Genomic DNA, 42,606 nt, shown 5'->3' on the forward strand with positions numbered 1-42,606 from the left:
CCCGGGTGGTGGTCCTCGACCTGGACCGGGGCCTGGAGGGCAACTACGGAGGCCCACGGCCGGCCGGCCGCGCGCACCGCGCTGGGGCTGGACTCGGCGGGGCTGGTGCCGGTGCCTGCGCGGATCATCGGGCGGGACTCGGTGTGAGTGCCCGCTCTCAGGTCAGCTGAGCGGCGAACGTCTCGTAGGCCCGTTCGTCGAAGAGCACGAACCGGACCTCCTCGACGGCCGTGTCCGTCTCCCGGACGGTCGCCACGGCGATCCGCGCGCCGTCGTCCATCGGCCAGCCGTAGATCCCGGTGGAGATGGCGGGGAACGCGACCGTGCGGGCGCCGAGTTCGTCGGCGCGCTTCAGGGACTCTCGGTAGCAGGAGGCCAGCAGCTCGGAGCGGTCCTCGCTCTTGGAGTGGACGGGGCCGACGGTGTGGATGACCCACTGGGCGTCGAGGTCGCCGGCGGTGGTGGCGACCGCCTGGCCGGTGGGGAGACCCTTGCCGTAGTGCCCGGCGCGGAGCTTGCGGCACTCCTCCAGGATCGCGGGGCCGCCGCGCCGGTGGATGGCGCCGTCCACGCCTCCGCCGCCGAGCAGGGAGGAGTTGGCCGCGTTGACGATCGCGTCGGCGGCCTGCCGGGTGATGTCGCCCTGGACGAGCGTGATGCGGGTCATGACTGTCTCAGCCTCCTCCATACGGCCTTGGCCGCGTTGTGCCCCGACATGCCGTGTACGCCCGGGCCGGGCGGGGTGGCCGCCGAGCAGATGAAGACGGCCGGATGCGGGGTGCCGTACGGGAACAGGGAGAGCTTGGGGCGGAGCAGGATCTGCAGCCCGGAGACCGCGCCGGTGCCGATGTCGCCGCCGACGTAATTGGCGTTGCGGGCGGCGAGTTCGGCGGGTCCGGCGGTGGCACGGGCCAGCACGCGGTCGCGGAACCCCGGGGCGTAGCGCTCGAGTTGACGCTCCATCACATCCGTGAGGTCGCCGGTCCAGCCGTTGGGCACATGGGCGTACGCCCAGAAGACCTGCTTGCCCTCGGGGGCGCGGGAGGGATCCACGACACCGGGCTGCACGGTGATCATGAACGGCCGGTCGGGGGCGCGGCCCTCGCGGGAGGCGGCGCGCAGGGCGGTGCCGATCTCCGCGCTGTCCGCGCCGATCTGCACGGTCCCGGCGCGGCGGGCCTCCGGGGCCGTCCACGGGACCGGTCCGTCCAGCGCGTAGTCGATCTTGAAGACGCCCGGGCCGTAACGGTAGTCCTCGTAGTAGTTGCCGAGGCCGGCGATACGGGCCAGGGCGGTCGGCGAGGTGTCGAAGATGTACGACCGCGCGGGCGGCAGGTCGTCCAGCCGCTTGACCTCGTAGTCGGTGTGGATCGCGCCGCCGAGGTCCTTGAGATACGCGGCGAGGGCGTCGGAGATGGCCTGGGAGCCGCCCCGGGCCAGCGGCCAGCCGCGGGCGTGTGCGGCGAGCGCGAAGACCAGGCCGACGGCGCCGGTCGCGAGACCGCTGAGCGGGGCCATGACATGGGCGACAAGGCCGGCGAACAGCGTCCTGGCCCGCTCGTCGCGGAAGCGGCGCAGCAGCAGGGTGGCGGGCGGCAGCCCGACCAGGCCGAAGCGGGCGAGGGTGACCGGGTCGCGGGGCAGCGCGGTCAGCGGCAGGGACATGAAGTCCCGGGCCAGAGTGTCCCACCTGGGCAGGAACGGCTCGACCAGCCGGCGGTAGGAGCCCGCGTCGCGCGGTCCGAAGGAGGCCGCCGTCTCGGCCACGGAACGGGCCAGCACGGCCGCGCTGCCGTCCGGGAAGGGGTGCGCCATCGGCAGCTCGGGGTGCACCCACTCCAGGCCGTAGCGCTCCAGGGGCAGGGCGCGGAACGCAGGCGAGTTGATACCGAGCGGGTGCGCCGAGGAGCACGGGTCGTGCCGGAAGCCGGGCAGCGTGAGCTCCTCGGTGCGGGCGCCGCCGCCCACGGTGTCCCGCGCCTCGAAGACGGCGACGGAGAAGCCGCGCCGGGCCAGCTCCACGGCGGCCGTCAGGCCGTTCGGCCCCGCCCCCACCACGACCGCATCGAGCATCGACGGCACCTTCGGACCCCTTCGTCAGCCGATTGGCCACTCGGGTTCAGGATATGCCGCTGGACTGACACCGCCCTCGTCCGGGGTTACCAGTGCGGGTTCAGCAGCAGGTCCACCACGCGGTGGGCGGTGGCCGCGTCGCGGGCCGCGGTGAACGGCAGGGCGTTGTCACCGGTGATCCGGAAGGGCTCGCCGGCGAGTGTGAGGTGGGCGCCGCCCGCCTCCTCGACCAGCAGCAACCCGGCCGCATGGTCCCAGGCGGCCTCCCAGGAGAATGCCGTCGCGTCCAACTCACCCCGGGCGACGGCGAGATACTCCAGGCCCGCCGAGCCGCAGGCGCGCGGTGCGACACCGTCGACCCACAGGGCGAACAGCGCACGCTTCTGTGCGTCGGTCGTGTAGTCCGGGTGAGAGGTGGCTATCCGGAGGTCCCGGCCCTCCGCGGGCGGCCCGGCGTGCAGCCGTACGCCGTCGAGGAAGGCGCCCTTCCCCCGTACCGCCGTGGCGAGTTGGTCACGGGCCGGGGCGTAGGTCCAGGAGGCGAGCAGGACGCCCCGGTGGGCGAGCGCGACCAGGGTGCAGAAGCCGTCCTCGCCGCGGACGAACTGGCGGGTGCCGTCGACCGGGTCGACTATCCACACCGGCGCGTCGCCCTGGATCGCCTCGTAGGTCTCCGGGTCCGCGTGCACCGCCTCTTCGCCGACCACGACGGAGCCCGGCAGCAGGGCGCCGAGCGCCCCGGTGAGGTACCTCTCGGCGAGCCGGTCGGCGTCCGTCACCAGGTCGTGCGGCCCGCTCTTCTGGTCGACCTCGTGGTCGGCGAGCCGGCGCCAGCGGGGCAGGATCTCGGTCCGGGCGGCCTTGCGGATGGCGTCCTCGACGTCACCGGCGTGCTGAAGGAGAAACTCGTCGATGGTCTCCGTTGCTTCGATCATGCCTCCATGAGAGCACGCGTCGCTGACAATCCCCGCCGCCTAGATGTACGGCGCATGGAATCCGGACGAACAGGCGGACCTGGTGACGAGGAGGTCACCGACTGCTCAGCCCGCCGTGAGATCACCGTGTTCCGCGCTCCGCCCCGACGGTCACCGTCCCACCGCATACCCCTGCATCCCGCGCGGGTTCGCTCCCGCCGACAGCACCCCGGTCTCCGGGTCCCGCGCCACCGCGCACAGCCGCCCCTCCGACCAGCCGGGCCCGACCGTCACGTCATGGCCGCGCCGCCGCAGTTCCTCCACCACCCCGGGGTCCGTCCCGGACTCGACGGTCACGCTTCCGGGGCGGCGCCCGCGCGGGTGGAAGGAGCTGGGGAAGCTGTCGTTGTGCCAGTTCGGGGCGTCGATCGCGCCCTGGAGGTCGAGGCTGCCGCGAACCTCGCCGCCCAGCGCGACGGCAAGGAAGAAGTGCAGCTGCCACTGGTCCTGCTGGTCGCCGCCGGGCGTACCGAAGGCCAGCACCGGGACCCCGTCGCGCAGTGCGATCGACGGCGTGAGCGTGGTGCGGGGGCGGCGGCCAGGTGTGAGGGAGTTCGGCAGGCCCTCCTCCAGCCAGGCCATCTGGAGCCGGGTACCCAGCGGGAAGCCCAGCTCGGGAACGACGGGGTTGGACTGGAGCCAGCCGCCGCTGGGGGTGGCCGCGATCATGTTGCCCCAGCGGTCGACGACGTCCAGGTGGCAGGTGTCGCCCCGGGTGGTGCCGTCGGCGGCGACCTGCGGGTCCCCCGGGATCTGCGCGACGGTCGGCTCACCGGCGCCCAGCGGGTCGAAGGCGCTGTCCGGCCGGGTCTCCACGCGCGCGTACCCGGGCAGCCGGGGCGCCCGTCCGCCGGGGCTGCCGGGCCGCAGCTCCGCGGAGGCCCTGGCGCCGATCAGGCCCCGCCGCCCGGCGTTGTACGCGTCCGAGAGCAGTTCGGCCAGGGGCACCTCGGCCGCGTCCCCGTACCAGGCCTCGCGGTCGGCCATGGCGAGCTTGCAGCCCTCGATCAGGAGGTGCACGTAGTCGGCGGAGCCATACCCGGGCAGCTCGGACAGTTCGGGCGGCAGCAGGGCGAGCTGCTGGAGGAAGGCCGGGCCCTGGCTCCAGGGGCCCGCCTTGCACACCGTCCAGCCGTTCCATTCGTACGACACCGGGGTCTCGTAGCTCGCGGACCAGCCGGCCAGGTCGGCGGCGGTGAGGGTGCCGGTGTGCCGTTCGCCGCTGGTGTCCATGGTGGGGCGGGCGGCCTGCCGGACCAGGGCCTCGGCGATGAAGCCGGTGCGCCACACCTCGCGGGCCGCGTCGATCCGCGCCTCCCGGTCCCCGGTATCCGCGGTCTCGGCGAGCAGCCGCTTCCAGGTGGCGGCGAGGGCGGGGTTCCGGAACAGCTCACCGGGCCTGGGCTCACGGCCGCCGGGCAGGTACAGCTCCGCCGAGGAGGTCCACTCGGTCTCGAACAGCTCCCGTACGCTCGCCACGGTCGCGCCGAAGTTCTCCACGGGCGGGTGCCCGTGCTCGGCGTACCCGATGGCGTACGCGAGGATCTCGTCGAGCGGCTTGGTGCCATGGTCGCGCAGCAGGAGCAGCCAGGCGTCGAAGGCGCCGGGGACTGCCGCGGCCAGCGGGCCGGTGCCGGGGACCAGGTCCAGGCCGAGCCCCCGGTAGTGGGCGACCGTGGCACCGGCCGGGGCCACGCCCTGCCCGCACAGCACGCGCACCCCGCCGCCGGCCGGAGCGAGCAGGATCGGCACCTCGCCGGCGGGCCCGTTGAGGTGCGGTTCGACCACGTGCAGGACGAACGCGCCCGCGACGGCCGCGTCGTAGGCGTTGCCGCCGTTCTCCAGGACCGCCATCGCCGACTGGGAGGCCAGCCAGTGGGTGGACGACACCATGCCGAAGGTGCCCTGGAGAGTGGGACGGGTGGTGAACTGCATCTCTCACCTCGCTGCTCGCGTGACCGGCCGACCGCCTGGCGGCTACATCGTTTCCCGGTCGCCGTCACGCGAACCCCACCGCTCGCCCTGCTCCTCCTCGTCCTACCCCGCGTCCGAGTCGGGCTTGCTGCGCGCCGCCGCGTACGCCTGGGCCGGTGTCATCGCGACCCCGTTGAGGCTGACCGTCTTGTAGGTGCTGACCTTGGCGCAGGTCTTGGAGTCGTTGGCGGTCGAGGCGTTGGCGTTGGAGACGGCGGCCTTGGTGTCGCCGGAACTGGCCGGGTAGCTGGTGCCGGACGTCCAGTCGCTGCCGATGACCAGGGTCACGCCGGTGCCGGTGCCCTGCTTGATGTGCGAGCTGGGCACGTCCAGGGCCTTGGCGACGGTCTGTGCCTTGGCCTTGTCGCCGCTGCCGTAGGTCACGGTGGTCGTGGTCGCGGAGCTCGGCGCGTTGGCCGTGGTCGTACTGGTGCTGAAGCCCTGCGAGATCAGCGAGGTCGCGATCGCGGAGGCGCGGCCCGTGATGTCGGTGCCGTTCTCGACGGTCACGGCGATCTGGGCGGCGGGTACGGCCGCGGCGGTGGCCGTCGGCTTCGCGGTGGCCGAGGCGGCCGACGACTTCTTGCCCGAACTGGTAGTCAGCGACTGGTCGTTGGCCATGGTGGCGAACAGGTCCTTGGCTCCGTCGCCCACCACCACGCGGTTGCTGTTGGTCGGGTCGGGGGCGGTCTGCATGGTGGTGAAGGTCATCCGCTTGGTGGGGACCTTGTTCACGTCGGCCGCCAGGGAGATCAGCTTGTTCACGCTGCCGAGGCCGTCGTCCACGGTGAGCGCCTTGGTGGCGGCGTCCGCGAGGTTGTAGACCGCGGTGGGGTCGGTGAGCGTGCCCGCGCTCTTGAACTTGCGGATCATCGCGCTGAGGAAGATGTGCTGGGAGACGGTACGGCCGAGGTCGCTGCCGTCGCCGAAGCCGTGCCGGGAGCGGACGAACTCCAGCGCGGCCTCGCCCTTGAGAGTGTGGGTGCCCTTGGACAGCTTGAGGTGCGAGTAGGTGTCGTACACGTCGGAGCTGACGCACACGGAGACACCGCCGACCGCGTCGGACATCTTGACCACGCCCGAGAAGTCCAGCTTGACGAAGTGGTCGATGGGGATGCCGGTGAGCTGGTGGACGGTGTCGACCTGGCAGGAGGGCCCGTACTCGAGGGCGCTGTTGACCTGGCCGTAGTAGCCGGAGGTGGACTGTCCGCTCGCACTGTCCTTGCAGGCGGGCACGTTGACCATGGTGTCGCGGGGGATGCTCATGACCGTGGCGTTGGAGCGGTCGGCGGATATGTGGACGACCATCTCCACGTCCGCGTTGCCGTTGCCGGTCTGTACCCCGGTGGTCTTGCAGCCGCCGCCGAGTTTGCAGTCCTCGGAGCTGGTACGGCCGTCCGAGCCGATCACCAGGATGTTGATCGGGGTGCGGCCGAACGCGTCGGCCTTCTCGGTGCCGCCCTTGCCGTCGAGGGAGACGCTGTTGATGTTGCCGTTCAGGTGCTGGTAGAACCACCAGCCCGCGCCGGCCGTGACCAGGAGCAGGACGGACGTGCACAGGCCGATGATCTTCAGCACCCGTTTGCCGCGGCCCGCCGGCTTGGCCCGTCGGCCTCCCCTGCCGCCGCGGGATCTGGCCGCCTGCCGGGCCGCGGCCCGGCCGGCGGTCGAGCGTGTCCCGTCAGGCAGGGCACCGCGCTGTCCGGGCACCCGGTCGGTGCGGCTCCGCGTGGCCTGGACCCCGGGGCCGTCCCACGGGTCGGTCATGTTCCACTCCCATGAACGGGTCGGGCCCGGGAACAGTACGGTCGTCCCGTACTCGGCGGCGTACGGGCAGGCGTGAGGTGGGCCCACTTGGGTTGCGTGATTGCGCAATCTAACAAACCCACAGCCCTGGCAGCACAGACCCCATCCGATTTCACAGGTGAGTGATCTCATGGAAACGCCCGGGCACGCCCGTGGAACCCCGAAGACGCCTCCGCCGTCAGGGCCGCGTCCCGGTCCGTCCCGGCGCCCTCAGATCCCGGCCTCGCGCAACCGGCGCACCGGCGCGGGGACTTGGTGCGAGCGCGCGGTGAGCTGGCCGACGGTCACCCGCACCACGGTCACGATGTCCGGATCGTCCACATAGTAGATCTGCCGCCGCCCCTCCCGGCGGGACCGCACCAGACCGGCGAGCTTGAGCTTGGCCAGGTGCTGGCTGACCGCGGGCAGGGCGCCGCCGACCCGGTCGGCGAGGCACGTCACATCGCTCTCGCTCTGGGACAGCGCCCACATGAGGTGCAGCCGGGCCGGCGATGCGAGCAGCCCGAACACCGCGGCCGCCTCCGTCAGCACCCCGTCGGAGGGGTCCGTGAAGCCACCGAAGTCCTCCTCCACAGCCCGCTCCCTCCCCTCACAGTCGCCGCACAGAAGCGCACTCAGTGTAGGCGCGCGATCACCGGACCCGGTACGGCCTCCCCGCAATGTCCTCCACGTGTCTGTTCCCCGCATTGTCATGAGCGGGTGACAGATCATCGACGGCTCGGCGTCAGGCGCCTCCGGCACCCGCCGCCGTTCCTAAGCTTGCGCAACAAGGCAACTCAGCAAGGCACCACCCCGTACCGGGAGGACAACGAACGTGGGCATCATCAGCTGGATCATCCTCGGCCTCCTCGCCGGAGCCATCGCCAAGGTCCTGCTGCCCGGCCGCGACCCGGGCGGCCTGATCGGCACCACCCTCATCGGTATCGCGGGCGCCTTCGTCGGCGGCTGGCTCTCCGCCCGCTTCCTCGACCGCCCGGTGGAGAAGCAGTTCTTCGACCTCTACACCTGGGGCGCCGCGATCGCCGGTTCCCTGGTCCTCCTCATCGCCTACCGGCTGCTGTTCGGCAACTCGCGCGAGCGCGCCCGGCGGTGACTCCGGTCACCTTCCGGTGCCGGATGCAGTCACGACATTCCGGAAGTACCGGGACCGCGGCCACACGACATTCCGGATGTACGGGGACGGCCCGCGGACCCTGTCAACAGGGCGTGAACGCCTGCCGCACAGGCAAGGCAACGATTCCGCTTCCACCCCACAGGGACTCGTGTGACACTGGCGTCCCGTCCGCAGTGTGGACACCTCGGCACACCGTCCCCCACGAGAAGTGCGACTTGCGTTCTCTACCACTGCCACTCGCCCTCACCGCGCGCCTGACGCCGGTCGCCGTGCTCGCCTGTGCGGGCTGGGCGATGGCGTCGGGTCCGGACAAGACGTCCGCCACCGCCTCCGGTGACACCCCGACCCAGCAGACGGCCGGCCAGTCGGCGAGCGACGCCCCGTCGTCGTCCGCGACGTCGACGGCGGCCACGAAGACGTACGCTGCCGCGCCCGCGCCCTGCGGCAGCATCCCCGTGGCCACCATCAAGTCGCTGGTGCCGGGCGCCAAGACGGCCGGCAAGGAGATCCCCTCCACGGACACCAAGCTGCGCCGTACCTGCTCCTGGAACGCGCTGAAGGGGTACGACTACCGCTGGCTCGACGTCTCCTTCGAGATCATGGACACGGACGCGGCGGCGGCGAAGGAGTACAAGGACCGGGTCGCGGAGAAGAGCGGCGGCGGTGCCGTGCCGGGCCTCGGCGACAGCGGCTACTCCGTCGTGAACCTCACCACCGAGGACAAGCAGCAGACCCGTGAGGGCGTGGTGATGGCCCAGGTCTCCAACGCGCTGGTGGTCATCACGTACAACGGCAGCGACTTCGAGACCAAGAAGGCGCCGGACACGGACGTGATCAACAAGGGCGCCATCAAGGCGGCGAAGAACGCGGTGACCGCGCTGAAGGGCAGCCAGTAGCCACGGCCCCGGCCGCCCTTCGCGCTCAGGCCTCCTTGGACCCTGTCAGCAGGGTCAGCCCCAGGTAGAGCATCAGGGACGTGCCGAGGCCGACCGCCCAGCCGTAGTCGGCGAGCGAGGACAGGGCCGGGATCGGGCGGCCGTCGATCAGCGGTTTGAAGCTGGCGCCGCCGATGGCGAGGATGCCGCCGACGAGGAAGGCGACGACCGCCCGCCAGTTCCAGCCGCCGTCGTACCAGTAGCGGCCGCCCGTACGGTACAGGTCGGCCAGGTCGAGGCGGGTGCGGCGCAGCAGCCAGTAGTCGGCGATGAGGATGCCGGCGACCGTGCCGAGCAGACCGCCGACCAGGCCGAGCCAGGTGAAGATGTAGCCCTGCGGGTCGGAGTACAGCTTCCACGGGAAGATCAGCACACCGAGCACGCAGGTGATCAGGGCGCCGGTGCGGAAACTGATCTTCCGGGGCGCGATGTTGGAGAAGTCGAACGACGGTGACACCAGGTTGGCCGCGATGTTCACGGACAGGGTCGCGACGAGGACGGTGACCAGGGCGTAGAGCAGTCCGACCACGTTGTCCGTCTTCGCGGCCAGCTGGACCGGGTCCCAGATCGGCTCGCCGTACACGGCCTGGGAACCGGAGGTCACCAGGACCGAGAGGAAAGCGAACAGGGTCATCGTGGTCGGCAGGCCGAGGGCCTGGCCCCAGGTCTGCGCCTTCTGGCTCCTGCCGTACCGGGTGAAGTCAGGGATGTTCAGGCTCAGAGTGGACCAGAAGCCGATCATTCCCATCAACGAGGGCCAGAACAGCTTCCAGAAGTCACCGCCCCAGCCGAGCTTGGAGGGCTGGTCGAAGAGCGGGCCGAGACCGCCGGCCTTGTTGCTCATCCAGACCAGCATCACGACCGCGCCGACGATCACGAAGGGCGCGGCCCAGTTCTCGAAGCGCCGGATGGTCTCCATGCCGCGGTAGATGATGGCGACCTGGAGCACCCAGAAGATCGCGAACGACAGCCACATGGTCCAGGCGTAGCCGCCGATGTGCGAGGCGTTCGCCCAACTGTCGCCGATCAGCTTGCCGGCGAGGAAGTAGATGGCCTCGCCGCCGATCCAGGTCTGGATACCGAACCAGCCGCACGCCACCAACGCCCTTACGACAGCGGGCAGGTTGGCGCCGCGCACGCCGAAGCTGGCACGGGCGAAGACCGGGAAGGGAATGCCGTACTTCGGTCCGGCGTGTCCGGTGAGCAGCATCGGGACGAGGACGATCAGGTTGGCCAGGGCGATGGTGAACACGGCCTGTTTCCAGTCCATGCCGACCGCGATCAGTCCGGAGGCCAGGGTCCAGGACGCCGTATTGTGGGCCATGCCGACCCAGAGCGCGGAGAAGTTGTACGTGGTCCAGATGCGCTTCTCGACGGGGACCGGCAGCAGGTCCTCGTTGGCGTACGGACCGGTCGGCGGCGGGGAGCCCGGGGTGAGCTCGACGCGCCCGTCGGAGGTGGTGACTTGGCCGGACGGCGGTATGGCCGTGGGAGCGGTGTCGGTCATGGGCAGGCCAATCGGGAGGAGACGGGACGGGAGAAAGGCCGTGCGGGTGGCGTCGAGGGGGGATGCGAGCGGGGGGTGTGCGGGGGGACCCCTTCCCGGGACGGCGAAAAGGGGGAGATCAACTGTGGTGCGGAGGTCAGCCGTTGACGGCCGGGATGACCTTGCTCCCGTACGCGTCGATGGTGGCTTCCTGCGCGTCGTGCATGTCGTAGACGGCGAACTGGTCGACGCCCAGCTCGCGCAGCGCGTTCAGCTTCTCGATGTGCTTCTCCGCCGGTCCGATGACGCAGAACCGGTCGACGATCTCGTCGGGTACGAACTCGGTGTCGGGGTTGCCGCTGCGCCCGTGGTGCGAATAGTCGTACCCCTGGCGGGACTTGATGTAGTCGGTGAGTTCATCGGGGACCTGGGCGGAGTGCTCGCCGTACTTGGCGACCAGGTCGGCCACGTGGTTGCCGACCATGCCGCCGAACCAGCGGCACTGGTCGCGGGCGTGCGCCAGGGCCTCGGGCGAGTCGTCCTCGGTGACATAGGCGGGGGCGGCGACGCAGATGGTCACCTCGGACGGGTCGCGTCCGGCGGCGGCCGCCGCGTCCTTCACCGCCTTGACCATGTACTCGGTGAGGTAGAGGTCGGAGAGCTGGAGGATGAATCCGTCGGCCTCCTCACCGGTCATCTTCAGAGCCTTGGGCCCGTACGCGGCCATCCAGACGGGGAGATGGGCGTCCGGCTTGATCCAAGGGAACCTGATCGCCGTGCCGTCGCCCAGGTCGGCCTCGCCCCCGCTGCCGAGGGCGCGGATGACCTTCATGGCCTCGCTGATCCGGGCGAGGGTGTTGGGCTTGCGTCCGGCCACCCGCATCGCGGAGTCGCCGCGGCCGATACCGCAGACGGTGCGGTTGCCGAACATGTCGTTGAGGGTGGCGAAGGTGGAGGCGGTGACCTCCCAGGTGCGGGTGCCCGGGTTGGTGACCATCGGCCCGACCCTCAACTTCGTGGTGTTGGCGAGGATCTGGCTGTAGATCACGAACGGCTCCTGCCAGAGCACGGCGGAGTCGAAGGTCCAGCCGTACGAGAAGCCGTTGCGTTCGGCCCGCTTCATCAGGCTGATGACCTTGGAGGCCGGCGGGTCGGTCTGCAGGACGAGTCCGAAGTCCATGGGCGCCACTCCTAGTTGAGGTACTGACAGGTGGAGCGCGGGGTGTAGACGCCGTGCCCGGCGTGGCCGGTGTACTCCCGCTCGGTGATGACGGGTTCGCCGCGCGAGAGGACCGTCTCGACCCGGCCGGTGAGCCGCTTTCCCTCGTACGCCGAGTAGTCGACGTTCATGTGGTGGGTCTCGGCGGAGACGACCTGCTCGGCATGCGGGTCGTAGATGACGACGTCGGCGTCGGCACCCGGGGTGATGGTGCCCTTCTTCGGATACATCCCGAACATCCGGGCCGGGTTGGCGCAGGCGATCTCGATCCAGCGGCGGCGCGAGATGTGCCCGTCGACGACGGCCTGGTGGAGCAGGTCCATCCGGTTCTCGACACCGGGCAGGCCGTTGGGGATCTTCGAGAAGTCCCCGCGGCCCAGCTCCTTCTGGCCCACGAAGCAGAAGGGGCAGTGGTCGGTGGAGACCACCTGGAGGTCGTTGGTCCGAAGGCCCTGCCAGAGCTTGGCCTGGTGCTCCTTGGGGCGCAACGGGGTCGAGCACACGTACTTCGAGCCCTCGAAGTCTGGCTCGGCGAGGTTGTCCGTCGACAGGAACAGATACTGCGGGCAGGTCTCGCCGAAGACGGGCAGCCCCTCGTCACGCGCCCGCGCCAGCTCGGCCACTGCCTCCATGGCCGAGACGTGTACGACGTACAGGGGCGCTCCGGCGACCTGCGCGAGCCTGATGGCCCGGTGGGTGGCCTCGGCTTCGAGCAGGGCCTTGCGGACCTCCCCGTGATAGCGGGGGTCGGTCTCGCCGCGGGCCAGCGCCTGCTCCACCAGCACGTCGATGGCGATGCCGTTCTCGGCGTGCATCATGATCAGGCCGCCGTTCTCGGCAGAGCGCTGCATGGCGCGCAGGATCTGGCCGTCGTCGGAGTAGAAGACGCCGGGGTAGGCCATGAACTGCTTGAAGGAGGTGACCCCCTCCTCGACGAGCAGGTCCATCTCCTTGAGCGTCTCCTGGTTCACATCGGAGACGATCATGTGGAAGCCGTAGTCGATCGCGCAGTTGCCCTCGGCCTTGGCGTGCCAGGCGTCGAGCCCCTCGCGCAGACCGTGTCCGACGCTCTGCACCGCGAAGTCGACGATCGTCGTCGTACCGCCCCAGGCGGCGGCCCGGGTGCCGGTCTCGAAGGTGTCGGAGGCGAAGGTGCCGCCGAACGGCAGCTCCATATGGGTGTGGGCGTCGACACCGCCCGGGATGACGTACCTGCCGGTGGCGTCGATGGTCCGCTCGGCGGTGAAGGCCTCGGCGGCGGGGGTTGCGGAGGCGGCGAGGGCGGCGATACGGCCGTCCTCGATCAGGACGTCGGCGTGGATCTCGTCGGACGCGGTGATGACGAGACCGCCGCGGATGACGGTACGGCTGCTCATTCTCCCTCTCCTGCCGTGCTCGACACTGGTGTGGTTACGGGGCGGTGATCGGGGCGTACGCGTCCGGGCGGCGGTCCCGGAAGAACTGCCAGCGGTCGCGGACCTCGCGCAGCTTGGCCAGGTCCAGGTCGCGGACGACGAGTTCGGTCTCCTTGTCGGAGGCCACCTCCCCCGCGAACTGGCCCTCCGGGTCCACGAAGTACGAGGTCCCGTAGAAGTCGTTGTCGCCCAGCTCTTCCACGCCGACCCGGTTGATCGCGCCGACGAAGTACTCGTTGGCCACGGCCGCCGCCGGCTGCTCCAACTGCCAGAGGTAGCGGGAGAGTCCGCGTGAGGTGGCCGACGGGTTGAAGACGATCTCCGCACCGCCGAGGCCCAACGCCCGCCAGCCCTCCGGGAAGTGCCGGTCGTAGCAGATGTACACGCCGATCTTCCCGACAGCGGTCTCGAAGACCGGCCAGCCGGCGTTCCCCGGACGGAAGTAGAACTTCTCCCAGAATCCCGGAACTTGGGGGATGTGGTGCTTGCGGTACTTGCCGAGGTACGAGCCGTCCGCGTCGATCACGGCCGCGGTGTTGTAGAGGACGCCGGGCTGCTCCTCCTCGTACACCGGCAGGATCAGGACGATGCCCAGCTCCCGGGCGAGGGCCTGGAAGCGCTGGACGACCGGGCCGTCCGGTACCTGCTCGGCGTACTCGTAGAACGCCTTGTCCTGGACCTGGCAGAAGTAGGGTCCGTAGAACAGTTCCTGGAAGCACAGGACCTGGGCGCCCTGCGCGGCCGCGTCGCGGGCCGCCTGCTCGTGGACCTGGATCATCGACTCCTTGTCGCCGGTCCAGGCGGTCTGGAACAGGGCGGCACGAATCACTCGGCTCATCGGGACCTCCGGTCGCTCGGTGTGCGAGGAGCCTAGAAAGTCCGAAAGCAGGCTTTGAGTGCCAGCGTGTCACGTCTGCGGGCGTTCCGCGTGTCACCGTGTCACGTGGTCGTCGGCTCATGTTTCACCGCCGTTTTCCCAGGTCGTCGCATGTTTCACCCCTGTTGCGCGTCATGTGCGAGGAGGGCGATGTGCACGGAGGCCGCCTGTTCGAAATCGTCGAGGTCGACGCCGAGCCGGGCCTGTATCGCCTCCAGGCGGCGGTACAGCGCGGGCCGCGAGACATGGTGCAGCTGGGCGGTGCGGGACTTGTTGCGCCCGGTGGCGAGATACGTCCGCAGGACGCCAAGGAGGTCCTGGTCGGTACCGACCGGACACAGCAGCCCGTCCAGCTCGCGCTCGGCGAAGGCCTGGACGTGCGGGTCGTCCCGGAGCAGCCGGACCAGGCCCCGCAGGTGTACGTCCCTGAGCCGTACGACGGGCGGCAGGTCGAGGACGGCCGAGGAGTCGGCGACCGCGTCGGCCACGTGCTGGGCCTCGCGGAGGCCGGCGGGCACATCGTCCCAGGCGATACGGGGGCCCGCTGCGGCGACCACCGTCTGCGGCTCCGCGGACTCGCCGTGCAGCCGGACGGCGAAGTGCGTGGCGAGGGCGTCGGCATCCTGGTCGCGGGCGAGGCTGAGCAGGACGGCGGTGACGCCTTCGGCGAGCTCGGCGACAAGTCCGGGCAGCCCCAACAGGCGCAGGACTCTGTCCAGTTGGACCGGTTCGGCGTCCCGTACGACAAGAGGGACAAAAGTCCGGCGGTTGACCGGCAGTCCGGCCGCCCGCGCCCTGGGCAGCAGCTGCCGTGCCGGTACGACTCCGGAGACCAGGTCGGTGAGCAGGCTCTGCGCGGACTGCTCCTCCCAGCTGTGGGCGGAGCCGCCGCCGAGCATGCGGTGCAGGACGAGGGCCTCGGCGCCGCGGTCGGCGAGCAGCCGCCCGGTGGCGCTGTCGCCGCGGTATCCGCAGAGCATGATCTGACCCCAGCGCTCCCCTCGGCCGCCCAGCTCAGCGCGGATCCAGCCGTCGCCCTCGCCGCCGCCGGCCTGTCGGGCGATGCGCTCCCAGTCGCGCAGCACGTCGTCCACGGCCGACCGCTCCCCCGCGGTGGCGAGGACCCGGTGCGCGAGGTTGGTGACGACGACCGGGCAGGCGCTGTGCACGGCGACCTCGTCGAGGAGGCGTTGCAGGGGGGCGCCGGCGGTGATGAGGCCGGTGAGGGCGGTGCGGACCGACTCGGAGAGGCTGACGGCGGCGAACTTCCGCCGTACGAGCCGGGACTGGACCTCCTCGGTCAGTTCGGCGAAGGGGAAGGGACGGTGCAGGACCACCAGGGGGAGGCCGCAGCGGTCCGCCGCGCGGCGCATGGCGTCGGGTGGGGACGGGAAGGCGCGGCCGAGGCCGAGGACGACCGCGGCGGCCTCGGCCCGGTGCAGGGACTGGATGTATTCGGCCTGCTTGTGCGCGTCGCCTGCCAGCAAAACGCCGGTGGTGAGGACCATCTCGCCGCCGGTGAGCATGACGCCGACGTCGGGGGCCTCGGCGACGTGCACCCAGCGGACGGGGCGGTCGAGGTGCGCGGCGCCGGCGACCACCTCGGGGTCGCCGGCCAGGACCCGTTCCAGGGAGAGCACCTGACGGACCGACAGTATGGGGCTGTCCGTGGTGGTGGGGGGATCCCAAGTGGCGGTCATCTTGCGTGGTCCCTTGGTTGGGTTCTGTGCGTTCGTAGCCTGCGGTCCGGCGGGGGCTGGCCGCGCCCCTTACGGGGCGCTCCAGTGCGGGGCATCTACCAGGGACCCCTGCTCACAGGAACTCCCTAGTAAGCGCTCCTCAGCGCCTGTTCCAGGATCGTCGCGCCCTCTTCCGCCTCTGCCACCGTCAGGGACAGCGGGGGCGCGATACGCAGCGCGCTCGTGTTGTGGCCGCCGCCCTTGCCGATCAGGAGACCGGCCTCGCGCGCCGCCTCCAGGACCGTCGACGCGGACTTCGGGTCGGCCTCGTCCGTGCCGGGTTTGACCAGTTCGACGCCGATCATCAGGCCGCGACCCCGGACCTCCCGTACACCGGGCAGCTGGGCGGCGACGGCGCGGAGGCGTTCGATGAGGAGGCCTCCCACCCGGCGGGCGTTGCCCTGGAGGTCGTGGTCCAGGAGGTACGACAGGTTGGCGAGGCCCGCCGCCATGGTGATCTGGGTGCCGCCGAACGTCGAGATGCTGTTGGAGTCCAGGCAGTTCATGATCTCGGAGCGGGCGATCACCCCGCCGATGGACATGCCGTTGCCGATGCCCTTGGCGAAGGTGACGATGTCCGGCGGGCCGCTCTGGGCGTGCGCCTGCCAGCCCCAGAAGTGCTCGCCGGTGCGGCCCCAGCCGGTCTGCACCTCGTCGGCGATCCAGAGGATGCCCTGCTCCTGGAGGACCTTGCGGAAGGCCGCGTACAGCCCGTCGGGCGGGGAGGTGAAGCCGCCGACGCCCTGGATGGGCTCGGCGATCAGCGCGGCCGGCGGGCGGGTGTGACCGAGGAGGTCGCGAAGGTCGTCGACGCAGGCCGCGATGAAGTCACGGTCGTTCAGCTCGGCGAACGGGCCGCGGGTGCGGACGCCGCCGTGGACGTACAGCGTCTGGAGCGGTGAGAGGGAGGTCGGGGACCAGCCCTTGTTGCCGGTGATGCCGACGGCGCTGAAGGAGCGGCCGTGGTAGCTGTTGCGCATCGCCAGGATCGTGTTGGTCCGGCGGTATGTCGTCGCGAGCAGCAGGGCGGTGTCGTTGGCCTCGGTGCCGGAGGTGGTGAAGAACACCCGGGCGTCCGGGATGCCGCTAAGGTGGGCGACGCGCTCGGCCAGTTCGACCATGGGGCGGTTGAGGTAGAGCGTGGAGGAGTGGATGATCCGGCCGGCCTGCTCGCTCACCGCCTTCGTCACCTCGGGGAGCGCGTGCGCGGTCATGGTGGTGAGGATGCCGCCGAAGAAGTCGAGGTAGCGGTTGCCGTCGGCGTCCCAGACATGGCGGCCCTCGCCGTGGGTGATCTCGAGGGGCTCGTCGTAGTAGAGGGCCAGCCAGTCGGGCAGGACCTGGCGGTGGCGGGCGAAGAGGTCGTTCACGGCTGTACCAGCCCTTCGTAGGCGTCGGGACGGCGGTCGCGGTAGAAGGCCCACTGCTGCCGTACTTCTTCGATGAGGTCGAAGTCGAGGTCACGGACGACGAGTTCCTCGCTCTTGTCGCTCGCGACCTCCCCCACGAACTGCCCACGTGGATCGACGAAATAGCTCGTGCCGTAGAAGTCGTTGTCCCCGTAATCCTCCTGGCCCACCCGGTTGATGGCCGCGACGAAGTACTCGTTGGCGACGGCGGCCGCGGGCTGCTCCAGTTGCCAGAGGTAGGCCGAAAGGCCGCGCGAGGTGGCCGACGGGTTGAAGACCAACTGGGCTCCGTTGAGACCGAGTTGCCGCCAGCCCTCCGGGAAGTGGCGGTCGTAGCAGATGTACACGCCGACCTTGCCGACGGCGGTGTCGAAGACCGGCCAGCCGACGTTGCCGGGCTTGAAGTAGTACTTCTCCCAGAACCCCTTGACCTGGGGGATGTGGTGCTTGCGGTACTTGCCGAGGACGCTGCCGTCGGCGTCGATCACGACGGCGGTGTTGTAGTAGAAGCCGGACTGCTCGACCTCGAAGACCGGGACGACGATCACCATGCCGGTCTCGCGGGCCAGCTCCTGCATACGACGGACCGTGGGGCCGTCCGGGACCGGCTCGGCCCAGCGGTAGTGCTCGGGTTCCTGGACCTGGCAGAAGTAGGGGGCGTTGAAGACTTCCTGAAATCCGATGATCTTCGCACCCTGGCGGGCCGCCTCGCGGGCGTACACCTCGTGTTTCGCCACCATGGACTCGGTGTCGCCGGTCCAGGTGGCCTGGACCAGAGCGGCGCGTACGACGTTGGCCATGAGCTGCTCCTTCTACGCCCGTAGAGGGTCGAAAGTAAGCCTCCTCGGAGTCCTTGCCAAGACCATCGTCGTTAAGCCGCCGAGTCGATCTCGTTTCTTACCTGGCTGGCGGATGCGGGGCCAATTCGCGCGTCCGTCAGGAACTGAGGCCCGCCACCCGCAGGGCGTGCAGCAGGTCCCAGTGGCGTTGGTCCGAGATCGCCTGGGCCGCGCCGAGGAGCAGCGGAACCAGTCGGTGCGGGTCGGGTTCCGCGCTGTGCGCCGCCTCTTCCGGGCTCCTGACCTCGACGTAGGCGTCCAGCAGGGCCCGGGCCTCGCGGTGGCGGCCCGCCGTGTCCAGGGCGAGGACGGCCTCGCCGATCTCGGTGGCGGGGCGGGCGATGCCCTGGCGGAGGATCTGCCGGCCGTCGGCGGTCCGGCCCGCGGCGGTCAGGGCGTCGGCGGCCGCCACCAGCCGGTCGGGCGGCAGCCAGGCGGCCTCCCACAGCAGCGTGGCCCAGTCGGCGCCGAGCCCGGTCCGCTGAAGGGCTTCCGCGAGCAGGGGGAACCGGGCGGCGGGCCACCGAGCGGCCTCGGCCAGGAGTGCGTGCGCCTCGCCGGTGCGGCCCTCGGCACGCAGCCGTTCGAGCCGCTGCACGGCCCCCGTCACGGCCCGTCCCGCCTCCTCGTCGGCCTGCTCCGCAACCGGCTCCGGCCGCACCGGCGCCTCGGCGGCCCCGGCGAACCGGGCCCCGCGGGGGGTGTCACGGCCACCGGGAGCCGCGGGTACGGCCACCTCCGGCGTCTGCGGTACGGCGGTGGGCGCGGCCTCGTCCTCCGCCATCCCGGCGAACCGGGCGCTGCCCCGCCGCCGCTTGCGCTGCTTGGTGGGGGCGGGAGCGGGGGCGGCCTCCGGGGCTTCGGGCGGCTCCGGGACGGGAGCCGGCGCGGCTGCTGCGTCGTCGGGCGTGAACCCGCTCAAGCGGCCGTGCGTCGGGGTGCCGGTCGCGGACACGGACACGGGCACGGTCGCCGCCGGTTGGGCGGCCGGGCCGGGGGGCAGTGGTCCCAGCTCGGCCTGCTGCTCCATCCTCCCCATCCGGGCCCGGAGTTCGGCGCACCGGGCGGAGGCCCGTTCGTGGTCGTCGCGGGCCCAGGCGAGGTCGATACCGAGGGACTCGGCCTCCTCACGGGAGCGTGCGGAGTCAAGCGCGTGGCCGAGCTGGGCCAGCCGCTCGGCGGCGTAGCGCTGTTCACGGAGCATGACGTCGAGGCGGTCGCTCAGGTCCTCCCGGGCGCCCGGCCGGGCATCGTACGCGGCGAGGGCGCTGGTGTGCAGCTGCCGGGCCTGGTCGGCCGCACGGGCGGCGGCCTCGGGGCCGTAGGCGGCCGCGAGATCCTGGAGAAGCGCCTCCATGACGTCCCAGGGCGGGACCTCCCGCCCGCCGAGGCAGGCCTGCATGCCGTCGGGGTCGCGCTGCCAGAACACCGCGCACCAGCCGGCGCCCTGGTCCAGGCGTGCCAGCAGGCCGTTGAGGTAGTTCGCGAACTCCCGCACCCGGCCGGGGAGATGATCCACAGTCATCGCTCCACTCCCGCCCGACCGGAACACTCCGGCTCCGTAGGCAACACCAGTTGTGTTACGGGGCTGCTACGGGGAGTTTTCAGTGGGCGCGCAGAGCTCTCATTACGGGATCTTGACCGATGCGCGTCACACCACGGCAAGGGCGCAGCGGGCCACCAGTTCGTCCATCGACAGGCCGAGCGCGCGGGCCAGCGCGGCGACGGTGAAGAAGGCGGGTGTCGGGGCCCGGCCGGTCTCGATCTTGCGGAGCGTCTCGGCCGAGATACCGGCCTCGGCCGCCACCTCGGTCATGCTCCGGCCGCCGCGCGCCTCGCGCAGCATCTGCCCGAGCCGCTCGCCGCGTTCACGCTCTTCCGGGGTGAGAGGGGTGCGCACCATGCCGTCATTCTAACCCGGTCGAGAAAACCGGTATATTAATTGGCATGGTGGAACTCAAGACAGACGTATCGATCGACGCGATGTACGAGGCGGGCCAGGTCCTCGGCCGGGCCCTGACGGCCGTACGGGAGGCCGCCGACGTCGGCGTCTCCCTCCTCGAGCTGGACGAGGTGGCGCGGGAGGTGCTGCGGGCGGCCGGGGCCTCCTCCCCCTTCCTCGGCTACCGGCCCTCGTTCGCGACCACCCCGTTCCCCGCCGTCATCTGCGCCTCGATCAACGACGCGATCGTGCACGGCATCCCGACCTCCTACCGGCTGCGCGACGGCGACCTGGTCTCCATCGACTGCGGCGCCGAACTCGACGGCTGGGTCGGCGACTCGGCGATCAGCTTCACGGTCGGCAGGGCGCGTCCGGCGGACGTACGGCTCATCGAGACGGCCGAGCGGGCCCTGGCGGCGGGCATCGCGGCGGCGGTCGTCGGCAACCGCGTCGGCGACATCGCGCACGCCGTGGGCAGGGTCTGCCGCGAGGGCGGGTACGGCATCCCGCAGGGCTTCGGCGGGCACGGTGTGGGCCGCCGTATGCACGAGGACCCGGACGTGCCGAACGAGGGCCGTCCCGGCCGCGGTCTCCCCCTCAGGCACGGGATGGCCCTCGCGATCGAGCCCATGCTGATCGGCAGCGGCCGGGACGGCTACCACGAGGCTCCCGACGGCTGGACCCTGCGCACGAACGACGGTTCCCGCGCGGCCCACGTGGAACACACGGTGGCGATCACGGAGGCGGGGCCGCGGATCCTCACGGCACGGAACCAGGAGAACTGACACAGGTTGGCGGCGCCGGCCCGCGCGGCCGGGTGGCACGGACCGAGCGAAGATCAGTCTGCCTTCGCCGGTCCGCGCCCGGCGCCACGGCAACGCGGGTCTTGCCCGAAGTGCTGGACATGCCCCCCTCCGGCGGGCGTGCGAAGGTGGTGGGACCGGGCCCTGCAGGGGCACCCGCGTGGACCGGCATGTCGATCAGCGAGCGCGTCCTGCCAGGCGCCGGGACGCCGGAACGGAACGAACGCTCATGACCAGCGGCTACCCCGGACCGAGCGACCACGGACAGGATCCTTTCGGAGAGTTCCTCGCACGCTTCTTCGGCGGAGGGGGAGCGCAGCAGGGGCCCCGCCAGATCGACATCGGGAGGCTGCTCAGCCAGCCCGCCCGGGAGCTGGTCCGGGGCGCCGCCCAGTACGCCGCCGAACACGGCAGCCGGGACCTCGCCACCGAGCATCTGTTGCGCGCTGCCCTGACGGCGGAGCCGACCCGCTCTCTGCTCAGCAGGTCCGGGGCGGATCCCGACTCGCTGGCCACGGCGATCGACGACCGCGCCGGCCCGGTCCAGCATCCGGCCGGCGAGGCACCCCCGCCGACCTCGCTGTCCCTGACCCCGGCCGTGAAGCGGGCCCTGCTGGACGCGCACGACCTGGCCCGGGCCAGCGGCGCCGGATACATCGGCCCCGAACACGTCCTGGGCGCGCTCGCCGCCAACCCGGACTCGGCCGCCGGTCACATTCTGCACGCGGCCCGGTTCGCCGCGGGCCTGCCGCCGGACGCGCCGGAGACCGACCGCGCCCTGCACCCCGGCACGGACAGCCGCCGCCGGTCGGGCACGCCAACGCTGGACAAGTACGGCCGAGACCTTACCGAGCTGGCCGGGGAAGGCCGGATCGACCCGGTCATCGGCCGTGATGACGAGATCGAGCAGACCATCGAGGTGCTCTCCCGGCGCGGCAAGAACAACCCCGTGCTGATCGGCGACGCCGGTGTCGGCAAGACCGCGATCGTCGAGGGCCTGGCCCAGCGGATCACCGACGGGGACGTGCCCGACATCCTCTCCGGGCGCAGGGTGCTGGCGCTCGACCTGCCCGGCGTGGTCGCGGGCACCCGCTTCCGGGGGGACTTCGAGGAACGCCTCAACAACATCGTGAACGAGATCCGTGCCCACTCCGACCAGCTGATCGTCTTCATCGACGAACTGCACACCGTGGTCGGCGCCGGAGGCGGCGGCGAGGGCGGTTCGATGGACGCGGGCAACATCCTCAAGCCCGCGCTGGCCCGGGGCGAGCTGCACATCGTGGGCGCGACCACCCTTGAGGAGTTCCGCAAGATCGAGAAGGACGCGGCGCTGGCCCGCCGCTTCCAGCCGATCCTGGTTCCCGAGCCGACGGTCCCGGACACCATCGAGATCCTGCGCGGCCTGCGGGACCGCTACGAGGCCCATCACCAGGTCCGCTACACGGACGAGGCCCTCGTCTCTGCCGTGGAGCTCTCCGACCGCTATCTCACCGACCGCAGGCTCCCGGACAAGGCGATCGACCTGATCGACCAGGCCGGCGCCCGCATCCGCCTCGGCTCCCGCGCCAAGGGCAGCGACGTAAGGGCGATGGAGCGCGAGATCGAACAGCTCACCCGGGACAAGGACCAGGCGGTCGCCGACGAACAGTACGAACACGCGACGCAACTCCGTGACCGTATCGGCGAGTTGAAGACGCGTATCGCCGAACTCTCCGGCGACGACCAGGCGGACGAGGGGATGAACCTGGAGGTGACTGCCGAGGCGATCGCCGAGGTGGTGTCCCGCCAGACCGGTATCCCGGTCAGCAGCCTCACCCAGGAGGAGAAGGAACGGCTGCTCAGCCTGGAGTCCCATCTGCACCAGCGGGTCATCGGTCAGGAAGAGGCGGTCGCGGCCGTCTCCGAGGCGGTGCTCCGCTCCCGCGCCGGGCTCGCCAGCCCGGACCGGCCGATCGGCAGCTTCCTCTTCCTCGGTCCGACCGGAGTCGGCAAGACCGAACTGGCCCGCGCGCTCGCCGAGGCCCTGTTCGGCAGCGAGGACCGGATGGTGCGGCTGGACATGAGCGAGTACCAGGAGCGCCACACCGTCTCCCGCCTGATCGGCGCCCCGCCCGGCTACGTCGGCCACGAGGAGGCGGGACAGCTCACCGAGGTGGTCCGGCGCCACCCCTACTCGCTCCTCCTCCTCGACGAGGTGGAGAAGGCCCACCCGGACGTCTTCAACATCCTGCTCCAGGTCCTGGACGACGGCCGTCTGACCGACTCCCAGGGGCGCACGGTGGACTTCACCAACACGGTCATCGTGATGACGAGCAACCTGGGCTCGGACGTGATCACCAGGCGCGGCGCCGGCGTCGGCTTCGGCCCCAGCGGGGAGGAGGCGACGGAGGAGGCCCGTCGCGAACAGGTCCTCCGCCCGCTCCGGGAGCACTTCCGCCCGGAGTTCCTGAACCGCATCGACGAGATCGTGGTCTTCCGCCAGCTCACCAGCGACCAGCTGCGCCAGATCACCGAGTTGCTCCTGGAACACACCCGCCGCATGCTGCACGCCCAGGGCGTCACGGTCCACTTCACGGACGCGGCGGTCAACTGGCTGGCAGAACGCGGCTACCAGCCGGAGTACGGCGCGCGGCCGCTGCGGCGGACCATCCAGCGGGAAGTCGACAACCAGCTGTCGCGCCGGCTCCTGGACGGCACGATCACGGAGGGCAGCGAGGTGACCGTGGACGCGGTGAACGGCCAGTTGGAGTTCCGGACGGACAAGAAGCTCTAGGGGGCTTCAGGGGCGCCGCGCCGGGCTGTTACGGCGCGGGATCCACCACCTGAGCCGCCCCGCCGCCCCGCCGCACGGTCTCCGCCGCCGCCAGCCACTTCCCACCCGGCAGCCGCTGCACACCCGTAGCCGCACCGATCTCGGGATTCAACGAGAACGAGTGCCCGATAGCTTCCAACTTCCCCCTCACCGCAGGGTCGTTGTACAGCGCAGGCTCGAGCTCGGTCTTGGCGGCGTTCCGCTGAGACGCCCGAGGCGCGGCGATCGCGTCCACCAACGGCAGGTGCCGGTCCAGGAACTCGGTCAGCACCTGGAGCACGGTGGTGATGATGGTCGCTCCGCCGGGCGAACCCAGCGCCACCACGGGCCTGTTGCTCTTGTCGAGCACGATCGTCGGTGAGATGGAGGACCGCGGCCGCTTCCCCGGTCCCGGCAGATTCGGGTCGTGCACCGCGGGGTTCGCCGGTGTGAACGAGAAGTCGGTCAGCTCGTTGTTGAGCAGGAACCCCCGCCCCGGAACCGTGATCGCGCTGCCACCGGTCTGCTCGATGGTCAGCGTGTAGGAGACGACGTTCCCCCACTTGTCGGCGACCGTGAGGTGCGTCGTGTTCTCACCCTCGTACGTGGTCGGCGCCGCCGTACCGGTCGAACCCGGACGGTTCGGGTCCCCGGGCGCGACCGGGCTCGTCAGCACCGAGTCGTCGTGGATCAGCTCGGCCCGCTCGTCGGCGTACCGCTGCGACAGCAGCCCCTTGGTCGGCACGTCCTCGAACGCGGGGTCGCCGACCCACCTCCCCCGGTCCGCGAACGAAATCCGGCTCGCCTCGATGAAGTGGTGCAGATACTGCACCTCGTCGGCCTTGGAAAGGTCCGTGTTCTCAAGGATGTTGAAAGCTTCTCCGACCGTCGTCCCGCCGGACGAGGACGGTGCGATGGAGTACACCTTCAGCCCGTGGTACGACGTCTCCGTCGGCGCCTGCGACTTCGCCCGGTACGCGGCCAGATCCTTCGCGGACAGCTTGCCCGCTCGCGCCTTCCACCCCGAACTCGCGTCCACCGGCGGATTGTTCACCGTCGACACGATGTCCTTGCCGAGGTCGCCCCTGTAGACCGCCCCGATCCCCTTCCTGCCCAGCTCCTGATAGGTCCGAGCCAGGTCGGGGTTCTTGAAGGTGGACCCCACCACCGGCAGCTGCCCACCCGGCAGGAACAGCTTCGCCGTGTCGGGGAAGTACCGGAACCGTGTCTCGTTGGACGCGGTCTGCGACCGGAACGTGTCGTCGACGACGAAGCCGTTGCGGGCGATCCGCTCGGCCGGCTTCAGTACCGTACCGAGCCGTTCGGTCCCCCACTGGTCGAGCGCGGTCTGCCAGGTGGCCGGCGTCCCCGGGGTGCCGACGCTGAGCCCGCTGCTCACGGCGTCCGCGAAGGCGAGTGGCTTGCCGTTCTCCACGAAAAGGTTGGAGTCGGCGGTCAGCGGTGCGGTCTCGCGGCCGTCGATCGTGTGTACCGTACGGGACTTGGCGTTGTAATAGACGAAGTAGCCGCCCCCGCCGACGCCGGAGGAGTAGGGCTCGGTGACCCCGAGCGCGGCGGCGGTCGCGACGGCCGCGTCGACCGCGTTGCCGCCCTTGCGGAGCACCTCGATACCGGCGGCGGTGGCGTCCGCGTCGACACTGGCGACCGCACCGCCGTAGCCGACGGCCACCGGGGATTTCGCGACGGTCGCACCGCCGGCGGCGGGTGGCGCTGCCGCCCCGACGGACACCACGGCGGCCGAGACCGCCAGAACAGTCAGTTTCCGCGTGACAGGGCGACGCATCCGCACCTCCAGTTCCGGAACGTCCGCGCAGCGTACCGGCGAGGCCCAGGCCCCGACAGCCATATTCGGGGCACTGTCATATGACCGCCACACTTCGAACACGGGTACGTTCCGGCTATCTGTGACCGCTACCATGCGCGCCCATGAATGACGACCTGCGCAACATTATCCTTGGCGTCGTGGCCGCCGGCATCAGCGCGGCGCTCGGCTGGCTGGCCCGCACCTCGCTGTGGCGGCGCAGTCTACGCCGCAAGCAGGCCTTTTTCGGGCTCCCGGAGAACTCGGAAGCGCTGCTGGTCGTCAACCGCGATCCGGCCACCTCCGAACCGGCGGTCCACCGCTTCGACGTGTTCGCGCTTCTGGAGCTGGCCGCGCTGATCAAGGACTGCGGCGCCAACCTCCAGATGGTGACCCAGGAGAACGTCCAGCAGGGTTTCGGCGAACGCACGGAGTTCTGCGTGGGCGGGCCCGGGTCGAACCGGCGCATGGTGGCCCACATGTCGGCGATGCTGCCGGGCGTGCGGGTCAACATCGACCCGGAACCGGGCCCGGACCGCGGCGCCTTCCAGATCGGCACCGAGCGCTACCGGCTCGACCCGGGCATCACGGAGTACGTCCTGCTCGCCCGCCTGACCGCCGGCCAGCGCCCGGACGCCCGCCCGGTGTTCCTCTTCTGCGGGCAACGCGCCATCACCAACCAGGCCGCCACCCGCTACCTCGCCCGCAACCACGAGCGGCTCGCCCGCAAGCACGGCAACAACACCTTCGTGCTGCTCCTCAAGGTCGTCAACTCACAGGCGTACGGCCCGGACGTGGTCGAACTCGTCTCGGACGTCACCCGCGCCGCTCAGGCGCCGCTGCCGCCCGCGACGACCGAGACCACGCGCTCCTCGCACCGCGCCTCCTGAGTAGCCGCAGCATTCAACAATCGTTACCCGCACGTAACTTACCGACGGGTTACTTGCGGTAAGGAGTCGCGGTTACCGTCTGGTCACTTTGCACTTACACGAGTGAGGAGTGACCCCATGGGACGAGGTCGCACCACCACGAGCCGCCGTACCGACCGACGCACCGCCGCTCTGCGCACGACCGCCGCGGGAGCCGTCTCGGCGGCCCTGATCGCCACCGGCGTCGTCGGCCTGGCTCCGGCCGCCCAGGCCGCCGCCTCCGTCCGCTTCGTCGACATCACCGGCGACGGTGGCACGGTCCTCAAGGCGAACGTCGTCACGCCCGCGGGCGCCGAAGCCACACACCGCTACCCGCTCATTGTGCTGCCCACGAGCTGGTCGCTGCCCCAGGTCGAGTATCTGGCCCAGGCGCAGAAGCTCGCGAACTCCGGTTACATCGTGCTCAGTTACAACGTGCGAGGGTTCTGGCAGTCCGGCGGCCAGATAGAAGTGGCCGGTCCGCAGGACGTGGCGGACGCGTCCAAGGTCATTGACTGGGCGCTCGCCAACACCGGCGCCGATCCCCAGCACATCGGCATCGCCGGGGTCTCGTACGGCGCCGGGATCAGTCTGCTGGCCGCCGCGCATGACAAGCGGATCAAGGCGGTCGGCGCGCTCAGCGGCTGGGCGGATCTGATCGACTCGATCTACTCGGGCCGTACCCAGCACGTCGAGGCGGCCGCCCTCCTCGACGGCTCGGCGACCCTCACCGGGCGCGAGAGCCCCGAAGTGCGGCAGATCTTCAAGGACTTCTACGCCTCGAACCTGGACCGGGAACAGGCCATGATCGCCTGGGGGGCGAAACGTTCCGCCGCAACCTATGTCGACCAGCTCAACAGGAACGGCGCAGCCGTCTTCATGGCCAACGCCTGGAGCGACACCATCTTCCCGGCCAACCAGTACGCCGACTTCTACGGGAAGCTGACCGGCCCGAAACGCCTGGAGTTCCGCCCCGGCGACCACGCCACCGCCGAGCTGACCGGCCTGCTCGGGCTGCCCAACGACGTGTGGACCGACACCGAGCGCTGGTTCGACCACTACCTCAAGGGCGAGGACAACGGTATCGACCGCGAGCAGCCTGTCCAGCTCAAGTCCCGTACCAGCGGAGACTACGAGGGCTACCCGGACTGGAAGTCGGTGGGCGCCACGCGCGAGAAGCTCGCCCTGGCCGGCTCGACCACGATCCACGCGAACGTCGACTCGGGCGCGGACGGCGGGGTCGTCCTCCTCTCCGGCCTTCTCGACCAGTTCGCCCAGCTGCCGCCGGTCGCCTCGATCCCGCTGCTGCCCCGCCGTTGGGCCGCCGTCTGGCAGTCCGAACGGTACGGCAGCGCCCAGCAGGTGCGCGGCACGGCCCGGTTGCACACCACCCTCACCCCCACCAAGGAGAGCGGCACCCTCGTCGCCTACCTGTACGACGTGGGCCCGCTCGGCCTCGGCAAGCTGGTCACCAACGCGCCGTACACCTGGTACGGCCGCACGCCCGGCAAGGCGTTCGACGTGGACCTGGACCTGTTCTCCACGGCCTACGACGTACCCGCCGGGCACCGGCTCGCGCTGGTGGTCGACACGGTGGACCCGCTCTATGTCGAGCACAACCCGTCCGGCGCGCAGCTGACCTTCTCCTCGCCGGTGGACGACCCGTCGTACGTGTCCGTTCCGCTGCGCGAGCAGTGATCTCCGGCTGCCGCCGGCCGGGCCTGGCCCTGGCTGCCGCCCCTACGGCAGCAGCGTCCCTGGTACGGCCGGGGCCACCTCGACGGCCTCGGTCCTGGGACCGTGCTGCTCCCGTCTGGCCACCCGGCCGGCGGACCAAGAGAGCAACATGCACATCCCGATGCAGATCGGCGAGAGCACCATCACCACAGGGATGAAGGGCAAATCGTAGTCGAGGTTGGATGCGATCGGTTTCCCGGCATGGAGGAACTCCTCGTAGGTGATGAGACAGCCGAGCGAGGTGTCCTTGAGGGCCACCACGAGCCGGCTGTTGATGGCGGGCACAGCATGGCCGTACGGCCTGCGGCGCCAGGACGTACGGCATGACCAGGGACTTGCGCGTGCCGAGCGCGAACGCGGCCTCCCGCTGGCCGCGTTCGACGCTGTCCACCCCGGAGTGGAACGCGCGCACCGCGCGGTGCTCCGAGAGCCGTCCGGTGGCCGGCAGGCCGCCCAGTGCGAGGGAGAGGACGGCGGCCGTCGCGAAGCCCTTGAGCGTGTTGCCGAGGCCCCGCAGCAGGAGTTCCTGGATTCCCTTGTACGCGAGGGGCATCCACTTGGTGTGCGTGAACTGGGTGGTGCCGAAGAGGAGATACAGGACCAAGGCGAGCAGGCCGATGAAGGCCGAGGGTCGACAGGGCGCTGACGGCGAGGGTGATGACGAGGCCGAGGAAACCCTCGGCGTAGGTGTGGAAGTTGGCCGTCAGTACCTTCATGCCTTCTCACGGGCCTCCAACGCGTCGTCCATCGCGAAGCGCGGGGCAGTGTCGCCGCGGGGGACGCCGAATGCCGTACGTCTCCTGGGAGAAGGGCCTCGGTGGTGACGGCGTCGACCTGGTAGGGCCGGCGGGGTCCTCGGGGCCGTGGACGCCGTTCTCGTCGTGGCGGAGCAGGAGGGACTGGCCGGCCAGGCAGTAGGCGGAGGCGATGGTCCGGAGGTGGATCGTGTTCGGGGCGAGGTCGGGATGCGGACATCAGCTTGGCGATCTGGATGTCGAAGCCCGAGTAGACCCCGGAGGCCGGGTCCCTCTCGCCAAGGTAGGGCTGCTCCTCCTCGGCGCCTACGACGAAGTAGCCGCGCTGCTTCTCCCGGGTCCAGGTCCTGGCGCCGGGCAGCCGGAAGCCCGGCACCGCCTGGTGGCGGGGAAGCCTCTCGGCCGCGGGCACACGGGGGGTACGGAACATGGATCGCGCTCCCCGCTCAGTGCTTGAGGATATTGGTCCTCCGGGGCGCGGTCCTCGACGATACGGCCGTCGGCCATGAACACGAGGCGGTGGGCGGCGGAACGGGCGAAGCCCGTCTCGTGGGTGCCGACGACCATGGTCATGCCGTCCCGGGGGAGCTGCCGCATCACTTCGAGGACCTCGTTGGTCACCTCGGGATCGAGGGCCGGGGTGGGCTCGTCGAAGAGGAGGGGCTTGGGCTCCACGGCGAGGGCGCGGTCGAGGAGCTCACGCGAGCACCGGTCGGCCCGCTCCTTCTTGCGCCCGCGGACCTTGATCTGGGCGAAGGAGACGTTCTGCGGGACCGTCTTCGGGGCGAACAGGTTGAAGGACTGGAAGACCATGCCGGCCTCGGCGCGGAATCTGGCGAGGGCCCTGCCCTCCTCGGGGAGCGGCTGCCCCTCGATCATGATCCTCCCGGACTGGATGGTGACGTCACGCAGTTCGATCAAAGGATCGACAGCCATACGCAGCCCTACTCACTCTCAGCTGTGTCGTGGTTGCCGCAAACTATCCAGTCGCGAGGGCACTTAAGGCACGACACGCACTTTTCGGGCATTAGCCGTATTTATGCCATCTTTATTGCCGTAGCCATGGCCGTAGTGGTCGCTGCAGTTGTCGCCCTGGTCACCGGCGTCCGTGCACGGCCGCAGGTCAGGACTCTGCGACCTCCGCGTAGAGCTGCGAGAGCTCGGGGACCCCGCTCGCGGCCCAGTCATGGCCGGACTCGACGACATCGAACTCCCGCCCGGACTCCAGTCGTACGACCGGCTCCCCGTCCGCACGGATCTGCCATTCCGCGCCGGGAACGGTCCGGATCAGGACGGTGCCCAGATACAGGCCGGCGTCGGTGCCGAGCCAAGTCAGGGTCTCCTCGTCGTCCCGCCAGCGCGGGACCAACTGGTCGAGGGCCTCCAGCGAGGCCGGGGTGTCGTCGAGCGTGACACCCTCCTCGGCCGCCTGGGCGCGCAGGAACTCGCACTCGGCGAGCAGATCAGGATCGGCGGTCAGGGGGACGTCACCGGTCTTGGCGTGCCTGTTACCCAGAAAGGGGATGTTCATGGACCCAGGTTGACACCTACACCTCCAGGTCCACCACCACCGGAGCGTGATCGGAAGCGCCCTTTCCCTTGCGCTCCTCGCGGTCGACGTAGGCGTCCTTCACAGCCTTGGCAAAGGGCGCGTTCCCGTACACCAGGTCGATGCGCATGCCACGGTTCTTCGGGAAGGCGAGCTGGCGGTAGTCCCAGTAGGTGAACGGGTGGTCGTACTTCAGGGGGCGCGGGACCACGTCGGACAGGCCGGTCTCGCGCAGGGCGGTCAGAGCGGCACGCTCGGCGGGGGTGACATGGGTGAGGCCCTCGAAGGCGGCCGGGTCGAAGACGTCGCCGTCGGTCGGTGCCACGTTGTAGTCGCCGAGGACGGCGAAGGGGCGGCTGCCGTCCGCGTCCCCGGCCACGGCCGCCTTGAGGGCCTCGAACCACTGGAGCTTGTAGGCGTAGTGCGGGTGGTCCACCTCGCGGCCGTTGGGCACGTACACCGACCAGACACGGACCGGGCCGCAGGTCGCCGAGATCGCGCGCGGCTCGGTCACGCCGTCGTAGCCGGGGTCGCCGGGCAGGCCCCTGACGACGTCCTCGATGCCGAGCTTCGACAGCACCGCCACGCCGTTCCACCGGCCGGTGGCATGGACCGCCGCCTCGTAGCCCAGCTCGCGCAGCTGCTCGACCGGGAACTGTTCCTCGGCGATCTTGGCCTCCTGGAGGCAGAGCACGTCGGTGCCGCTGCTCTCCAGCCAGGCGAGTAGCCTCGGCAGGCGGGCGGTGATCGAGTTCACGTTCCAGGTCGCGATGCGCATGCCCCACAACCTACCGGGCCCCTCTGACAACGTGTCTCAGACGTCCGCGGAGGCACCCGGGGCCAGCCGCTGGTGGTCCGCGCCGCCCAGGGCGCCGATCTGGCGGTCGTAGATCGGGCGGGCCAGGTCGGTGAGCAGGGCGTCGTGGATGTCGTAGGCGCGCCGCGGCTTTACCTCGCGGACGTAGTCGATCACCTCGGAGATCTTGTTCCAGGGGGCCATCACCGGGAGCATCAGCGTCTCGACGGGGTGGTCGGGGACGGTGAGGGCGTCGCCGGGGTGGAAGACCTTGCCGCCGTCGATCAGGTAGCCGACGTTGGTGATGCGCGGGATGTCGGGGTGGATCACCGCGTGCAGCTCGCCGTGCACCTGGACGTCGAAGCCGGCGGCGGTGAACGTGTCGCCGTGGCCGACGGTGTGCACCCGGCCCGGGAAGGCCGCCGCGAGCTGGTCGGCGACGGACTTCAGGGTCCAGACCTCGGCGGCCGGGTCGGCGTCCAGCGCGGCCCGCAGCCGGCCCTCGTCGAAGTGGTCGGGGTGCTCGTGCGTGATCAGGATCGCGTCGGCGCCGACGGCCGCGTCCTCCTCGCTGAACCCTCCGGGGTCGAGGACGAGCGTGCGCCCGTCCTTCTCCAGGCGTACGCACGCGTGGGACTTCTTCGTGAGCTTCATGGTCACCATCCTGCCCCCGAGCCGCCCGTCAGGCCTCGGGAGTGGTCTCCTCGCGGATGACCTGCTGGGCGACCCGGAACGCGCTGTTCGCGGCCGGTACCCCGCAGTACACCGCCGCCTGGAGCAGGACCTCCTTGATCTCGTCCGGGGTGAGGCCGTTGCGCAGGGCCGCCCGGACATGGAAACGCAGCTCCTCCAGGTGGCCGCCCGCGACCAGCGCGGTGAGCGTGACACAGCTGCGCGAGCGCCGGTCGAGTCCGGGCCGGTCCCAGATCTCGCCCCATGCGTAGCGGGTGACGAACTCCTGGAAGTCCCCCGAGAACTCGTCGGCCTGCGCCAGCGCCCGGTCCACATGCGCGTCCCCGAGCACCTCCCGGCGGACCTTCAGCCCCGCGTCGTACGGATCGGGCCGCCCAAGCGGCTGCGCCGGTACGGCGGCCGGGGCGATCTCGGCGATCGGCGTGACCTGCGGAGCGACCTGGGGTACCGCCTGCGGTGCGGCGGCCAGGACCGGCTTCACCGGCGCGGCCGGGATGGCCATCTGGCCGGTGGTCGAGTCGTAGGCGGGCTGCCAGGCGGTGGAGAAGTGCCGCACCAGCAGGTCGGTGACGGCGGCGGGCTGCTCGACCGGGACCAGATGGGAGGCACCGGGTACGACCGCGAGCCGGGCGTCCGGGATCCCGGCGACCAGGGTGCGGGCCTCGGCGGGGCCGGTGACCTGGTCGTCCGAGCCGACCAGGACGAGCGTGGGCACACCGATCCGGGCGAGTTCGTGCCGTACGTCGAAGCCCGCCAGGGCCTCGCAGGCGGCGATGTAGCAGCCGGGGTCGGTGGTGCGCACCATCTGGACGGCCCACTCGGTGATCGCGGGCTGCGCGGCGGCGAACCCGCCGGTGAACCAGCGCTCGGGCGAGGTCCGGGCGATCGGGTCGAGGCCGTTCGTCCGCACGATCACACCGCGCTGACGGAACTCGTCCGCCGTCCCGAACCGGGGTGAGGCTGCGACCAGCGCGAGCGAGGCGATCCGCTCCGGGTGCCGCAGAGCCAGCTCGATGCCGACGGCGCCGCCGAGCGCGCAGCCCGCGTAGCCGAAGCGCTGCACGCCGAAAGCGTCGAGCGTGGCCAGCAGCCGGGCGGTCAGCTCGGAGACGGAACCGGCCGGGTGCGCCGGGGAACCGCCGTGCCCGGGGAGGTCGTAACGGAAGACCCGCCACTGCTGGGTCAACTCCGGGACCTGCCGGTCCCACATGTGCCATGTGGTACCCAGTGAGGGACCCAAGATCAGGACAGGAGCGTCTTCTGGCCCGTCAAAGCGGTATTGCAGGGTGTTCGCTGGCGTCTCACTCACCCGCCTGACCCTCTCATCTGTCACGACAGCCCCTATGAGCGGGGTGCTGGCTGTAGCTGTTTGACCAGGTGGAAGACCTCGCGGGCAGCGTAGCGTTTGAGGCAACGGACGATTTCGCGCCGGGTCTTGCCCTCCTTGATCCGGCGCTCGTAGTAGTCCTGAGTGCGCGGGTCGACCCTCAAGCGGGTGAACACGATGCGGTGGAGAGCGGCGTTGGCCTGCCGGTCGCCTCCGCGGTTGAGGCGACGGAACTGCCGGCGCCCCGAGGAACGCTCGACAGGGCTGACCCCGCACAGCGCGGCGAACGATCCTCACTGTCCAGCCGTTCCGGGTTGTCCCCCACCGTGATCAGCAACGTGACCGCCGTGTCCGGGCCGATCCCCACCACGTCGAGCAGCTGCGGGGCATGCCGTTCCACGAGCCGGGTCAGACGAGTCTCCACGTCCCGGATCTGCTCGGAGAGCTGGTCGATCCGGTGAGCCAGCAGGCCCAGCGTGATCCGAGTGGCCTGCAGCACCGACTCCTCGCCGATCTCCTCGCAACTGCTCCTGTCCACGAACTGCGCACAGGTACGAAAGAGTTCGGCATTACCCAGTCCGGCCAGCTCCTCCCGCAAAGCGGGATCAGCAGTAACAAGGACGGCCTTGAGCTGATTGATGGCCTGGGTGCGAGCCTTGACGGCCGACGCCTTCGTGAGTTTGTACATTCTCGCGACCTGCACCGGTCCGTCGCCCGTTTTGGCCCGGGCACGGGCCCGCCCGCTCAACACGGCTCGCGCCGCGTTCTGGGCATCGAGCGGGTCCGATTTGCCGCGCCGCCGACGATCCGCCCGGTCCATCCAATTCACGTCGAACACGTCCACGCCCTGGGCCAGCAGATAGCGGGACAGGGACGCCCCATAGGAACCGGTCCCCTCCACCCCGGCCCGCCCCACGGTCCCCGACTTCCTGGCCCACTTCAACAGAGCTCGGTAGCCCGCCGCGGTGGCCGGGAACTCGTCAGTGGCGAGCACCGCCCCCGTCAAGGAGAGCACCGCAGCCACATGGGCATCCCGGTGCGTGTCCACCCCCAGCACCACCTCCCCCACAGGGCGACGACGGCGGGCCCGCGGAGCAGGCGTCGTACTGGACAATGCCGAACCACGCATGCCCGTCCCCTTTCCGGCCCGATGACGTATCGCGTTGCCGGTACCGAGCCGCGTCAGACGGTCAGAATCGTGAGGACGCCACAACAATCGACAGGCCCCTATCGGGACACACCCCGCCAGCCCGGCACCGACAACGCACCATCCCCGGCCACCGGCCGACACCGTGTGACTGAGACACTTCGGTCAGAAATATCATGAGTCAGACCATAGGCTCGGGACAGCACCCGCCCATCCTCCCGCCCCCATCTCACCACCGCCCAGGAACCGCAGGACATGCTCAACCCCCTTCACGCAACACCCAGAACCTGATCCCGGCCGAGCACAACAGCACACGAGGGCAAGCGGCACGATCAGGGACCGCCAGCGGCAAGAGCGGCGAACTGGCCGCCGACGTCGTGGGTTACCTCACCGATGGCCACGAGCCGGGTGAAGAGGAGGGCACCGGTTCCGACGGCGTGTGGGTCGAGCGGCGCAGACGGACAGCCGAGTACGGGGTCGAGAACGACGACCAGGCACATCACCTTACGCCCACAACGAATAGACGATTATTTCGCTCTGCGATGTCCCTGTCACCACGAGCGAGGTTCCGTCGGATTGGTCAACTGCGGCCACGGAGACCCCCCGAAGCGAGATACCCGCCGGCTCACCGGTGATCGCGTCCCACGCAGCGACCACTCCGTTCGGCCCTGCGGCGAGTAGCAATGGCTTACCCCCGGGGCTAGCCGTCGCCAGCGCGTGCACCTCCACTCCGGCCGCCAGAGACGCTGCCATCTGTTCCACAGCGGCAGCATCCTTTCGGGTCCGGACAGTGCCCGTATCCGGCCAGTTATGCGGGACGGCCAGCGGAGGCGTCAGCCACCAGTCCCGGTTTCCTGCTGACAGCCTTGACTTCTTGGATCATCCTGCGCCCGCTGAGGCGACACTCGGACCCCTGGGCCTGCACAGCCTTCGTCCACGGCACGAAAACGGTCCACCGACTCCGTCGGCGGACCGTCACGAAACTTCGCGGCTAGATTCTGATAGCTTCCCCAGTAAGGAATTAGACGCGTGATCCACCCTGCCTGCGCATGATGCCCACCTGCGATGGTTCGACAGACAAAACGTTGCCCGCTGGAACCATCCAACTCACCACAGCGAAGAGTTCTCCACCACAGGCTCTGCCCACGCCGCGTACGTAAAGATCGCTCGCAGTGACGGTGGAATCGTCGAGTCATCAACCGCGTTCTCTCTGCACCGCAGCCCATAATGCAGACGATAAGACAGACCATCAATGACGACGCCGCCGATATCAGTACCTTCGGACTGCGGTTGAAAACCTGGATCTTCCTCTACCGTCCATCCAGCTCTCCCAGCGAGATACACCCACGTCTGGAAAGCTCGAAGCACATCCTCAGCGTCTGGCTCCACGCTGTCGACACGCGCCAAAATCTCAACAGGATCTCGACGATTTGGATCGTTGATCGGCATTTCACCCCTCAAATGATCTTGAGTCTTACAAGTCTATTTCCGCCAGCTTGACGGCAAGTCCGTCTGCCACCATTGCCAGCCGTCTTGTGGGTCCTTCCAGAGATAGGCGAAGGTAGCACCGGTGTCCTCTGCAGCCCGAGTCATCGCACCTCTACAGCTAGAGCACGGCGGTCGTGTCCCCGTGATGACAACGTATCCTCCCTCTGGCGCGGGCGAATCAAGGAAGAACTCGTCACCAGTGACCACCCTCGTACCATACGTGGGAACTCCACCAGACATCCGAGCCACCCGGTTCTCCGTGTGGCTGAGAGCTTCTCCACCTCGTCCCATCCCCTGCTCCGAAGGCTGCTGATTTCCACTCCGTATCCGGTAGGAATCTACGAGATTTCCATCCTTGTCATGAACGGAGACTTTTGCCCAGTGCGTGTTCCTGGACGTGGATCCCGAATTGACCTTGCAAAGGTCAACGTTGTGGACGAGGACCGGCGTGTCGCCCGCCGACCTGCATCTCCGAGCCCGCGGCGTTGCTGTTCGTGGAGTTCGGCTTGTACTGGGAGGCGATCGTCCGGTCGGATGCCGTGACGGTGTGCACGGTGGTCTTGTTGAACCAGTCCGCGATCGGCTTCGATGCGCCCGGCACCGTCCAGTAGACCGGATAGCAGGAGTTGGTGTTGCCGTCCGCGGCCGAGATCGACAGCGTCTTGTTCGCGCACGGGTTGGTGTTGTAGTCGACGGCGATGGACTCGCCGGTCTGGGTCTGGATCGAGGAGATCCTCGGCCGGTACAGCGGCGGCGCGGACGGGGAGGTGTCGTTGACACGGTTGTCGATCTCGGTACCGGTGAAGGAGACCTGGTTGAGCTTGATGGCGCTGTTGCCGTTGCCGTAGGTGTCCTTGCCGGTGTGCTGGATCGACTGCAGCCACATCACGGCCTGCAGTGAACCCGCGTCCTTGGGGTCAATGGTGGTACCGGTGACCGGGTCGACCGTCCCGCCCGCGTCCGAGTACACCTGCCCCAACTGGTAGCTGTCCACGTCGACGAGATCGTCCGTCGAGGAATCCTTGACGTGGACCTTGGTCGTGATGCTCTCCAGCCGGGTGGTGGACCAGAACGTCGGTCCGGCGGTCACGCACACGTTCGTGGGCACGGAGGTGGACCCGGACGGCAGGGTGGTGCTGTCGGTGGAGTCACAGTGCAGGTCCCACGGCACATCAGGCCAGTGCGGGGCCGTGTTGTCGTTGAGGTTTCCGGCCGAGCAGTCGGTGAAGGTGTCGGTGGTCTGGGCCTTCGGCAGACACAGCACCGACGCGAGCGGTGCCGTCTGGCAGGCCACCTACGGCAGCAAGCCCGTCATAGGCAAATGGACACACCTGGTAGGCGTCTTCGACGCCACCAACCAGGAAATCCGGCTCTACGTCGACGGCAAGCTCACCGCCGCCAAGGACTGGACCTACACTCCCTGGAACGCGACCGGCTCCCTCCAGATCGGCCGCAAACTCTCCTCCGGCGCCTACGGCGAGTACGCCAACGCAGGCATCAGCGACATCCACATTTACAACACCGCCCTGCCTCCCGCCGACGCAGCCGCTACCGGTGACAACCCCGCCATCAGCCAACTCGACTGACCACTGAGGGACGTTCAGGCGCTCGACCGAGTCACTGCGGTCGAGCGCCTGCCAGGTCCGACGGGACGATCACGCAGCAGACCTACGTACCGAACCGTCAGAGCACACCACTACAGTTCTCGATCACCTGACCGATCCAAGAGCGCCGAGGGACCGCAGTCCGGGCCTCGCGCTCCCGCTTGCAGAGACGACCAGTCCTCTGGGGGACCATCATGAGACGCAGCGCCTTCCTGGCGGCGGCCACGGCAACCGCACTGACCGCCAGCCTGTTCACGGGCCTCTCCCCGGCCTGGGCGGACGGCACCACCGGCGGCCCCGTCCTGGTCGACGCCAACGGCTGGAACGAGCCAGGTCTGGTCTTCGTGACCGCGCACTCCGACAGCCCGATCACCCACATCACGGCCCACTTCTATCCGCTGGACGCACCGGACGGCACCCAAGAGGCCGGATCGACCGAGGACTTCACCCAGTACTCCGGACAGGACGCCACATCCGGTACCTGGCGGGCGCCGGTCCACCTGGCGGACCTCCGTGACTACCGGGTGACCGTCGATCTGCAGGACGCCTCCGGCGCCACCGTCACCGGCGCCCTCTCCCCTGACCCCCTGCGGTACCGGACCATCCTCACGATCTCCGGTCTCACGGCCACCCCGAGTGTGCCGGACTACCTCCACCAGCAGGTCTCCGTCAGCGGCATCGTCGTCGCCCGGGATCCCCGCACCCCCGACACCCCGACTCCCGCCGTCGGCACCCCCGTCGACGTCGTCGCCGACACCGGACTCGGCCGGACGATCACGACCGCGACCGTCGGCCCCGACGGCCGCTTCACCGCCGCCTACGTCCCCACCGAGCAGTCCTTCCGGCTGTCCGCCGCACCCCAGGCCTCCAGCAGCTACCCGGGAGCGATCGACCTGTCGACATACCCCACCCAGTGGCTGCACACCACCCAGGCACCGGTCCGCTTCACGGCAAGCACCCACGCCCTGAACTTGGCACAGGGCGCCACCGGAACCGTCACCGGCCACGCCGAGATTCAGACCACCGCCGGCTGGCAACCGCTGCCGAACACCGCGATCACCCTTGAGGGCTCCTCGGTGGTGGCCGGGCAGACGACCACCGACAGCCGGGGCGACTACACCCTGCGTGTCTCCTCGGAGAGCCCCGCCCCGAACGCCGAACTCGTCGCCGGCAGTGGCGACATGCCCTTCCAGCAGACGGCCACCGAACCCTTCAGCCTGCACGTCGCCTACACCACCCACATCGACCTGACCGCGTCCCTCAAAGACGACGGATCCATGCCGACCTACGGCTACGTCTACTACGAAGACGCACGTGCCAAATGGCCCGCCAAGCCCACCGTCACCCTGCAGTACTCCAAGGACGGCAAGACCGGCTGGAAGAACGCCACCACCGTTCCCCTCCCGATCCGCTACAACAAACCCCTCTTCCAGGAGTGGTTCACCCGCACACTCAACGCGCCGAACACCGACGCCTACTGGCGAGCCCGCTTCAACGGCAACCCCGACCTGGGCACCAGCACCACCAAGCCCGCCCACCTCTACCGCTACGCCACCCGCATCACCGGCTTCCACGCCTCCCCCAACCCGCTCCGCAAGGGACAGCCGATCAGATTCGCCGGCACCCTCCAGTACAAGAAAGGCACCACCTGGAAGCCGCTCTACGGCGGCTCCCCCAGCCTCTACTTCAAACCCCGCGGCTCCAGCACCTACCACTACGTCTACGACCTGGACACCGACAAGCACGGCCACCTCATCGGCATGGCAACCGCCGAAAAGGACGGAACCTGGGCCCTCGTTGTCAACCGCCAGACCGGAGACCACTACCTCAGAAGCGCCCGGGTCACCGACTACGTCGACGTCCGCTAGCCGTTGCCCGTGGCGACGGCACCTGGACCCACCTCGTCGCCACCTTCCGGGCACCAGTCCCGGGAGGCTCCACCAGCGGCAACATGGCCCTGTACCAGCACGGCACCCTCATCCGGACCGCCACCAACCTCAGCCCCCAGTACGACTTTTCCATGCCCCTGACCATCGGCGGCTGCATCAGCAGCGCCTCCGCCACCACCCCCCGGGAGTCTCGATCGGGTGATCGCAGCTGGTTGCGAGCATGAAGACAGGGCCTCTTGGTAGCTCGGGGTTGCGAAGCCAACCGAGATCCAGGAGACCCTGTTGCCGCAGTTCTACGTGCTCGCGCCGGTGGAGTTCAACTCGGCTGCACCGACGTGTGATTGTGAGACCGCTCCGTTCCCCCGCTTCAGCCGGGCCCGTGTGGGCAGGAGAAGCGGAGGAGCGGACGGCTCCCGCGTGCAGTGTGATGCCTCGACTGCCGTCCGACCCGTCGCGCCCTGGCACGCGGCAACGTGCGTGCCCGGCGGCGCGGGCCATACATTGTCGCGGTCAGTAGGCGGCGAGGGAGATGGCGATGTAGTGCGTCGTGAAGGCTGCCACAGTCAGGGCGTGGAACACCTCGTGGAAGCCGAACCACCGCGGCGAGGGGTCGGGGCGCTGCAGACCGTAGACGAACGCACCCGCACTGTAGAGAAGACCGCCGGTCACCACCAGGGCGAGTACGGCCATTCCGCCGGTATGCAGGAAGTCGGGCAGGTAGCGCACCGGTGCCCATCCCAGTGCCAGGTAGCACGGGGTGTACAGCCAGCGCGGCGCTCCGACCCACAGGACCCGGAACGCGATGCCGGCCAATGCGCCCGCCCACACGATCCACAGCAGCACGGACCGCTGGCCCGGCGGGAGGAGGAGCACGGCCAGGGGCGTGCAGGTGCCGGCGATGATGAGGAAGATGTTGGCGTGGTCGAGACGTCGCAGGAGAGCCTCGCCGAGCGGCCCCCAGGTTCCGCGGTGGTAGATGGCGCTCGTCGCGAACAGCAACCAGGCGGTGACCGAGTACACGGCGCAGGCCAGGGCCGCCTGCGGGGTGCGGGCCAGGCAGATGAGCACGATGCCCGCGATCAGTGCGGCGGGGACCATTGCGGCATGGAGCCAGCCACGCAACCTCGGCTTGATCGGTTCGGCCAGGTCGGCCGCCCGCTCCACCAGAGCGGCAACCGGGTGAGCTTCCTTTTCTGCTTCGTCGGCTTGTGATCCGGCGGGCGGCCCGTCTTCACCGCGTTCTCCACCCCTTGAGGCGGCGTGAATGTACTCGGCTTCAGCGGCGTCGCGGGACACAGCTTCTCGTCCTCCCTCTCCCTCGGACTCCTGAACGTCACCGGTGATCATGGGGTCATGCTAGGAGACGACACCCCGACGGGATTCTAGGCGCCCGGTTGCGGAGCACCACGCCCACGTCGCCGGCGTGGTGCTCCGCAACCGTTTGAACGCCGACCTCGTTGATCCTGGCGTCAATTGGGCCCGCCACAGCCGAGTAGATCGGCTGGTCATGGGAACGATCAGGACTTCCGAACGGGCATTGGGCCCGCCTACGCACAAGGATCGCCGATGCTTCCTGAGGTCCGCCCCCACGTATCCGCTCCCCTCACACACCAGGTGGAACACCAGTTGGGCCTGGCCCCGCATCTCGAAGCGGGCCATCTCGATGTGGAGCGCGTCGCAGGCATCGCAGTCGTCGCAGCCGCCCACTCCGACGGCTATGCGGCCACCGGCCATCTTCTCGGGCTGCTGGCCGCGCTGCCTGCCCCCACCAAGGCAGGAGAACGCTTCTGGTCGGAGCTGTGGAGGACTTCGGGCACCGCGTACCTGCTACCCGCCAACATCAAGGCTCTGGTGCTGCGTTCCCTGACAGGAGAAGGAACCGCCCTGGCACGGCAGATCCTCTCGGCCGTCGATCAGATGACCCCGCCCCAGCGAGTCGCAGCCGGGGAGGTGATCGGTCAAGCCCTCGCCGAGTCCGACCACTTTCCCGACCTCAAAAGACAGGTCATCGGAGAACTGTGGCTCCGAGACCTCGAGCTCACCGCCTGGCGCATTCTGCACGCAGACCACAGGTCAGACGATCCCGCTGGACGAAAAGCCTTCCTCGACGCCTGGAGGAGCGTGTAACGAGGGGTGTTTGTCATACGGCCCACGGCTGACAGAGACGCACCAGTGGTGTGCGGTACTGACAGCTCCCGCAGTGCGCCAGGGGGCGGGCCGAGGCTTCAGCGCTCGCCGGCGTGAGGGGTGAAGAGTTCCAGCAGTCCCGTACGGGCACGTGCGCCTCGGCTGGATGGCGGAGGGTGCCGTCCATGCAGAGGATGTAGCGCGAGCGCCGTCCGTTGCGCTCGCGGCGCATGTAGCCGGCCTGTTCGATGTCCTTGACGATGCTTTGAGCGGTGTGTTCGGTGATGTGGCAGGCCGCGGCGATGTCGCGAAGGCGGGTGGCAGGGTCGCGGGCGATGGCGATCAGCACGCGGGCGTGGCTGGTGAGGAAGCTCCACTTCCCGGCCTGCTCGTTCACGATCTGCCCCGTTCTTCGATGCTGACCAGCTGGGATACGCACAGTGAGTTTGGTGGCCATCACTATCAGCGGCAAGCCCCGCGGATGTCGACCGCGAGATGTGCTTGCGGTCGCTGATCCTTTCCCGGCGCTCGATGCCACTTTGGCTGACTGCGAGTCGATTATCGTGGCGACCGCATTGGTCCTTCGTCCGTCTCCCGGCGGATCCGCCGTGTCAGCGCGGCCCGGACCTGGCCGACGACACCGGCAGCCGCCCAGCGGGCCATGAACCCCGGACCGTCCGCCACCGGTACGCCCCTGAACGGCGCGGCGCCGGCTTCGGCTGACCCTGATTGATCGCCTCGCACGCGCCACCCCGGTCACCATCTGGGCCTTCCGCGCCAAGTCCGTGAACGCCCTTCGCGCCCCCTGTCGCCATCGCTCAGAGAGCTGGGTGGCCAGCAAATATAATCTGCCTCATGTCGAAGCCTGACGAGCTGCTCGTTGACGTCGCCGCCCTGGTGGAGTCCGGGCAGAGCAACCAGATGTCCCTGACCGTGGTCACCGGTGGTGCTGTCATCACCGGTCGGCTGGCTCCCGAAGCCGTGTGGAGGCAGAGGGTGTCGGATGTGCTGAGGGATTCCGCCCGCTTGGGAGAGTTCTCGGCCGTCTTCGACACCCTCGCGAAGAAGGACGGGCCGCCCACGCATCTGCACTTCCATGTCGCCCGGATCCTGCAGGGCACGGTCGGCATCCCGGAGACAGGCGGGATGTACCGTGTGGCGATCGGCGACGTCAGCGCCTGGACCATGGGCGACTTCAGCTATTCCGACCACTGAGCGACCACTGCGACGGAACCCCGTCGCAAGCAGTGTGGGCCCGGGGGGGGGTCGGCGGGGATGGTCTCCCCGCTTTTTTAGTGTTTGTTTTTTTTCTTTCTCCTCTGTTCTACAAACACGGGGGGGGCTAACACCTCGTAAAACTTCTTTTGA

Annotated in this window: 36 protein-coding genes and 5 pseudogenes (1 of these 41 only partly in view); 12 read left to right on the forward strand and 29 right to left on the reverse strand. The window is 69.6% G+C overall.

Annotation, left to right across the window (positions count from 1 at the left end; all coding sequences use genetic code 11):
* Positions 1-170: the 3' portion of a LacI family DNA-binding transcriptional regulator gene (locus ACZ7OO_RS37660; RefSeq protein ID WP_471511971.1), read on the forward strand. 163 nt of this gene lie to the left of the window's left edge; 170 of the gene's 333 nt are visible here — the last part of the coding sequence; its start codon lies off the left edge, out of view; it ends in the stop codon at positions 168-170.
* Here ACZ7OO_RS37660 and ACZ7OO_RS37665 read toward each other — a convergent pair.
* From ACZ7OO_RS37665 to ACZ7OO_RS37690, 6 genes are all read right to left on the reverse strand, one after another.
* Complete coding sequence (locus tag ACZ7OO_RS37665) at positions 158-667, reverse strand: O-acetyl-ADP-ribose deacetylase (RefSeq protein ID WP_471511972.1); 510 nt, start codon at positions 665-667, stop codon at positions 158-160. The genes ACZ7OO_RS37660 and ACZ7OO_RS37665 overlap by 13 nt on opposite strands.
* The gene (locus ACZ7OO_RS37670; RefSeq protein WP_471511973.1) at positions 664-2,073 is read right to left on the reverse strand and encodes a phytoene desaturase family protein; all 1,410 of its coding nucleotides are present in this window, start codon (positions 2,071-2,073) and stop codon (positions 664-666) included. The genes ACZ7OO_RS37665 and ACZ7OO_RS37670 overlap by 4 nt, the downstream gene beginning before the upstream one ends.
* An 86-nt stretch (positions 2,074-2,159) precedes the next feature.
* On the reverse strand, positions 2,160-3,008 hold the full coding sequence (locus ACZ7OO_RS37675) for an inositol monophosphatase family protein (protein WP_471511974.1): 849 nt from the start codon (positions 3,006-3,008) through the stop codon (positions 2,160-2,162).
* A gap of 150 nt (positions 3,009-3,158) precedes the next feature.
* Entirely contained in the window at positions 3,159-4,982 is a 1,824-nt protein-coding gene (locus ACZ7OO_RS37680) for a gamma-glutamyltransferase family protein (RefSeq protein ID WP_471511975.1), read from the reverse strand.
* Between the two features lie 102 nt (positions 4,983-5,084).
* The gene (locus ACZ7OO_RS37685; protein ID WP_471511976.1) at positions 5,085-6,788 is read right to left on the reverse strand and encodes an LCP family protein; all 1,704 of its coding nucleotides are present in this window, start codon (positions 6,786-6,788) and stop codon (positions 5,085-5,087) included.
* A gap of 249 nt (positions 6,789-7,037) precedes the next feature.
* Positions 7,038-7,400 (reverse strand): ArsR/SmtB family transcription factor, encoded by a 363-nt coding sequence (locus tag ACZ7OO_RS37690; RefSeq protein WP_471511977.1) that lies wholly within the window; start codon positions 7,398-7,400, stop codon positions 7,038-7,040.
* Between the two features lie 241 nt (positions 7,401-7,641).
* On the opposite strand from ACZ7OO_RS37690, the gene ACZ7OO_RS37695 reads away from it, so the two are divergent.
* Both ACZ7OO_RS37695 and ACZ7OO_RS37700 read left to right on the forward strand, forming a co-directional pair.
* On the forward strand, positions 7,642-7,920 hold the full coding sequence (locus tag ACZ7OO_RS37695; RefSeq protein WP_352224261.1) for a GlsB/YeaQ/YmgE family stress response membrane protein: 279 nt from the start codon (positions 7,642-7,644) through the stop codon (positions 7,918-7,920).
* Positions 7,921-8,156: 236 nt separating this feature from the next.
* A complete protein-coding gene (locus ACZ7OO_RS37700) occupies positions 8,157-8,837 on the forward strand; it encodes a hypothetical protein (protein ID WP_471511978.1) in 681 nt (226 codons plus the stop codon).
* A gap of 25 nt (positions 8,838-8,862) precedes the next feature.
* On the opposite strand, the gene ACZ7OO_RS37705 is transcribed toward ACZ7OO_RS37700, so the two are convergent.
* The 9 genes from ACZ7OO_RS37705 to ACZ7OO_RS37745 form a co-directional block, all read right to left on the reverse strand.
* The gene (locus ACZ7OO_RS37705; RefSeq protein ID WP_471511979.1) at positions 8,863-10,383 is read right to left on the reverse strand and encodes an NCS1 family nucleobase:cation symporter-1; all 1,521 of its coding nucleotides are present in this window, start codon (positions 10,381-10,383) and stop codon (positions 8,863-8,865) included.
* Between the two features lie 136 nt (positions 10,384-10,519).
* Complete coding sequence (locus tag ACZ7OO_RS37710; protein WP_471511980.1) at positions 10,520-11,542, reverse strand: TIGR03842 family LLM class F420-dependent oxidoreductase; 1,023 nt, start codon at positions 11,540-11,542, stop codon at positions 10,520-10,522.
* A gap of 11 nt (positions 11,543-11,553) precedes the next feature.
* Entirely contained in the window at positions 11,554-12,957 is a 1,404-nt protein-coding gene (gene hydA, locus ACZ7OO_RS37715) for a dihydropyrimidinase (protein ID WP_471511981.1), read from the reverse strand.
* 34 nt (positions 12,958-12,991) lie between these two features.
* Positions 12,992-13,834: a nitrilase-related carbon-nitrogen hydrolase gene (locus ACZ7OO_RS37720; RefSeq protein ID WP_471511982.1), complete on the reverse strand. Its 843-nt coding sequence runs from the start codon at positions 13,832-13,834 to the stop codon at positions 12,992-12,994.
* A 155-nt stretch (positions 13,835-13,989) separates the two neighbouring features.
* Positions 13,990-15,573: a PucR family transcriptional regulator gene (locus ACZ7OO_RS37725; RefSeq protein ID WP_471511983.1), complete on the reverse strand. Its 1,584-nt coding sequence runs from the start codon at positions 15,571-15,573 to the stop codon at positions 13,990-13,992.
* Positions 15,574-15,698: 125 nt separating this feature from the next.
* On the reverse strand, positions 15,699-16,982 hold the full coding sequence (locus ACZ7OO_RS37730) for an aspartate aminotransferase family protein (protein ID WP_471511984.1): 1,284 nt from the start codon (positions 16,980-16,982) through the stop codon (positions 15,699-15,701).
* On the reverse strand, positions 16,979-17,821 hold the full coding sequence (locus ACZ7OO_RS37735; RefSeq protein WP_471511985.1) for a nitrilase-related carbon-nitrogen hydrolase: 843 nt from the start codon (positions 17,819-17,821) through the stop codon (positions 16,979-16,981). The genes ACZ7OO_RS37730 and ACZ7OO_RS37735 overlap by 4 nt, the downstream gene beginning before the upstream one ends.
* A 136-nt stretch (positions 17,822-17,957) precedes the next feature.
* Entirely contained in the window at positions 17,958-19,385 is a 1,428-nt protein-coding gene (locus ACZ7OO_RS37740) for a hypothetical protein (protein WP_471511986.1), read from the reverse strand.
* A gap of 126 nt (positions 19,386-19,511) precedes the next feature.
* The gene (locus tag ACZ7OO_RS37745; RefSeq protein WP_352224271.1) at positions 19,512-19,763 is read right to left on the reverse strand and encodes a helix-turn-helix domain-containing protein; all 252 of its coding nucleotides are present in this window, start codon (positions 19,761-19,763) and stop codon (positions 19,512-19,514) included.
* A gap of 44 nt (positions 19,764-19,807) precedes the next feature.
* Here ACZ7OO_RS37745 and map point away from each other — a divergent pair, with 44 nt between their 5' ends.
* The gene (gene map, locus ACZ7OO_RS37750) at positions 19,808-20,587 is read left to right on the forward strand and encodes a type I methionyl aminopeptidase (RefSeq protein WP_471511987.1); all 780 of its coding nucleotides are present in this window, start codon (positions 19,808-19,810) and stop codon (positions 20,585-20,587) included.
* A 247-nt stretch (positions 20,588-20,834) separates the two neighbouring features.
* Positions 20,835-23,378, forward strand: coding sequence for an ATP-dependent Clp protease ATP-binding subunit (locus ACZ7OO_RS37755; protein ID WP_471511988.1), 2,544 nt, complete (start codon positions 20,835-20,837; stop codon positions 23,376-23,378).
* Between the two features lie 28 nt (positions 23,379-23,406).
* Here ACZ7OO_RS37755 and ggt read toward each other — a convergent pair whose 3' ends face one another.
* Positions 23,407-25,200: a gamma-glutamyltransferase gene (ggt, locus tag ACZ7OO_RS37760; RefSeq protein WP_471511989.1), complete on the reverse strand. Its 1,794-nt coding sequence runs from the start codon at positions 25,198-25,200 to the stop codon at positions 23,407-23,409.
* Positions 25,201-25,343: 143 nt separating this feature from the next.
* Between ggt and ACZ7OO_RS37765 the strand changes: the two genes are divergently transcribed.
* A complete protein-coding gene (locus ACZ7OO_RS37765; protein WP_471511990.1) occupies positions 25,344-26,108 on the forward strand; it encodes a hypothetical protein in 765 nt (254 codons plus the stop codon).
* A gap of 117 nt (positions 26,109-26,225) precedes the next feature.
* Positions 26,226-27,824 (forward strand): CocE/NonD family hydrolase, encoded by a 1,599-nt coding sequence (locus ACZ7OO_RS37770; protein ID WP_471511991.1) that lies wholly within the window; start codon positions 26,226-26,228, stop codon positions 27,822-27,824.
* Between the two features lie 42 nt (positions 27,825-27,866).
* On the opposite strand, the pseudogene ACZ7OO_RS37775 reads toward ACZ7OO_RS37770, so the two are convergent.
* The 11 genes and pseudogenes from ACZ7OO_RS37775 to ACZ7OO_RS37825 all read right to left on the reverse strand — a co-directional run.
* Positions 27,867-28,482 (reverse strand): annotated as a pseudogene (locus ACZ7OO_RS37775) (ABC transporter permease subunit); the annotation flags it as partial.
* A 99-nt stretch (positions 28,483-28,581) separates the two neighbouring features.
* Positions 28,582-29,027, reverse strand: a pseudogene (locus ACZ7OO_RS37780) (type 2 periplasmic-binding domain-containing protein); the annotation flags it as partial.
* A gap of 56 nt (positions 29,028-29,083) precedes the next feature.
* Positions 29,084-29,515 (reverse strand): annotated as a pseudogene (locus ACZ7OO_RS37785) (ATP-binding cassette domain-containing protein); the annotation flags it as partial.
* 226 nt (positions 29,516-29,741) lie between these two features.
* Positions 29,742-30,149 carry a DUF6278 family protein gene (locus ACZ7OO_RS37790; protein ID WP_471511992.1) on the reverse strand — a complete coding sequence of 136 codons (408 nt, stop codon included), beginning with the start codon at positions 30,147-30,149 and terminating at the stop codon, positions 29,742-29,744.
* 16 nt (positions 30,150-30,165) lie between these two features.
* Complete coding sequence (locus ACZ7OO_RS37795) at positions 30,166-30,945, reverse strand: exodeoxyribonuclease III (protein ID WP_471511993.1); 780 nt, start codon at positions 30,943-30,945, stop codon at positions 30,166-30,168.
* A gap of 36 nt (positions 30,946-30,981) precedes the next feature.
* Positions 30,982-31,617: an MBL fold metallo-hydrolase gene (locus ACZ7OO_RS37800; protein ID WP_471511994.1), complete on the reverse strand. Its 636-nt coding sequence runs from the start codon at positions 31,615-31,617 to the stop codon at positions 30,982-30,984.
* Between the two features lie 28 nt (positions 31,618-31,645).
* Positions 31,646-32,965 carry a bifunctional 3-oxoadipate enol-lactonase/4-carboxymuconolactone decarboxylase PcaDC gene (pcaDC, locus tag ACZ7OO_RS37805; RefSeq protein WP_471511995.1) on the reverse strand — a complete coding sequence of 440 codons (1,320 nt, stop codon included), beginning with the start codon at positions 32,963-32,965 and terminating at the stop codon, positions 31,646-31,648.
* A gap of 32 nt (positions 32,966-32,997) precedes the next feature.
* Positions 32,998-34,112 (reverse strand): annotated as a pseudogene (locus ACZ7OO_RS37810) (IS110 family RNA-guided transposase).
* Between the two features lie 1,125 nt (positions 34,113-35,237).
* Entirely contained in the window at positions 35,238-35,579 is a 342-nt protein-coding gene (locus ACZ7OO_RS37815) for a hypothetical protein (RefSeq protein WP_471511996.1), read from the reverse strand.
* A gap of 33 nt (positions 35,580-35,612) precedes the next feature.
* Positions 35,613-36,005, reverse strand: a pseudogene (locus ACZ7OO_RS37820) (hypothetical protein); the annotation flags it as partial.
* A 37-nt stretch (positions 36,006-36,042) separates the two neighbouring features.
* Positions 36,043-36,882 carry a hypothetical protein gene (locus ACZ7OO_RS37825; protein WP_471511997.1) on the reverse strand — a complete coding sequence of 280 codons (840 nt, stop codon included), beginning with the start codon at positions 36,880-36,882 and terminating at the stop codon, positions 36,043-36,045.
* Here ACZ7OO_RS37825 and ACZ7OO_RS37830 point away from each other — a divergent pair.
* The 3 genes from ACZ7OO_RS37830 (at position 36,854) to ACZ7OO_RS37840 (ending at position 39,335) form a co-directional block, all read left to right on the forward strand.
* Positions 36,854-37,204 (forward strand): LamG-like jellyroll fold domain-containing protein, encoded by a 351-nt coding sequence (locus tag ACZ7OO_RS37830; protein WP_471511998.1) that lies wholly within the window; start codon positions 36,854-36,856, stop codon positions 37,202-37,204. The two genes, ACZ7OO_RS37825 and ACZ7OO_RS37830, sit on opposite strands and share 29 nt — an antisense overlap.
* A gap of 212 nt (positions 37,205-37,416) precedes the next feature.
* Positions 37,417-39,090: a hypothetical protein gene (locus ACZ7OO_RS37835; RefSeq protein WP_471511999.1), complete on the forward strand. Its 1,674-nt coding sequence runs from the start codon at positions 37,417-37,419 to the stop codon at positions 39,088-39,090.
* 83 nt (positions 39,091-39,173) lie between these two features.
* Positions 39,174-39,335 carry a hypothetical protein gene (locus ACZ7OO_RS37840; RefSeq protein ID WP_471512000.1) on the forward strand — a complete coding sequence of 54 codons (162 nt, stop codon included), beginning with the start codon at positions 39,174-39,176 and terminating at the stop codon, positions 39,333-39,335.
* A 286-nt stretch (positions 39,336-39,621) separates the two neighbouring features.
* Here ACZ7OO_RS37840 and trhA read toward each other — a convergent pair whose 3' ends face one another.
* Positions 39,622-40,407 (reverse strand): PAQR family membrane homeostasis protein TrhA, encoded by a 786-nt coding sequence (gene trhA / locus ACZ7OO_RS37845; RefSeq protein ID WP_471512001.1) that lies wholly within the window; start codon positions 40,405-40,407, stop codon positions 39,622-39,624.
* 318 nt (positions 40,408-40,725) lie between these two features.
* Here trhA and ACZ7OO_RS37850 point away from each other — a divergent pair, with 318 nt between their 5' ends.
* Positions 40,726-41,238, forward strand: a complete 513-nt coding sequence (locus tag ACZ7OO_RS37850; protein WP_471512002.1) for a hypothetical protein — start codon at positions 40,726-40,728, stop codon at positions 41,236-41,238.
* A gap of 13 nt (positions 41,239-41,251) precedes the next feature.
* On the opposite strand, the gene ACZ7OO_RS37855 is transcribed toward ACZ7OO_RS37850, so the two are convergent.
* The gene (locus ACZ7OO_RS37855) at positions 41,252-41,635 is read right to left on the reverse strand and encodes a MarR family transcriptional regulator (protein WP_471512003.1); all 384 of its coding nucleotides are present in this window, start codon (positions 41,633-41,635) and stop codon (positions 41,252-41,254) included.
* Between the two features lie 458 nt (positions 41,636-42,093).
* Between ACZ7OO_RS37855 and ACZ7OO_RS37860 the strand changes: the two genes are divergently transcribed.
* A complete protein-coding gene (locus ACZ7OO_RS37860) occupies positions 42,094-42,453 on the forward strand; it encodes a hypothetical protein (RefSeq protein ID WP_471512004.1) in 360 nt (119 codons plus the stop codon).
* Positions 42,454-42,606: the final 153 nt, after the last annotated feature.

Source organism: Streptomyces sp. NPDC111744, assembly GCF_055634995.1.

Excerpts from the sequence above, each read along its gene's own strand:
- ACZ7OO_RS37665 (WP_471511972.1), bottom strand. The coding sequence starts at position 667 with ATGACCCGCATCACGCTCGTCCAGGGCGACATCACCCGGCAGGCCGCC.
- ACZ7OO_RS37670 (WP_471511973.1), bottom strand. The coding sequence starts at position 2,073 with ATGCTCGATGCGGTCGTGGTGGGGGCGGGGCCGAACGGCCTGACGGCC.
- ACZ7OO_RS37675 (WP_471511974.1), bottom strand. The coding sequence starts at position 3,008 with ATGATCGAAGCAACGGAGACCATCGACGAGTTTCTCCTTCAGCACGCC.
- ACZ7OO_RS37680 (WP_471511975.1), bottom strand. The coding sequence starts at position 4,982 with ATGCAGTTCACCACCCGTCCCACTCTCCAGGGCACCTTCGGCATGGTG.
- ACZ7OO_RS37685 (WP_471511976.1), bottom strand. The coding sequence starts at position 6,788 with ATGACCGACCCGTGGGACGGCCCCGGGGTCCAGGCCACGCGGAGCCGC.
- ACZ7OO_RS37705 (WP_471511979.1), bottom strand. The coding sequence starts at position 10,383 with ATGACCGACACCGCTCCCACGGCCATACCGCCGTCCGGCCAAGTCACC.
- ACZ7OO_RS37710 (WP_471511980.1), bottom strand. The coding sequence starts at position 11,542 with ATGGACTTCGGACTCGTCCTGCAGACCGACCCGCCGGCCTCCAAGGTC.
- hydA (WP_471511981.1), bottom strand. The coding sequence starts at position 12,957 with ATGAGCAGCCGTACCGTCATCCGCGGCGGTCTCGTCATCACCGCGTCC.
- ACZ7OO_RS37720 (WP_471511982.1), bottom strand. The coding sequence starts at position 13,834 with ATGAGCCGAGTGATTCGTGCCGCCCTGTTCCAGACCGCCTGGACCGGC.
- ACZ7OO_RS37725 (WP_471511983.1), bottom strand. The coding sequence starts at position 15,573 with ATGACCGCCACTTGGGATCCCCCCACCACCACGGACAGCCCCATACTG.
- ACZ7OO_RS37735 (WP_471511985.1), bottom strand. The coding sequence starts at position 17,821 with ATGGCCAACGTCGTACGCGCCGCTCTGGTCCAGGCCACCTGGACCGGC.
- ACZ7OO_RS37740 (WP_471511986.1), bottom strand. The coding sequence starts at position 19,385 with ATGACTGTGGATCATCTCCCCGGCCGGGTGCGGGAGTTCGCGAACTAC.
- ACZ7OO_RS37745 (WP_352224271.1), bottom strand. The coding sequence starts at position 19,763 with ATGGTGCGCACCCCTCTCACCCCGGAAGAGCGTGAACGCGGCGAGCGG.
- map (WP_471511987.1), top strand. The coding sequence starts at position 19,808 with ATGGTGGAACTCAAGACAGACGTATCGATCGACGCGATGTACGAGGCG.
- ACZ7OO_RS37755 (WP_471511988.1), top strand. The coding sequence starts at position 20,835 with ATGACCAGCGGCTACCCCGGACCGAGCGACCACGGACAGGATCCTTTC.
- ggt (WP_471511989.1), bottom strand. The coding sequence starts at position 25,200 with ATGCGTCGCCCTGTCACGCGGAAACTGACTGTTCTGGCGGTCTCGGCC.
- ACZ7OO_RS37765 (WP_471511990.1), top strand. The coding sequence starts at position 25,344 with ATGAATGACGACCTGCGCAACATTATCCTTGGCGTCGTGGCCGCCGGC.
- ACZ7OO_RS37770 (WP_471511991.1), top strand. The coding sequence starts at position 26,226 with ATGGGACGAGGTCGCACCACCACGAGCCGCCGTACCGACCGACGCACC.
- ACZ7OO_RS37790 (WP_471511992.1), bottom strand. The coding sequence starts at position 30,149 with ATGAACATCCCCTTTCTGGGTAACAGGCACGCCAAGACCGGTGACGTC.
- ACZ7OO_RS37795 (WP_471511993.1), bottom strand. The coding sequence starts at position 30,945 with ATGCGCATCGCGACCTGGAACGTGAACTCGATCACCGCCCGCCTGCCG.
- ACZ7OO_RS37800 (WP_471511994.1), bottom strand. The coding sequence starts at position 31,617 with ATGAAGCTCACGAAGAAGTCCCACGCGTGCGTACGCCTGGAGAAGGAC.
- ACZ7OO_RS37815 (WP_471511996.1), bottom strand. The coding sequence starts at position 35,579 with ATGCCGATCAACGATCCAAATCGTCGAGATCCTGTTGAGATTTTGGCG.
- ACZ7OO_RS37835 (WP_471511999.1), top strand. The coding sequence starts at position 37,417 with ATGAGACGCAGCGCCTTCCTGGCGGCGGCCACGGCAACCGCACTGACC.
- ACZ7OO_RS37840 (WP_471512000.1), top strand. The coding sequence starts at position 39,174 with ATGGCCCTGTACCAGCACGGCACCCTCATCCGGACCGCCACCAACCTC.
- ACZ7OO_RS37860 (WP_471512004.1), top strand. The coding sequence starts at position 42,094 with ATGTCGAAGCCTGACGAGCTGCTCGTTGACGTCGCCGCCCTGGTGGAG.